The organism is Stenotrophomonas sp. STEN240, from assembly GCF_056756175.1.
This window is the reverse complement of record NZ_JBRRBO010000009.1, coordinates 1-57161: the sequence shown is the minus strand read 5'-3', so window position 1 is coordinate 57161 and position 57161 is coordinate 1. Positions and strand designations below refer to the sequence as shown.

At 64.6% G+C, this 57161-nt stretch carries 51 protein-coding genes and 2 tRNA genes (1 of these 53 running past the window's edge); 26 read left to right on the top strand and 27 right to left on the bottom strand.

The annotated features are described in order from the left end of the window. The 8 genes from ACVOKO_RS06135 to ACVOKO_RS06100 form a co-directional block, all read left to right on the top strand. Positions 1 to 150 carry the end of a DsbE family thiol:disulfide interchange protein gene (locus tag ACVOKO_RS06135; protein WP_346498057.1) on the top strand. Its footprint begins 471 nt before the window's first position, so the window shows 150 of its 621 coding nt (coding positions 472-621); its start codon lies off the left edge, out of view; the stop codon is at positions 148 to 150. Continuing rightward, a complete protein-coding gene (locus ACVOKO_RS06130; protein WP_346498056.1) occupies positions 147 to 599 on the top strand; it encodes a cytochrome c-type biogenesis protein in 453 nt (150 codons plus the stop codon). The genes ACVOKO_RS06135 and ACVOKO_RS06130 overlap by 4 nt, the downstream gene beginning before the upstream one ends. Continuing rightward, positions 593 to 1609 (top strand): tetratricopeptide repeat protein, encoded by a 1017-nt coding sequence (locus ACVOKO_RS06125; protein WP_346498055.1) that lies wholly within the window; start codon positions 593 to 595, stop codon positions 1607 to 1609. Before ACVOKO_RS06130 ends, ACVOKO_RS06125 begins: the two co-directional genes overlap by 7 nt. 677 nt (positions 1610 to 2286) lie before the next feature. After that, positions 2287 to 3411, top strand: coding sequence for a homoserine O-acetyltransferase MetX (gene metX / locus ACVOKO_RS06120; RefSeq protein ID WP_346498054.1), 1125 nt, complete (start codon positions 2287 to 2289; stop codon positions 3409 to 3411). 92 nt (positions 3412 to 3503) lie between these two features. Continuing rightward, positions 3504 to 4340: a DNA ligase gene (locus tag ACVOKO_RS06115; protein ID WP_346498053.1), complete on the top strand. Its 837-nt coding sequence runs from the start codon at positions 3504 to 3506 to the stop codon at positions 4338 to 4340. An 864-nt stretch (positions 4341 to 5204) separates the two neighbouring features. Continuing rightward, complete coding sequence (locus ACVOKO_RS06110) at positions 5205 to 5810, top strand: DUF1294 domain-containing protein (RefSeq protein WP_346498052.1); 606 nt, start codon at positions 5205 to 5207, stop codon at positions 5808 to 5810. 202 nt (positions 5811 to 6012) lie between these two features. Beyond that, positions 6013 to 7983, top strand: a complete 1971-nt coding sequence (locus tag ACVOKO_RS06105) for a PEP/pyruvate-binding domain-containing protein (protein ID WP_346498051.1) — start codon at positions 6013 to 6015, stop codon at positions 7981 to 7983. A 103-nt stretch (positions 7984 to 8086) separates the two neighbouring features. Continuing rightward, positions 8087 to 8359, top strand: a complete 273-nt coding sequence (locus ACVOKO_RS06100; RefSeq protein WP_346498050.1) for a hypothetical protein — start codon at positions 8087 to 8089, stop codon at positions 8357 to 8359. A 66-nt stretch (positions 8360 to 8425) separates the two neighbouring features. Here ACVOKO_RS06100 and cydC read toward each other — a convergent pair whose 3' ends face one another. Both cydC and cydD read right to left on the bottom strand, forming a co-directional pair. Next, positions 8426 to 10093: a thiol reductant ABC exporter subunit CydC gene (gene cydC / locus ACVOKO_RS06095; RefSeq protein WP_346498049.1), complete on the bottom strand. Its 1668-nt coding sequence runs from the start codon at positions 10091 to 10093 to the stop codon at positions 8426 to 8428. Beyond that, positions 10090 to 11865 (bottom strand): thiol reductant ABC exporter subunit CydD, encoded by a 1776-nt coding sequence (gene cydD / locus ACVOKO_RS06090; RefSeq protein ID WP_430980723.1) that lies wholly within the window; start codon positions 11863 to 11865, stop codon positions 10090 to 10092. Before cydD ends, cydC begins: the two co-directional genes overlap by 4 nt. 143 nt (positions 11866 to 12008) lie before the next feature. Between cydD and ACVOKO_RS06085 the strand changes: the two genes are divergently transcribed. The 6 genes from ACVOKO_RS06085 to ACVOKO_RS06060 all read left to right on the top strand — a co-directional run bounded on the left by ACVOKO_RS06085 (position 12009) and on the right by ACVOKO_RS06060 (position 16572). Beyond that, positions 12009 to 13595, top strand: coding sequence for a cytochrome ubiquinol oxidase subunit I (locus ACVOKO_RS06085; RefSeq protein WP_346498047.1), 1587 nt, complete (start codon positions 12009 to 12011; stop codon positions 13593 to 13595). A gap of 15 nt (positions 13596 to 13610) precedes the next feature. Then, complete coding sequence (cydB, locus tag ACVOKO_RS06080) at positions 13611 to 14762, top strand: cytochrome d ubiquinol oxidase subunit II (RefSeq protein WP_346498046.1); 1152 nt, start codon at positions 13611 to 13613, stop codon at positions 14760 to 14762. A 32-nt stretch (positions 14763 to 14794) separates the two neighbouring features. Next, positions 14795 to 14905, top strand: a complete 111-nt coding sequence (gene cydX, locus ACVOKO_RS06075) for a cytochrome bd-I oxidase subunit CydX (RefSeq protein ID WP_282269734.1) — start codon at positions 14795 to 14797, stop codon at positions 14903 to 14905. A 60-nt stretch (positions 14906 to 14965) separates the two neighbouring features. Continuing rightward, positions 14966 to 15042, top strand: a tRNA-Pro gene (locus ACVOKO_RS06070). 160 nt (positions 15043 to 15202) lie between these two features. Further along, a tRNA-Pro gene (locus ACVOKO_RS06065) sits at positions 15203 to 15279 on the top strand. A gap of 81 nt (positions 15280 to 15360) precedes the next feature. Further along, positions 15361 to 16572, top strand: a complete 1212-nt coding sequence (locus ACVOKO_RS06060; RefSeq protein WP_346498045.1) for a CynX/NimT family MFS transporter — start codon at positions 15361 to 15363, stop codon at positions 16570 to 16572. A 222-nt stretch (positions 16573 to 16794) separates the two neighbouring features. Here ACVOKO_RS06060 and ACVOKO_RS06055 read toward each other — a convergent pair whose 3' ends face one another. The 11 genes from ACVOKO_RS06055 to ACVOKO_RS06005 all read right to left on the bottom strand — a co-directional run bounded on the left by ACVOKO_RS06055 (position 16795) and on the right by ACVOKO_RS06005 (position 28905). Then, positions 16795 to 18051, bottom strand: a complete 1257-nt coding sequence (locus ACVOKO_RS06055) for a glutamate-5-semialdehyde dehydrogenase (RefSeq protein ID WP_346498044.1) — start codon at positions 18049 to 18051, stop codon at positions 16795 to 16797. Between the two features lie 30 nt (positions 18052 to 18081). Beyond that, positions 18082 to 19230 (bottom strand): glutamate 5-kinase, encoded by a 1149-nt coding sequence (gene proB / locus ACVOKO_RS06050; RefSeq protein WP_346498043.1) that lies wholly within the window; start codon positions 19228 to 19230, stop codon positions 18082 to 18084. 4 nt (positions 19231 to 19234) lie between these two features. Then, positions 19235 to 19492 (bottom strand): YciI family protein, encoded by a 258-nt coding sequence (locus ACVOKO_RS06045; protein ID WP_346498042.1) that lies wholly within the window; start codon positions 19490 to 19492, stop codon positions 19235 to 19237. A 572-nt stretch (positions 19493 to 20064) separates the two neighbouring features. After that, complete coding sequence (locus ACVOKO_RS06040) at positions 20065 to 21363, bottom strand: argininosuccinate lyase (RefSeq protein WP_346498041.1); 1299 nt, start codon at positions 21361 to 21363, stop codon at positions 20065 to 20067. A 58-nt stretch (positions 21364 to 21421) separates the two neighbouring features. Beyond that, entirely contained in the window at positions 21422 to 22375 is a 954-nt protein-coding gene (gene argC, locus ACVOKO_RS06035; protein WP_346498040.1) for an N-acetyl-gamma-glutamyl-phosphate reductase, read from the bottom strand. Then, positions 22372 to 22986: a GNAT family N-acetyltransferase gene (locus tag ACVOKO_RS06030; RefSeq protein WP_346498039.1), complete on the bottom strand. Its 615-nt coding sequence runs from the start codon at positions 22984 to 22986 to the stop codon at positions 22372 to 22374. The genes argC and ACVOKO_RS06030 overlap by 4 nt, the downstream gene beginning before the upstream one ends. Continuing rightward, positions 22983 to 24311, bottom strand: coding sequence for an acetylglutamate kinase (locus tag ACVOKO_RS06025; protein WP_062166299.1), 1329 nt, complete (start codon positions 24309 to 24311; stop codon positions 22983 to 22985). Before ACVOKO_RS06025 ends, ACVOKO_RS06030 begins: the two co-directional genes overlap by 4 nt. Positions 24312 to 24383: 72 nt before the next feature. Next, positions 24384 to 25481 carry an acetylornithine deacetylase gene (locus ACVOKO_RS06020; protein WP_346498038.1) on the bottom strand — a complete coding sequence of 366 codons (1098 nt, stop codon included), beginning with the start codon at positions 25479 to 25481 and terminating at the stop codon, positions 24384 to 24386. A 220-nt stretch (positions 25482 to 25701) separates the two neighbouring features. After that, on the bottom strand, positions 25702 to 26892 hold the full coding sequence (locus ACVOKO_RS06015) for an argininosuccinate synthase (RefSeq protein WP_346498037.1): 1191 nt from the start codon (positions 26890 to 26892) through the stop codon (positions 25702 to 25704). Between the two features lie 148 nt (positions 26893 to 27040). Then, positions 27041 to 28051, bottom strand: coding sequence for an N-acetylornithine carbamoyltransferase (locus ACVOKO_RS06010; RefSeq protein WP_346498036.1), 1011 nt, complete (start codon positions 28049 to 28051; stop codon positions 27041 to 27043). 302 nt (positions 28052 to 28353) lie between these two features. Next, on the bottom strand, positions 28354 to 28905 hold the full coding sequence (locus tag ACVOKO_RS06005; RefSeq protein ID WP_346498035.1) for a hypothetical protein: 552 nt from the start codon (positions 28903 to 28905) through the stop codon (positions 28354 to 28356). 164 nt (positions 28906 to 29069) lie between these two features. Between ACVOKO_RS06005 and cysS the strand changes: the two genes are divergently transcribed. The 3 genes from cysS (at position 29070) to ACVOKO_RS05990 (ending at position 32321) form a co-directional block, all read left to right on the top strand. After that, positions 29070 to 30437 carry a cysteine--tRNA ligase gene (gene cysS / locus ACVOKO_RS06000; protein ID WP_346498034.1) on the top strand — a complete coding sequence of 456 codons (1368 nt, stop codon included), beginning with the start codon at positions 29070 to 29072 and terminating at the stop codon, positions 30435 to 30437. A 214-nt stretch (positions 30438 to 30651) separates the two neighbouring features. After that, a complete protein-coding gene (locus tag ACVOKO_RS05995; protein ID WP_346498033.1) occupies positions 30652 to 31089 on the top strand; it encodes a SufE family protein in 438 nt (145 codons plus the stop codon). Continuing rightward, positions 31086 to 32321 (top strand): MFS transporter, encoded by a 1236-nt coding sequence (locus ACVOKO_RS05990; protein ID WP_346498032.1) that lies wholly within the window; start codon positions 31086 to 31088, stop codon positions 32319 to 32321. Before ACVOKO_RS05995 ends, ACVOKO_RS05990 begins: the two co-directional genes overlap by 4 nt. Positions 32322 to 32381: 60 nt before the next feature. On the opposite strand, the gene ACVOKO_RS05985 is transcribed toward ACVOKO_RS05990, so the two are convergent. Further along, positions 32382 to 34703 (bottom strand): beta-glucosidase, encoded by a 2322-nt coding sequence (locus ACVOKO_RS05985; protein ID WP_346498031.1) that lies wholly within the window; start codon positions 34701 to 34703, stop codon positions 32382 to 32384. A 181-nt stretch (positions 34704 to 34884) separates the two neighbouring features. After that, a complete protein-coding gene (locus ACVOKO_RS05980; protein ID WP_346498030.1) occupies positions 34885 to 36354 on the bottom strand; it encodes a carbohydrate porin in 1470 nt (489 codons plus the stop codon). Positions 36355 to 36754: 400 nt separating this feature from the next. Between ACVOKO_RS05980 and ACVOKO_RS05975 the strand changes: the two genes are divergently transcribed. Next, positions 36755 to 37438: a TetR family transcriptional regulator gene (locus tag ACVOKO_RS05975; RefSeq protein WP_346498029.1), complete on the top strand. Its 684-nt coding sequence runs from the start codon at positions 36755 to 36757 to the stop codon at positions 37436 to 37438. Positions 37439 to 37453: 15 nt separating this feature from the next. Here the strand turns inward: ACVOKO_RS05975 and ACVOKO_RS05970 are convergent, their stop codons facing one another. Both ACVOKO_RS05970 and dksA read right to left on the bottom strand, forming a co-directional pair. Further along, positions 37454 to 37906: a nucleoside deaminase gene (locus ACVOKO_RS05970; protein WP_346498028.1), complete on the bottom strand. Its 453-nt coding sequence runs from the start codon at positions 37904 to 37906 to the stop codon at positions 37454 to 37456. Positions 37907 to 37968: 62 nt separating this feature from the next. After that, on the bottom strand, positions 37969 to 39114 hold the full coding sequence (gene dksA / locus ACVOKO_RS05965; protein WP_346498027.1) for an RNA polymerase-binding protein DksA: 1146 nt from the start codon (positions 39112 to 39114) through the stop codon (positions 37969 to 37971). Between the two features lie 259 nt (positions 39115 to 39373). Between dksA and yidD the strand changes: the two genes are divergently transcribed. From yidD to ACVOKO_RS05950, 3 genes are read left to right on the top strand one after another with little or no spacing between them, the layout of a single operon-like run. Further along, complete coding sequence (gene yidD / locus ACVOKO_RS05960) at positions 39374 to 39646, top strand: membrane protein insertion efficiency factor YidD (RefSeq protein ID WP_346498026.1); 273 nt, start codon at positions 39374 to 39376, stop codon at positions 39644 to 39646. A gap of 1 nt (position 39647) precedes the next feature. Continuing rightward, positions 39648 to 40994 (top strand): dihydroorotase, encoded by a 1347-nt coding sequence (locus ACVOKO_RS05955; protein ID WP_346498025.1) that lies wholly within the window; start codon positions 39648 to 39650, stop codon positions 40992 to 40994. Beyond that, complete coding sequence (locus ACVOKO_RS05950; RefSeq protein WP_346498024.1) at positions 40994 to 41845, top strand: M23 family metallopeptidase; 852 nt, start codon at positions 40994 to 40996, stop codon at positions 41843 to 41845. The genes ACVOKO_RS05955 and ACVOKO_RS05950 overlap by 1 nt, the downstream gene beginning before the upstream one ends. 367 nt (positions 41846 to 42212) lie before the next feature. On the opposite strand, the gene ACVOKO_RS05945 is transcribed toward ACVOKO_RS05950, so the two are convergent. From ACVOKO_RS05945 to efp, 5 genes are all read right to left on the bottom strand, one after another. Further along, entirely contained in the window at positions 42213 to 42944 is a 732-nt protein-coding gene (locus ACVOKO_RS05945) for an isoprenoid biosynthesis enzyme family protein (protein ID WP_346498023.1), read from the bottom strand. Further along, positions 42914 to 43603, bottom strand: a complete 690-nt coding sequence (locus tag ACVOKO_RS05940; protein ID WP_346498022.1) for a phosphoglycolate phosphatase — start codon at positions 43601 to 43603, stop codon at positions 42914 to 42916. The genes ACVOKO_RS05945 and ACVOKO_RS05940 overlap by 31 nt, the downstream gene beginning before the upstream one ends. After that, positions 43600 to 44322 (bottom strand): bifunctional 2-polyprenyl-6-hydroxyphenol methylase/3-demethylubiquinol 3-O-methyltransferase UbiG, encoded by a 723-nt coding sequence (gene ubiG / locus ACVOKO_RS05935; protein ID WP_346498021.1) that lies wholly within the window; start codon positions 44320 to 44322, stop codon positions 43600 to 43602. Before ubiG ends, ACVOKO_RS05940 begins: the two co-directional genes overlap by 4 nt. A 44-nt stretch (positions 44323 to 44366) precedes the next feature. Beyond that, complete coding sequence (locus ACVOKO_RS05930) at positions 44367 to 45704, bottom strand: TRZ/ATZ family hydrolase (RefSeq protein ID WP_346498020.1); 1338 nt, start codon at positions 45702 to 45704, stop codon at positions 44367 to 44369. Between the two features lie 234 nt (positions 45705 to 45938). After that, positions 45939 to 46505: an elongation factor P gene (gene efp, locus ACVOKO_RS05925; RefSeq protein WP_346498019.1), complete on the bottom strand. Its 567-nt coding sequence runs from the start codon at positions 46503 to 46505 to the stop codon at positions 45939 to 45941. Between the two features lie 100 nt (positions 46506 to 46605). Between efp and epmB the strand changes: the two genes are divergently transcribed. Next, entirely contained in the window at positions 46606 to 47634 is a 1029-nt protein-coding gene (gene epmB / locus ACVOKO_RS05920) for an EF-P beta-lysylation protein EpmB (protein ID WP_346498018.1), read from the top strand. A gap of 15 nt (positions 47635 to 47649) precedes the next feature. On the opposite strand, the gene ACVOKO_RS05915 is transcribed toward epmB, so the two are convergent. Genes ACVOKO_RS05915 through ACVOKO_RS05905 form a run of 3 tightly spaced genes read right to left on the bottom strand, consistent with a single transcriptional unit; the run spans position 47650 to position 51539 of the window. Further along, positions 47650 to 49797 (bottom strand): putative bifunctional diguanylate cyclase/phosphodiesterase, encoded by a 2148-nt coding sequence (locus ACVOKO_RS05915; RefSeq protein ID WP_346498017.1) that lies wholly within the window; start codon positions 49795 to 49797, stop codon positions 47650 to 47652. Continuing rightward, positions 49794 to 50711: a phosphate/phosphite/phosphonate ABC transporter substrate-binding protein gene (locus ACVOKO_RS05910; RefSeq protein ID WP_430980722.1), complete on the bottom strand. Its 918-nt coding sequence runs from the start codon at positions 50709 to 50711 to the stop codon at positions 49794 to 49796. The genes ACVOKO_RS05915 and ACVOKO_RS05910 overlap by 4 nt, the downstream gene beginning before the upstream one ends. 60 nt (positions 50712 to 50771) lie before the next feature. Then, on the bottom strand, positions 50772 to 51539 hold the full coding sequence (locus ACVOKO_RS05905; RefSeq protein WP_346498016.1) for an RNA methyltransferase: 768 nt from the start codon (positions 51537 to 51539) through the stop codon (positions 50772 to 50774). Positions 51540 to 51658: 119 nt separating this feature from the next. Between ACVOKO_RS05905 and ACVOKO_RS05900 the strand changes: the two genes are divergently transcribed. Next, positions 51659 to 52486, top strand: a complete 828-nt coding sequence (locus ACVOKO_RS05900; protein WP_057626195.1) for an inositol monophosphatase family protein — start codon at positions 51659 to 51661, stop codon at positions 52484 to 52486. Between the two features lie 192 nt (positions 52487 to 52678). On the opposite strand, the gene ACVOKO_RS05895 is transcribed toward ACVOKO_RS05900, so the two are convergent. Together ACVOKO_RS05895 and htpX are read right to left on the bottom strand one after the other, a co-directional pair. Beyond that, complete coding sequence (locus ACVOKO_RS05895) at positions 52679 to 53491, bottom strand: hypothetical protein (protein WP_346498015.1); 813 nt, start codon at positions 53489 to 53491, stop codon at positions 52679 to 52681. A gap of 219 nt (positions 53492 to 53710) precedes the next feature. After that, the gene (gene htpX, locus ACVOKO_RS05890; RefSeq protein ID WP_346498014.1) at positions 53711 to 54577 is read right to left on the bottom strand and encodes a protease HtpX; all 867 of its coding nucleotides are present in this window, start codon (positions 54575 to 54577) and stop codon (positions 53711 to 53713) included. Between the two features lie 92 nt (positions 54578 to 54669). Between htpX and gluQRS the strand changes: the two genes are divergently transcribed. The 3 genes from gluQRS to phaR all read left to right on the top strand — a co-directional run bounded on the left by gluQRS (position 54670) and on the right by phaR (position 57029). Beyond that, a complete protein-coding gene (gluQRS, locus tag ACVOKO_RS05885) occupies positions 54670 to 55557 on the top strand; it encodes a tRNA glutamyl-Q(34) synthetase GluQRS (RefSeq protein ID WP_346498013.1) in 888 nt (295 codons plus the stop codon). A gap of 54 nt (positions 55558 to 55611) precedes the next feature. After that, positions 55612 to 56352 carry a beta-ketoacyl-ACP reductase gene (gene phbB / locus ACVOKO_RS05880; RefSeq protein ID WP_346498012.1) on the top strand — a complete coding sequence of 247 codons (741 nt, stop codon included), beginning with the start codon at positions 55612 to 55614 and terminating at the stop codon, positions 56350 to 56352. A 146-nt stretch (positions 56353 to 56498) separates the two neighbouring features. Beyond that, positions 56499 to 57029, top strand: coding sequence for a polyhydroxyalkanoate synthesis repressor PhaR (gene phaR, locus ACVOKO_RS05875; RefSeq protein ID WP_346498011.1), 531 nt, complete (start codon positions 56499 to 56501; stop codon positions 57027 to 57029). Positions 57030 to 57161 lie beyond the last annotated feature (132 nt).

The window sequence follows — 57161 nt, the reverse complement described above, 5'->3', positions numbered from 1 at the left end:
CTGGTCGATGGCAGCGGCATCGTGCGCTGGAAGTACAGCGGCGCCATCACCCAACAGGTCATGGACGAGCAGCTGATCCCGGCACTGGAAAAAGTGGAAGCCGCTGCCGGCGGTGCGCACGGCGCACCGGATTTCGGGGCCACCCGATGAAAGCCTGGGCTGGCGTATTGCTGTGGCTGTGCCTGGCGTTCACCGCCAGCGCCCAACCAGCCGGCGACCCCAGCCCGCTGCAGTACCGTGACCGCGCCGAGGAAGTGCGTTTCCACGCACTCACCGCGGAACTGCGTTGCGTGCAATGCCAGAACCAATCGCTGGCCGACTCCAATGCGCAGATCGCCCACGACCTGCGCCGCGAAGTGCTCAAGCTGATGCACGAAGGCCGCAGTGACGCGCAGATCAAGCAGTTCTTGGTCGAGCGCTACGGCGAGTTCGTGTTGTACCGGCCACAGCTGGAAGCCGGCACCGCCCTGCTCTGGTTCGGCCCGGGCCTGCTGTTGCTGGCCGGCGCGGTGCTGCTGGTCGTGCATGTGCGCCGCCGTGGCCGCGCGGTGCCTGTTGCCCCCCATGACGACGCCAGTCAGGAAGAACGCGAATGGTGAATGTTTGGTTCCTGATCGGCGCTGGCGTGTTGGCGGTAGCAGCAACCGGAATCACCTTGTGGCCGCTATGGCGTGCCGGTAAACGACGCATCTGGGGCAGCCTGGTTGCGTTGGCGCTGGTCGCCACGCTGGGCCTGTACCAGTGGCTGGGAACACCGGCGGCAATGCAGCCACAGTTCGAAACAGCCGCTGCACCGCAGACCATCGAAGAAGGCATTGCCCAGTTGCAGGAGGCGTTGCAGCAGAATCCCGAGCGCGTCGACGGTTGGGTGCTGCTGGCCCGCTCGCAGCTGGAAATCGGCAAGGTTGCCGATGCCGCCGCATCCTACCAACGCGCCGCGCAGCTGGCGCCGGACGAGCCAACGCTGCTGATCGAAGCCGCACAAACCCGCGCCCAAGCCGATCCCAAGCTCCTGTTCGACGCCACCGCACGGCAGTGGTTGGCCCATGCGCGGCAGATCGCGCCGGACAACGAACGTGCCATCTGGCTGACCGGCATCGTCCAACGCCAGCAAGGCCAGGACGAACAGGCCGCGCAGACCTGGGAAAGCCTGCTGTCACGGCTGGAGCCCGCTGCTGCCCGCGCACTGCAGGAACAGATCGATATCGCCCGCGGCAAGACCCCAGGCAACGCGTCCGGCAGTACGCCGGCAGCCACCGCCGCCAACAATTCCGGCATCCGCGTAACGGTGATGTTGGCGCCAGCATTGGCCGCGCGCGCCGCCTCCGGCAAGGAAACCGTGTTCGTCATCGCCCGCATCCCCGGCGGTCCGCCGATGCCGGTAGCGGTGGAACGCCATCCGGCGCAAAGCGAGCCGCTGACGGTCACCCTCGACGATGCCGACAGCCCGATGCCGACCCAGAAACTTTCAGCCCTGCAGGAAGTGGAAGTCTTCGCCCGCCTGTCTGCCAGCGGCAACGCCATGCGCGGCGAAGGCGATGTCGAGTCGGCACCGGTCAAGCTCAAGCTGCCTGCTGACAAGCCCTTGACCATCACGCTGGGCCAGTGAAGCCCTGCAGGCAGCATTGTGGGAGCGGCGTAAGCCGCGAAGCTGGCTTCGTAGGAGCGGCATAAGCCGCGAAGCTGTCCATGCCAAAGCGCACGGCACCCGTGCCACCTGACTGGCGCGCTTGCTTCGCGGCTAACGCCGCGCCCACAAAAGCTGGGCCTCGCCCTGCGCGAAATCGCCACAGCCCCGTAGCCCGGGCAAGTGCAGCGCACCCACGGAACTCGGCACAACATGCAACGCCCTGCAGCCAGCTTTGTAGGAGCGGCATAAACCGCGAAGCTGGCCATGCTGAAGCCCACGGCACCCGTGCCACCTGACTGGCGCACTTGCTTCGCGGTTGACGCCGCTCCCACAAAAGCTGGGCCTCGCCCTGCGCGATATCGCCACAGCCCCGTAGCCCGGGTAAGCGCAGCGCACCGGGGCAACTCGGCACAACAGGCAGCGCCCTGCAGGCAGCATTGTAGGAGCGGCGTAAGCCGCGAAGCTGGCCATGTTGAAGCCCACGGTACCAGTGCCGCCTGACTTGCACGCTTGCTTCGCGGCTTACGCCGCTCCCACAAAAGCTGGGCCTCGCCCTACGAGATATGGGCCACAGCATCGTCGCGAGGAAATACCCAGATAACCAGCGGTTATCATCCATGCGACGATGCGTCCGGCATCCCCGCTAAAATTGGCAGATGACTGAATTCATTCCCGAGGGTAGCCGTTTCCACGCGCTGTCGTCCCCGTTCCCGATGAAGCGCGGCGGCAGCCTGATCGGCGCCCGCGTCGCCTACGAAACCTGGGGCACGCGGGCAGCCGACGCCAGCAATGCCATCCTGATCGTCACCGGCCTGTCGCCGGATGCGCACGCCGCCAGCAATGCCGACAATCCCGCGCCCGGTTGGTGGGAGCCCATGCTCGGCCCGGGCAAACCAATCGATACCGAGCGCTGGTTCGTCATCTGCGTCAACTCGTTGGGCAGCTGCAAGGGCTCCACCGGGCCTGCCTCGCTCGACCCCGCCACCGGCAAAACCTATCGGCTGTCCTTCCCCGAGTTGTCCATCGAAGACGTGGCCAACGCCGCCGCCGAAGTCGTGCACGCTCTGGGCATCAAACAGCTGGCCTGCCTGATCGGCAACTCGATGGGCGGCATGACCGCGCTGGCTGTGCTGCTGCAGCACCCGGGCATCGCCCGTGCCCATATCAATATTTCCGGCAGCGCCCGCGCCCTGCCGTTCTCCATCGCCATCCGTTCCCTGCAGCGCGAAGCCATCCGCCTGGATCCGGCCTGGAACAACGGCGACTACGATGAACTGCACTACCCGGAATCGGGCATGCGCATGGCACGCAAGCTCGGTGTCATCACCTATCGCTCGGCGCTGGAATGGGATGGCCGCTTCGGCCGCGTACGGCTGGACTCGGACCAGGTCGACGAAGACCCCTTCGGCCTGGAGTTCCAGGTGGAAAGCTATCTGGAAGGACATGCACGACGCTTCGTGCGCCGCTTCGATCCCAACTGCTATCTCTACCTCGGCCGTTCCATGGACTGGTTCGACCTGGCCGAATACGCAAACGGCGATGTACTCGCGGGGTTGGCGAAAATCCGTGTTGAACGCGCACTCGCCATCGGCGCCAACACCGACATTCTGTTCCCGGTGGAACAGCAGCAGCAGATCGCCGACGGCCTGCGCGCAGGCAGTGCCGACACGCAGTTCATCGGCATGGATTCACCGCAGGGCCATGACGCCTTTCTGGTCGATTACGACCGCTTCGGCCCCGCTGTAGCGCAGTTTCTGCAGACACTACCGACAGCGGCGTAAACCCATCGCCGACAGCTGATACCGGCACCCGCCAATGGGCACCGGTATTGGCCACGCTGCACACTGGAACCTCCGCCAACCAGAGGCCAGCCATGATGCGTCTGCTCCTGTTTCTGCTGTGTTGCCTGGGCAACGTGCTAGGTCACGCATATGCCGCTCCGCCATCATTGATGCTGGCTGGAACATGGCAGGACGGGCCGGATGTATCGCTCTATCTGGTCAGTGAAAAACTCGATGGCGTACGCGCCCGCTGGGATGGGCAGACATTGTGGACGCGTGCCGGCCACCGGATTGCGGCACCTGTCTGGTTCACCCAAGGCTGGCCTGACCAGGCAATGGATGGCGAACTATGGATGGCACGCGGCCAGTTCGAGGCGACCAGCGCGCTGATCCGCAGCAGCCCTGGCGACGAGACGCAGTGGCGCAGGCTCCGCTTCATGGCCTTCGACCTGCCCCACGGCACCGGAGGTTTTGGTGACCGCCATGCGCAACTGGCGCGGATGATCGCCACACAAAGCAGTCCTCACCTGCTGGCCATCGAACAACAGCGTCTACCTGACAGCGAAAGCCTGCACCGACACCTGCGCGCGGTGGTCATGGCAGGCGCCGAAGGCCTGATGCTGCACCATCAGGACAACCCATACAGCAACGGTCGCAGCACCGGCCTGCTCAAACTCAAGCTGTACGATGACGCAGAAGCCCGGGTGGTCGGCTACGCCCCCGGCAAAGGCAAATACAGCGGCATGGTCGGCGCGCTGCTGATGCGCAGCGACAGCGGCGCACAGTTCCGCATCGGCAGCGGCCTGAGCGACGCACAACGCGCCGATCCCCCAGCCATCGGCAGTCAGGTCACCTATCGCTACAACGGCCTGACCATACACGGCATACCTCGCTTTCCACGCTTCCTGCGTGTGCGCGATGAACCTTGAGCGGCCCTTTGCCGGTCTGTTGAACCCAACCGCAGAGAACAGCAGCGGCATAGGCGAGCTGTTGTGGGAACCGTGGGAGCGGCGTTAACCGCGAAGCAACTGCACCATCAGATCCACAGATCCTCAAGCCTTCGGCACCATCAGCTTCGCGGCTCACGCCGCTCCCACAAACACCTGTCCGCTTACACGAGAACGGCTCGGATAGGACCTCCTGTGGATGATGCGACTCAACCGGCTTTCGTAGGAGCGGCGTAAGCCGCGAAGCAACTACACCATCAGATCCAGAGATGCCCAGCCCTTCACCAACCCCGACTTCGCGGCTCACGCCGCTCCCACAAGCATCTGCTGGCCAGCGGGTGACAGACGCACTGTTCTGACAGGCCCTGTCCCGGTGATTGATGCGACTCAACCCGGCTTTTGTAGGAGCGGCGTCAGCCGCGAAGCAACTGCATCATCAGACCCACAGACACGCAAGCCTTCAGCACCATCAGCTTCGCGGCTGACGCCGCTCCCACAAACATCTGCTGGCCCGCGGGTGACACACGCACTGTTCTGGCAGGACCAGCCCCGGTGGTTGATGCGGCTCAAACCGGCTTTTGTGGGAGCGGCGTAAGCCACGAAGCAACTGCGTCGTCAGATCCACAGATATCCGGATCCTCAGCAGCACCAGCTTCGCGGCTTACGCCGCTCCTACAAAGGCCCTGGGGCCAGCCAGGAACTTCGCACAGCGCCGCGAGATTGATGCACCTCCCGCTACACAACCCGCGCAACACTGGCCCGAACGGCTGGGCGCGCCTGCCGCCCGGCACTTCCCTCCTACCCGCATTTGCGTTGCAATGGCGCCAACGAACAGGGCGGAATCCGATGCGCTACCAAGGCAGGTTGCAGGACTGGAACGATGACAAGGGATACGGCTTCGTCCTGCCCAATGGCGGTGGTGACCGGGCCTTCGTGCATATCAAGGCGTTCGAGCAACGCTCGCAGCGGCCGAGCAATGGCATGCTGATCAATTACCAGCTGCGCACGGATGAGCGCGGCCGCCTCAACGCCATCGCGGTACGCTCGGCTACCGCCAGCAAGGCCGCCGTTGCACCGAAACGAGCTGCAGCCACCGCCCGCTTGCCGCATGTCAGCCTGGGCGTAGGCGCCCTGCTTGGCCTGTCCGGGCTATGGATCGTAAAGCTGGTTCCGGACTGGACGCTGTTTACCGCGCTCGGCATGAGTGTCGTTGCGCTGGGCTTCTACCTGCATGACAAAGGTGCGGCAGCGCGCGGGCAACAACGGGTGCCGGAAAACACCTTGCACCTGCTTTCCCTGCTCGGCGGCTGGCCGGGTGCGCTGATCGGCCAGGGGCTGTTCCGGCACAAGACCAGCAAGCAGAGCTTCCAGTTCGTCTTCTGGCTGACGGTTGTACTCAACATCGGCGCGATTGTGTTGATCGCCAGTGGAAAGATAGCCCTGCCGCAATAGTGCGAGCCTCATCGCTCATACGCGAGCAAGGCCAAGCCAAGCCCCGGAACAGCCAGCAACATCGGCTGGCCCTGCCCCCCAACAAACCGACAGGAATCGCCTTGCTTTCACCCAGCAAGCAGGCCGCACACCTGGGTTTCAATGCCGCTGGATTATCATTCGGCCTCCGCTATTCCAGCACGGCGTCATGGATCGAGCCCGCATGCAGTCAATCTTCCGCTTTGTTTCCCTGCAGCTTGTTGTAGCCGCCCTGTTGCTGGGCACGATCCCGCAGGCCTCGGCACAGACGGCCCGCAAGCCCTCGCCCTACGAGTACCGGCCCGGCACTGCAGCACCAACAACCGACAGCGCACAAGCGCCTGCACATCTGCCGCGCATCGGCAGCCGTGATGACTTCATGCGCCTGGCACGGGTGTACAACCCTGGCACGCCGCTGGAAATGCCGCACCTGATCTTCACCATCGACCGCCGCGATCCTGCGCGCATCTACTACATCAACACGCCGCGCTATTCCCTGCATGAAACCTTCGTGCGCCGCGAACGGCTGGTCGCGCAGCTGGACAAAGCCACGCTCAATGCACAATACAAAGACCCGCAACGACGCTTTCTGTTCGGCACGGTCAGCTGGCAACGCGACCTGCCCGGCTATACCTATGAATTCTGGGAAGGTGATCAGCTGACACCGGCCTTGTTGCGGCAGACAGACCAGCTGGTGCGCGCATCGTTCTACGAGGCCATCCGCTTCAAGACCAATTCCACGCTGCACGAACAGACTGCGCGCACTGCCGGCCTGCCCTTCGTTACCCAGGAGGCATTGCTGCGCGAGCAGCGTTTCCTGCCGTTGAACACCGGTACCGCCCAAGGCCGCCTGCGCATCATCCGCTCGGTCGAGCAGACGACGGATCTTTCGCCGCAGGACATCGTGGTGCTGGACGAGGTCCCGATCGCCTTGTCGCCGGTGGCGGGCCTGGTCACCCAGCGCCCGTCCACCCTGCTGTCGCACGTCAATCTGCTGGCCAAGGGCTGGCGTATTCCCAACGTCTATGTGCGCGATGCGCAGGCTGCGCTGCGCCAATACGACCGGCAGTGGGTGGAGCTGCAAGTCAGCAACAACAATTACACGGTGCGGCCAATCGCGCGCCCTGCGCGTACCCCGTCGCGGTCGGCGCAACCCAGCGCGCGCAATCTGCCACGCCCCGATCTCTCGGTGACCACGCTCAAGCCCTTGTCCGCCCTGCGTGCCCGGGACAGCAGCCACTGCGGCGTCAAAGCGGCGAACCTGGGCACCTTGAAATCCGCGCTGCCACCGGCCGCACAGGTGCCGGACGGCTTCTGCGTTCCTTTCTCGTACTACCAGACTGCGATGCAGCAGCTGCGGATCAGCGAACGTCTGAGCACATTGCAGCAGCGTCCCGGCTTTGCCACCGATGCCAAGGTACGTCGTGACGCACTGACTGAGCTACGTGCGCAGATCAGCAACGCCACGCCTGATCCGGCGCTGGTGCGCAGTCTGCAATCGCAATGGCAGGGTCAGCTGCGCGGGCGCGGTGTATTCGTGCGCAGCTCCTCCAATTCCGAGGACTTGCCGAATTTCAGCGGTGCGGGCCTGTATACCACCGTGCCGAATGTGGTCGGCGCCGACGCGCTGGTGCATGCGATACAAACCGTGTGGGCGTCGGTCTACAACTTCGAGGCCTATGAAGCCCGCAGTGCCGCCGGCCTGGGCCAGGACGCAGTAGCAATGGCGGTGCTGGTGCAGGTAGCAGCACCGTCGGACAGCTCCGGGGTGATGATCACCCGCGATCCCTTCGATGCCGGTCGTCGCCACATCACCTACATCTCGGCCAAGCGCGGCCTCGGCATCCGTGTCGTGGAAGGCAAGCGGCAGGCCGAGCAGGTGATGTACTCGACCTGGTCCAAGGCGGTGCAGGTCCTGAGCCGCTCGGCCGAAGATACCCAACTGGTTGCCAATGCCAGCGGCGGCGTGCGCGAAGTAGCGATTGCCGGCTCGCGCCAGGTGTTGACCGATAGCCTGATCGCCCGACTGGCCGCAGTGGGCAGCCGTACCAAACAGGCACTGGGCGGGGTGGAACAGGACATCGAGTGGGCCGTCGTCGGCGATGACATCCTCATCCTGCAGTCGCGTCCGTATGTGGATGGCAGCAGTCGCTGACCAGCCCTGTTTGGAACACCCTGCCCGGCAAGCAATGCAATGATGCGTGCATGCGGCAGCCACGGCTTCCATCCTTGATCCACATCACGGGAACCCAAACGCCATGACCTTCTGGCTTGTGACAACTGCCGTCAGTATTGGCTTGGGCTGGATTGCCAGCAGGCTATGCCGGCGAGTCTGGCTTGCCGTTGTGATTGCCGCCCTGTTGGGCGGCTTGCTGGCTCCCTGGCTCGGCCTGCGCTTTGTCTGGGACGTTACCGGCCACCGCGATGCACAGGATGGCCTTGCCTTCCTGATCGGCCCGCTGGTGAGCGTGCCGGTTGCCTGCATCGCTGCCTACTTTTTCCAGCGCTTGCGCCGCAGCGCAGGCCGTTGATGGCCAAGCCCTGGGGTGTGCAGCCGCAATGACAGCGAGGCCTGTTGGCCCCGCTGTCGCCGCGCTTCATTGCAGGTCCAAGCGCCCCTGCTGCAAGCGGTACTCCCGCTGCACCACTCCTTCCGGCAAGCGGTCGTGGGTGATCATCAGCAGGCTGCGCTGACCAACGGCGGCGGCAAGATCAACCAGCAAGGCATGCGCGGTATCCACATCCAGGCCTTCGGTCGGCTCATCCAGCACCATGATCGGCGCATTGCGCAGCAAGGCGCGCGCCAGGGCCAAGCGCCGCGCCTGGCCCGCCGACATGGTTGCGCCATTCTCGCCAACCCAGGCATCAAGCCCGCCTTGCTGCTGCGCCCAGTCATGCAGACGCACCTGCGCCAGCACGTCCCATAGCGCAGTGTCACTGGCCTGTGGATCACCAAGCCGCAGGTTCTCGGCAATGCTGCCGGCAAACACCGGTGCGCCCTGTGGCAACCAGGCAATCTGCCGATACCAGTGATCCTGTGCGAACTCGCGCAGGTCGATGCCACCAAAGCGCACGCAGCCCTGCTGCGGATCCCACAGCCGTAGCAGCAGGGCCGACAAGGTGGTTTTGCCGCAACCGCTGTCGCCACGGATCGCGATGCGGTCACCCGGTGCCAGCTGCAGGTCCACGCCATCCAGCAAGCGCCGTGTTTCGCCCGGCCAGGCAAACACCACCTGCTCGAATGTCACCGCAACAGAACCCTCCGGCACCGTGCGCGGCTGCGCAGGCTCCTGCACGGCCGGCGGCTGGTCGACGATCTGCCGCAGCCGCTTGCCGGCAACCCGCGCCGACTGCAAGGCCTGCCAGGCAATGCCGCTACCGGCTGCCACTTCCAGCAGGGCCACGGTCAGGAATACCAGCGTGGCCGCGAACGGTGCTTCCACCTGCCCAGCCTGGAACGCAGACAGGGCCAGCCACAACATCGCCAACAAGCCCAGCCCGGCGATGGACGAATGCAGAACGTTGCCGCCGATCAGCCGACGACGACGACGCTGGTCGCTGTGCGCCAGCTGCTGCGCGGCTGCATCCACGCGCAGCGCCCAGTCGTCGCGGGCATCCAGCGCGGTCAGGTCGGCCACGCCTTCCAGCCCTTCAAACGCCAGCGTGCGCAGGCTGGCGCGCTGCTGTGCGCGCTCTGCCTCGACCGCATCACCACGGCGTACCGCAAACACCGGCACGCCAATACCCACCAGCAGCGCCAGCAGCAGCAACAACACCGCCGCAGGCCAATGAATCAGGCCCGCTGCCAGCACCGTTGCCAGCGCGATGCCGGCCAAGGCCAGCAAGGGGCTGATGGCGCGCACCATCAAGCCATCGACTTCGCCGATATCGGTGATCAGCCGCGCCAGCAGTTCGCCGGTACGGCTGCTGCCCAGCCGCGCGGGCGCCAATGGCAGGGCGCGCTGGAAGAACCACACGCGTAGATCACGGGCAATGCGCAAGGTTGCATCGTGGCCGACCAGCTTTTCGAAATAGCGCGAGACAATCCGCGCCATCGTCAATGCACGGATGCCGGCCGAGGGCGAGAAGAAATTGAACGTGGCACCCATGCCCAAGGCACCGGCCAGCGCTGCGGCGGTCAGGAATCCACCGGACAGACCAAGCAGGCCAACCCCGGCCAGCATCGTGGTGAACAGCAACAACGTCGCCAAAGCCAGCCGCCAGCGGTGGCGCTTGAACACATCACGCATCGTCTGTGGCTTCATGCACTTTCCCCCTGCGCCTGCGGCACCGAGGCCTGCAATTCGATGACCTTGTCAGCCCAACGCATTGCCGCTTCGCTATGGGTAGCCATCAGCACGGTACGGCCACGCGTATGCGCGGCCAGGGCCTGCAACAGATCGGCTTCGGTCTGCGGGTCGAGGAAGGCGGTGGGCTCATCGAGCAGGAACAGGTCCGGCTCCAGCAACAACAGCCGCGCCAAGCCTATCCGTCGTGCTTCACCGCCGGACAGGCCGAAGCCGCGCTCGCCGATCACCGTATCCAGACCCAGCGGCAGATGCTGAGCGAAGCGCATCACCTGGGCCACTTCGGCCACCGCCTGCAGCCGCGCCGCGCTCACTGCCGGGTCGGCAAGACGCAGGTTGTCGGCAATCGAGCCATGAAACAGGTAGGGCCGCTGCCCGGCGTAGCCAACCCGCACTCCATCGCGGACCACGATGCGGCCTTCGCGCGGCGGCAGCCAGCCGGCCAGCGCTTCCAGCAAGGTGCTCTTGCCACTGCCACTGGGGCCAACCAGCGCAAGCCGCTGGCCGTCGCCGATCTCCAGCGAGAACCCGCGCACTACATCATGTGCCGCACCCTGCGGCCGCAGCGTTGCGGCCCGAACCGCAACCAGCGGTGCATGCAGTTGCGCCGGCTCCGGCGCTACCAACGGCGCCACGACGGTGTTGGCCGCTGTTGCGTCGAGGTCATCGGCCAGCAAACGCTCGACCTCTGCAGCCGCTGCCAGCGCATTGGCACGGTCGTGATAGTGCGCGGCCAGACGCCGCAGCGGCGCATAGAACTCCGGTGCCAGCAGCAGGCAGAACATGCCGGTGCCCAAGGTTGGCACGGCCGCGTGCAGCGACATCAGGCCCAGATAGCTCAGGCCCAGGTACAGGGCCACCATCGCCACACTGACCGAGGCGAAAAATTCCAGCACGGTCGAGGACAGGAAGGCGATGCGCAGTACCTTCATCGTGCGTTCGCGCACGCCATCGGCGGCAGCGGCAACGCCCTCCAGCTCGGCTTCACCGCGCCCATACAGACGCAGCAGCCCCAGCCCCTTGATGCGGTCGGCAAAGTGGCCGCTCATCCGCGCCAGCTCGCCCAGTTGCGCGCGGCCGGCGGCTTCGGCACCCCAGCCCACCAGCATCATGAAGAACGGCACCAGCGGCGCGGTGAAAAGAAAGATCACTGCCACCACCCAGTCCACATAGGCCACGGCGGCGACGATCAGCAGCGGCACCACCACCACTTCCACCCGCACCGGCTGAAAACCGGCGTAATAGCCCTCGATGGCGTCGCCGTGGGACAGCAGCAGCTCGCCCAGTTCCCCACTGCGCTGGCGCCGCAGCCACAGCGGCCCGCGCGCCATCAACCGCCGGTAGACCTGCTCGCGCAGGGCCAGCTTGGCGGTATCGGCAACCTTGCCGGCGGCGGTCTGCGCCAGCCCGCCGAGCAGGCTGCGCAGCAGTAGAACTACTGCCAACACCCAGAAACCGTGAATTACCTGTACCCAATTCAGTTGTTCCACGACTATGCTCTGGATAAGCCAGGCAATGGCCCCCGCCTGCACGATCAGCAGCGCACCGGAAGCACAGACGGCCACGGCCGCCAAACGCTGCTGCGTACGGGCACCGGAGGCCAGAGTCGCCAGCCATTGCTGGTGCTGACGGCGTTGCTGCTGCGCTGCGTTGGAATGTGGAACTTCGCTCAAGACTGACAACTCAGGTGAAGGAGAACTACGTGATTGTAAGCAAGCCGTACCCCGCATGCCGGTCCCGCACCATCGGCGTTGGACAGCCAGCCCACATTGATCCAGATCAAGGCATTGGCAGGGCTGAACAGGGAGTATCGCCGCCATAGAACCCCTTCCCGCCACACCATGACGCCCAATTCCCACGAGGTAACCAGGCCATGATCGACTCAACAGTCGTAGAACTGTCACGTCTACAGTTCGCGCTGACCGCGATGTACCACTTCATTTTCGTCCCGCTCACGCTGGGGCTCTCTTTCATGATCGCGATCATGGAGAGCGTCTATGTGATGACCGGCAAGGATGTCTGGCGCCGGATGACCCTGTTCTGGGGTGTGCTGTTCGGCATCAACTTCGCCATGGGTGTGGGTACCGGCATCGTGATGGAGTTCCAGTTCGGCATGAACTGGTCCTATTACAGCCACTATGTGGGTGACATCTTCGGTGCGCCGCTGGCCATCGAGGGCCTGATGGCGTTCTTCCTGGAAGCGACCTTCATCGGCCTGTTCTTCTTCGGCTGGGGCCGCCTGTCCAAGGTGCAGCATCTGACCGTGACCTGGCTGATGGCGCTGGGCACCAATCTGTCGGCACTGTGGATCCTGATTGCCAACGGCTGGATGCAGTACCCGGTGGGTGCGGTGTTCAACCCTGAAACGATGCGCATGGAAGTGGTGGATTTCGCCGCCGTGCTGCTCAACCCGGTGGCCCAGGCCAAGTTCGTGCACACCGTTTCGGCCGGTTACGTGGCTGGCGCGATGTTCGTGATGTCGATCTCGGCCTTCTTCATGCTGCGCGGCAAGCACCGTGACATCGCCCGCCGTTCGTTCGCGGTGGCCTCGGCCTTCGGTCTGCTGGCTTCCATCTCGGTGGCCGTGCTGGGTGATGAATCCGGTTACGCCACGGCGGAAAACCAGAAGATGAAGCTGGCCGCCATCGAAGGCATGTGGCATACGCATCCGGCACCGGCACCGTTCACTGCCTTCGGCATCCCGAACCAGCAGGAACAGCGCAACGACTTCGAAGTGCAGATCCCGTACGTGATGGGCCTGATTGCCACCCGCTCGCTGGATGAAGAGATTCCGGGCATCCTGGATCTGGTCAAGCAGGCTGAAGGCCGCGTCAAGGGTGGCCAGATCGCCTACGCCGCCCTGCAACGCATCCGTGCCGACAAGAGCGACGCCGAAGCCCGCGAGGTCTTTGACCGTCATTGGCAGGATCTGGGCCACGGCCTGCTGCTGAAGCGTTACCGCGACGACATCGAGAACGCCACGCCGGAGCAGATTGCACAGGCTGCGCTGGATACGGTGCCAACGGTTGGCCCGCTGTTCTGGACCTTCCGCGTCATGGTCGGCCTCGGCATCTACATGATCGGTTTCTTCGCGCTGGCCTTCTATTACTCCTGCCGCAACAACTTCGAGCACAAGCGCACCTTCCTGCGGGTGGCCCTGTGGTCGCTGCCGGCACCGTGGATCGCCATCGAATGCGGCTGGTTCATCGCCGAATACGGCCGTCAGCCGTGGGCCGTGGATGGCGTGCTGCCGACCTTCTATGCCGCTTCCGGGCTGGCCGTATACGAAATCCTGGCAACGCTGATCGGCTTCACCGCGCTGTACACGGTGCTGCTGGTGATCGAAGTCAAGCTGATGCTCAAGGCCATCCGCAAGGGTCCGGAAGAAATCCTGCCCTCGCTGCAGCACCCGGCCGTCGCAACCCATCACGCCAACGCCCCCGGCAACGGCCAGGCATAAGGCAGGAGAACACTCATGGAATTCATTCTTCTGGACTACACAACGCTACGCGTGATCTGGTGGTTGCTGCTGGGCATCCTGCTGATCGGCTTCGCGGTAATGGACGGCTTCGACCTTGGCGTTGGCACCCTGCTGCCGTTCGTGGCCAAGACCGATGAAGAGCGCCGCCTGGTGATCAACACCATCGGCCCGGTGTGGGAAGGCAACCAGGTGTGGCTGGTGCTCGGTGGCGGTGCGATCTTCGCCGCGTGGCCGCCGCTGTATGCGGTGAGCTTCTCCGGGTTCTATCTGGCGATGTTCCTGATCCTGTTCGCATTGATCCTGCGCCCGGTCGGCTTCAAGTACCGCAGCAAGATGCCCAGCCAGCGCTGGCGCAACAATTGGGACAAGGCACTGTTTGTTGGTGGCTTCATCCCGGCGCTGATCATGGGCGTAGCGGTGGGCAACGTGCTGCTCGGCGTGCCGTACCACTTCGACGATACCCAGCGCGTGTTCTACACCGGCAACCTGCTTGGCCTGCTGACCCCGTTCGCCCTGCTGGCCGGCCTGGTCAGCGTGGCAATGCTGGTCTCGCACGGTGCGGCAATGCTGGTACTCAAGACCAGCGGCCCGGTCGCTGAGCGTTCGGCAAAAATCGGCAGCATCGCCGCCATTGCCTCGTTCGTACTGTTCGCCCTGGCCGGTGCCTGGGTTGCCTTCGGCCTGCCGGGCTACCAGATCACCTCGCAGGTGATCACCGACGGTGCCAGCAATCCGCTGCTGAAGACGGCTGAGTTCTCGCAGGCCGGTGGCTGGCTGCACAACTACAGCTCCATGCCGGCCACGATCCTGGCGCCGCTGGTGGGTCTGCTGGGTGCGCTGGCCAGTGCGGTGCTGCTGCGCAAGCGTCGTGGCGGCCTGGCCTTCATCGCCTCGGGCGCTTCCATCGCCGGCATCATCCTCACCGTCGGCTTTGCGATCTTCCCGTTCCTGCTGCCCTCCTCCACCAGCCCGGGCTCCAGCCTGACGCTGTGGGACGCGTCCTCCAGCCACCTGACGCTGTGGGTGATGCTGCTGGCCACCGGCCTGTTCCTGCCGATCATCATTGCCTACACCACCTGGGTGTACCGCGTAATGAAGGGCAAGACCACGGTGGAAGAAATGGGTGACAACCCGAACGCTTACTGATCGGCAACCGACAACACTAAGGAGACAACTCAATGTGGTATTTCGCTTGGATTCTGGGTGCGGGCCTCGCTGCGACGGTCGCCATCCTCAACGGCATGTGGTTTGAAGCGCGCGAAGCCAACAAGATCGATGCAAAGCGCTGAAAAACTGCGTGAAGGTATTGCCAAAACGCCGGACTGAGCGTATCTTTCCGGCTCCCTTCGCGGGGTGTAGCTCAGTCTGGTAGAGCGCTACGTTCGGGACGTAGAGGTCGCAGGTTCGAATCCTGTCTCCCCGACCAAAGGGTCGGTAAAAGCCTGGAATAACGGCAACGTTGTCCAGGCTTTTTATTCGCCGGTACACAGTTATCGGCAGCCAACGCACCACGCCTTGCAGGCAGCGCTGGCTGAACAAAAGAACTTGCAGGGCACGAGGTTCACCGCTATCATAGGCGGCTCCTTCGGGGTGTAGCTCAGTCTGGTAGAGCGCTACGTTCGGGACGTAGAGGTCGCAGGTTCGAATCCTGTCTCCCCGACCAATTTGACAAAAGCCGGCCTCTGGTCGGCTTTTGTTTTTGGTGGGTTTCAAAACGACGCCACCCACCGCGTCGGAGTAAGCCATGTCCACGCCCGCCCAGTCCCTCATCCGGCACCCCCTGCTCAAGGGCCGTCTGCTGGCGTTTGTCGCCATCGTGCTGGTCTCGGCCAACCTGCGCAGCGCAGTTACCTCGCTGACGCCGCTATTGGACCGGCTGGGCCACGTCTTTGATTTCGGCAGCACCATGACCGGCGTGCTCGGCATGATGCCAACTGCCGCCTTCGCCGTATTCGGCCTGGCCACGCCACGCATCACCCGCGCCATCGGCCTGGAACGCACCGCCGTGCTGACCATGGTGCTGGCCACCATCGGCCTGCTGCTGCGCGCCTTCTCCGGCAACGTCGGCATGTTGCTGCTGGGTTCGGCCATCGCGCTGGCCGGCATGGGCATGGGCAACGTGGTCGTGCCGCCACTGGTGAAGCGCTACTTCGCCGACCGCGTGGGCACGCTGAGCACGGTCTATATCTCGGTACTGCAGGCCGGCACGATGGTGCCCGCGCTGCTTGCCGTGCCCGTCGCCGATCAGTTCGATTGGCGCGTTTCGCTGGGCATGTGGTCCTTGCTGTCGGTGGCGGCCCTGCTGCCGTGGATCCTGCTGGCACGCAGCGCCCCACGCGTGGAAACAACCCCCACCAACACCGAGCATGCTGCCGGCCGCGTGTGGAAGACACAGTTGGGCTGGGGCATGGCGCTGATGTTCGGCATGACCTCACTGGGCACCTATTCGTTGTTCACCTGGCTGCCAAAGGTGATGGTGGAAGCCGGCGCCAGCGAATCCTTCGGTGGCGTGATGGTCGCGGTCTACTCGGCCATTGGTCTGCTGCCTTCGCTGCTGGTGCCCGCCTTGGCGGTGCGCATGCGCAATCCGTTCCCGATTGCGATGATGGTGTTCGTGCTCAACATGATCGCCTTCGCGGGCCTGCTGTGGGCACCGATGAGTGCGCCGTTGCTATGGGCGGTAATCGCCGGCCTCGGCCCATCCACCTTCCCGCTGGGCCTGACCCTGATCAACCTGCGCACGCGCAGCCAGGCCGGCTCGGCGGCCCTGTCCGGCTTCATGCAGGGCGTTGGCTACAGCTTGGCGTGTCTGGGCCCGCTGTTGTTTGGCTGGCTGCATGGTGTGAGCAATGGCTGGACCTGGTCGTTCGCTTTCCTTGCCTGCTGCTCGGGCGTATTGCTGACCGGCGCGTGGTTTGCCTGCAAACCGCAGCAATTGGAAGATCACTGGAAGTGAGCCGCAGTTGATACAGAAAAGCCGCCGATGTGCATCGGCGGCTTTTTCATGTTCGAGCAAGCAACGTAGCGCGGGTAAGCGCAGCGCACGTGGGGCTTGCCGGTTGCTGTGGGAGCGGCCTAAGCCGCGAAGCCAACGATGCTGGAAGTCTTGGAGCTTTGTACACGCTGAAGCTGTGGGTGCTTCGCGACCCAGCCAGGCCGCAATGGTTGGCTGCCATGCTTACTTCAGCGGATGCCTGACCTGGCCCTCGCCGCGCACCACGAAGCGTTCGACCGTGAGTGCCTCCAGGCCCATCGGCCCATAGGAATGCAGGCGCGTGGTGGAGATGCCGATCTCCGCACCCAGACCCAGCTCGCCACCATCGGAGAAGCGCGACGAAGCATTGACCATCACCACCGCCGAGCGCAGTGCGCGCACGAACGCCTCGCCATGCGCCGGATTGCCGGTGGCGATGACTTCGGTGTGATCGGAGGTATAGGTCTGGATATGGGCGATGGCCGCAGCCATGTCCGGCACGACGCGGATCGCCAGGATCAGATCCAGGTACTCCGCAGCGTAATCGTCTTCGGTCGCGACGTTGATGCCCGGCAGCAATGCCTGGCTGGCCGCATCGCCGCGCAGTTCAACACCGCGCTCGCGCAGTGCCGCCGCAGCCAACGGCAGAAAGCGCGGCGCGATGTCTGCATGTACCAGCAGCGTTTCCAGCGAGTTGCAGGCCGCCGGTCGCGTGGTCTTGCCATCAATGAGCAGGTCCACCGCCAATTGCAGGTCGGCGCTGTCATCCACATATAGATGGCAGACGCCCTTGTAGTGCTTGATCACCGGCACGCGTGCGTGTTCGGCGACAAAACGGATCAGGCCCTCGCCACCGCGCGGAATGGCCAGATCGATGATGTCGTGGAGCTGCAGCAGCTCCAGCATGGTCTCGCGGCGCAGATCTTCCACCAGCGTCAACGCGGCATCGGCGACACCGGCATCGCGCAGGGCACGCTTGAGACTGGCGGCAATCGCCGTATTGGAGTGGATCGCCTCGGAGCCACCACGCAGGATCACACCGTTGCCGGCCTTGATGCACAGCGCTGCGGCGTCTGCGGTCACGTTCGGCCGTGCTTCGTAGATCATCGCAATCACGCCCAGCGGCACCCTCACCTTCTGCACGCGGATGCCATTGGGGCGCGCGTAGTCGCGGGTGACTTCGCCGACCGGATCCGGCAAGGCGGCAACCTCGCGCAAAGCGTCGGCGACGCCGCGCAGGCGCTCCGGATTCAAGGCCAGGCGGTCCAGCATCGCGCTGCCTACGCCCTTGTCACGCGCCGCCTGCAGGTCCTGTGCATTGGCCGCAAGGATGCCGTCGGCATCGGCCTGCAACGCCTCGGCCATCGACCGCAGCAGCGCGCTGCGCGCCTCGGTGGACAGCTGTGCGAGCTGTTGCGCGGCGTCGCGGCATTGCAATGCCAGTTGGCGGATATCACTCATGTCCTGCCCTGCTATTGATCAAGAAGTGGCTTACAGCAACACCAGGTCATCGCGATGGACCACGTTGTCGCCGTAGTTGTAGCCGAGGATGGATTCGATTTCGCGGGTGTGGTGCTGGCTGATGCGACGGATGTCCGTAGCGGAGTACTGGCTGACGCCACGCGCGATGCGCTGCTGACCCTGCGGATCGAATAGACGTACTTCCACCATGTCGCCGCGACGGAACTCGCCTTCCGCACCCACCACGCCACCGGGCAGCAGCGATGCACCCTTGTCGCGCAGCGCCCGCGCCGCGCCAGCGTCGATCAGGATGGCACCGGGTTCCAGCGGCGCGTGCTTCAACCAGTACTTGCGCGCAGCAATGCGTGACTGCCCAGCATGCAGCCGCGTGCCGTGCAGACGACCTTGCGCCAGGCCGCGCACCACGTCGCTGTCGCGGCCATTGAACAGAAAGGTGTCGATGCCGGCGGCACCGGCCTTGGCCGCCGCCTGCAGCTTGGTATGCATGCCACCGGTGCCGACCGCACTGCCACTGCCGCCGGCCATGGCCATGATTTCCGGCGTCAGCGCGGTGACTTCGTTGATCGGCTGTGCATCGGGATTGCTGCGTGGGTCGGCGCTATACAGGCCATCGATATCGGTGGCGATGAACAGCGCATCGGCATCCACCAATGCGGCGACGATGGCGGCGAGATTGTCGTTGTCGCCGAGCTTGAGTTCGTCCACCGAGACGGTGTCGTTCTCGTTGATGACCGGCAACGCGCCCAAGGCCAGCAGCTCGTTGAGCGTGGCGCGCGCATTGAGGTAGCGGCGGCGGTTGCGCAGGTCGTCATGGGTCAACAGCACCTGGGCAACCGGGCGCTCGAAAAAACGCTGCCACAACGCGATCAACTGCGCCTGACCAAGCGCGGCCAAGGCCTGGCGCGCAGCCATCGCCGCACCGGCCTCAGCCGCCTTGGGCACGATGGCGCGCCCGGCGGCGACCGCGCCGGAGGAAACGATCACCACTTCGCGCCCCGCCAGCACATTGGCCGAGACAAACTGCGCCAGCCCTAATGCGAAACGCGGGGTCAAGCCGCCGCCATCGGCAGCGAGCAGGCTGCTGCCCACCTTGAGCACGGCACGGCGCCACTGCGGCAGCGCTTGTTCGGTGAACGGCGAAAGCGAGGTCTGGATCATGGGATCAGCGTGTATTCCACTCATGAACGGCCAGTTCGGAACTGCCGTGGATGGCCAGCGGATCGGTAGCGACGATGGCCTTGGCCTGTTCCAGCGTGTCGACGTTCTTCAACACGTAGGCGCCGCCGCTGCCGTCGCCGAAGCCACCGGTCAGGTGCAGGCGGTCATCGGCGCGGAGCGCATCGAGAAAGGCTATGTGTGGGCCAATTACCGCATCGTCGAAGGATGGCTTGCGCATGGCCATTACGAGATAGAGCTTCATTGCATTCTCCTTTGCTGCATATGACACCACGTGGGAGCGAGGATGGCGCGTTTGCTTTCGCTTGGAACTTGCTTGGTGGGGTTTTGGCTTGGGGCTTGGGGCTTGGGCTTGGGCTTGGGCTTGGGCTTGGGCTTTGGCTTGGGCTTGGGCTTGGGCTTTGGCTTTGGCTTTGGCTGTGGCTTTGGCTGTGGCTTTGGCTTTGGCTTTGGCTTTGGCTGTGGCTTTGGCTGTGGCTGTGGCTTTGGCTTTGGCTGTGGCTGTGGCTGTGGCTGTGGCTTTGGCTTTGGCTTTGGCTTTGGCTTTGGCTTTGGCTGTGGCTGTGGCTTTGGCTTTGGCTTTGGCTGTGGCTGTCCCTTCTCCCGCCTGCGGGAGAAGGTGCCCGAAGGGCGGATGAGGGGAGCCTTTGACGTTGCTTGCTGGAAGCTTCCCCTCAACCTCGTCCAGGCGGTTCAGCAAGGGCAGGCTGAAGCCAGAGCCAAGCCCTACCCTCTTCCGCCCTACGGGGCACCTTCTCCCGGTGGGAGAAGGAAGTGCAAAAAAACGGGCGCCTTGCAGCGCCCGTGTTCAATCCATCAGCCCTGCAGCGCGCTCCAGCGTGCTGCCAACTCTTCCAGGCGAAGGTCCGCTGCCGCACCAGGAGATACCCGCGCCGCCAAACTGCCTTCAGGCGTGCGTCCCTGCCCTGCTGTATCCGACGCCGCCGCTGCAGCCTTGTACGCGTCACGGAACGGAACGCCCGCAACCGCCGCTTCCACAGCCACATCCGTTGCATACATGCCCGAATCAATCGCCGCGCGGATATTGTCGTCGCGCCAATCCAGGTTCGACAACAAGGCCGGCAACAACTCCAGTGCCGCCAGACCACGGCCAAAACCGTGCACGATCGCGCCCTTGGAATTCTGCAGATCGCGCTGGTAGCCCGAAGGCAGCGACAGCAGCTGCTCGATCTCGGTACGCGCCGCGGCGATGCTGGCATGGGTGGCGCGCATCAACTCGATCACGTCCGGGTTGCGCTTGTTCGGCATGATCGAACTGCCGGTGGTGTACTGCGCCGGCAAGGCCACGAAGGCAAACTCGCCGGTGGTGAACAAGGACAGATCCCAGGCGATACGACGCAGGTCCAGCGTTGCGCCACCCAGCGCTTCCAAGGCCGCCAACTCGAACTTGCCGCGCGAGAGCTGGGCGTAGATCGGGCTGATCTGCATGCGCGCGAAACCCAGCGCTGCGGTGGTGTGCTCGCGGTCCAACGGCAGGTTGACGCCGTAACCGGCCGCCGTGCCCAGCGGATTGGTATCGATCAGCGCACGCGTATCGCGCGCACGGATGGCGTTGTCGATGAAGGCCTCGGCCCAGCCCGCCCACCACATGCCCGCCGACGACACCACGGCGCGCTGGATATGCGTGTATCCCGGCAGTGGCTGCAGCTTCTCGGCCGCTGCACGGTCCAGGGCCACCTTGGCCACTTCGGTGCTGATCTGCGCAACGCGCTCCAGCTTGTCCTTCAGCCACAGGCGGGTGGCCACCAGGATCTGGTCGTTGCGGCTGCGGCCGGTGTGGATCTTGCGGCCGGCATCGCCCAGACGCTCGGTCAGGCGCGCTTCGATCGCCGAGTGGCAATCCTCATACTGCTCGTCCAGCACGAAAGCACCGCTGCGGAAATCATCGGCAAGCACGGCCAGCTCGCGCTTGAGCGCGGCCAGCTCATCGCTGCTGAGGATGCCGATGTGCTGCAGGCCTTCGGCATGCGCGGCGCTGGCCTGGATGTCGTGCAGGAAGAACTCGCGGTCAAGGATGACGTCATCGCCAGCCAGGAAGGTCTGGATCTTCGCGTCAACCGCGACGCCGGGTTTCTGCCATAGCAGGTTGGTCATGATGTTCTCTCGGAGTGACGCCGGGCGCGGCGTCAACCGCCTGCGCCCGGGCGATGAATCAATGCGGGATGGCGGTCAGCTCGTCCAGCCCCAACGCACGGTTGAGGTTCTGCAGGGCCTGCGTGGCCGCACCCTTGAGCAGGTTGTCGATGGTTGCCACCAGCACCACGCGCTTGTTGCCCGGGGCCATGGTGAAGCCGCCGATCTGCACGCCGTGGGTGCCGGCAATGCGGCTGACCCACGGCGCCTCGTCAACCACTTCGATCAAGGGCTCGTTGGCATAACGCTGCTGGTAGGTCGCGACGATCTCTTCGCGACTGCGCGGCTGCTGCAGCCACAGATTGACGGTCATGGTGATGCCGCGGAAATGCGGTGCCACATGCGGCATGAATTCCACCGGCACGCCAAGCTGGGTCGAAACCTCGCGCTCGTGCACATGGTTGGTCAGGGCGTACGGCATCAGATTGTCGCGCAGCAGCTCGGGGTTGTTCTTGTCCGATGGCGTGGTGCCGGCGCCGGACCAACCGGAGACACCGAAGCACGCCGGCGGGCCGGCCAACTGACTCAGCAACGGTGCGATTGCCAGCTGCATCGCAGTGGCATAGCAGCCCGGGTTGCTGATCCGCGTCTGCCCTGCGTAACGCGCGCGGGTCAGTTCCGGCAGGCCGTAGTACCAGCTGTTGTCGAAACGGTAGTCGGCCGACAGATCGACGATCACCGTATCGGGTTTGTGTGCATCCAATGCTGCAACAAAGGGTTCGCCCTTGCCATTGGGCAACGCCAGCACCACCGCATCCACGCCCTTGCCGGCAACCGCGTCCGGGCCGAGGCTTTCGTAACGCAGCTCGCCGGCATACGCATCGTTGTGGTCTGCCACACGCTGCCCGTCCAGCTCACGCGAGGACACGAACGCAAGTTCGATACGCGGGTGCGCGGCCAACAAGCGGATCAGCTCGGCGCCGGTGTAACCGCGCGCGCCAACAATGCCTACCGAGAATTTTTTGTCAGTCATTTATGCGAATCCAGAAGGAACTGCAGGTGGGCTTTCACCGCCGGCCATTCCGTGTCGATGATGGAGAACACCACGGTGTCGCGGCGCGATCCGTCGGCGTGACGCTTGTGGCTGCGCAGTACGCCGTCCTGCTTCGCGCCAAGGCGGGCAATGGCGGTGCGCGAAGCGTGGTTGAACCAGCTGGTCTCGAAACCGACGCTGATGCAGCCAAGGGTTTCGAAAGCATGGTGCAGCAACAGGCGCTTGGCCTCGGTGTTCAGCCCGCTGCGCTGCACGCGCGGGCTGTACCAGGTGTAGCCGATGTTCAGGCGCGGCACGTCGGCTTCAAGCGCGTAGTAACGCGTACTGCCGACCACTTCGCCATTGGCGTCCCTGACCACGAAGGCCAACACGCGGCCCTGCGCCTGGGCCTCCAATGCAGCCACCACGTAGTGGCCGGCGTGCTCGGGCGTTGGCACGTTGGTGTACCAGCAACGCGACAGCTCACCGTCGCCCAAGGCGCGCTGCAATGCCGGTACGTGGGCAAGTTGCAATGGCTCCAGGGTGACGTGCCGGCCTTTCAGGATCGGCACCTGCCCCCAATGTCCGGCGCTGGCCAGGTCGGTACTCACCCCTGCAGGCTCGGCTTGCGCTCGCCGCAATGCGCGACGTAGCCCTTGATGCTGTCGAAATCGTTGGCACCGAACCAGAACACCTTCCAGTGGTCGAGCTTGTAGCAGCCGTCCGACTCGGAATAATAGAAATGATTGACCGGGTTGCCATTGCGCGAACGCCAGAACAGCTGCGGGGTTTCTTCCAGCATCACGTTCCACACCGCGCGGCCCAGGCCTTCACCCTGCGCGTCATCAAGCACGGCGAACTTGTCCAGGTACACGCCTTCCGCCTCATCGGTAAGCACCACCGCAGTGCGATAGTTCTCACTGACGTAGGCGCGCAGCAGCTTGGTCTTCTCGAAATAATCCGGCACAAGGGTGCGGCCGAAGCTCGACTCGATCAGTGTTTTCAGGCGTGCGGTATCGAGCTGATCCCAGGACGTGGCCTTCAACACCTTCTCGCCACGGCGCACCAACGTGCCCGAACCCTTGTGCGTGAACAGCTCCTTGGCCAGGTCGGCCGGACGCGTGATCGACACCGAAGATTCCTCCGGCAGGCGATCCAGCAGGTCCTTGATCTGCTCGATCTTGACCCGCATGCCGCCGTGGATCCACGGCTGCTGCATCAGCTGGTCGTATTCGGTGGACAGATTGATCGAGTCGATCAGCTTGCCCTCCTCGTCCAGCAGACCGCCGGTGCCGGTCAGGAAGATGATCTTGTACGGCTGCAGTTCCTGCACCAGTTCATTGGCGGCGAAATCAGCGTTGACGTTGAGGATCTGCCCGCTCGGGGTTTCGCCCAGGCTGGTGATCACCGGAATCGAGCCTGCGCGCAGGCTGGCTTCGATCGGCGCCAGATTGACCTTCTTCACCTCACCAACCAGGCCGTAGGTATCCAGATCCAGGTACTCGGCCTCGAACACGCCGCCGGTGATCGAGGTCGCGCGCGCACCGTTCTGCTGCAGGGCTTCAACCAGTTTCAGGTTGGACTGCTGGAACACCTTGCGCACGATCGCCAAGGCTTCCGGCGAAGTAACGCGCAGGCCGTCGATGGTCTGCTTCTCGATGCCGGCAGCGGACAGCTCGGCATCCAGCTGCGGGCCGGCGCCGTGCAGCACGATCGGGGTGAGGCCAACTTCCTGCAGGAAGGACAGCGACGACGTCAGCGCTTCCAGATCGTCGCGCAACACCGCGCCACCGACCTTGACCACGGCAAAACGCTTGGCATCAAGCTGCGAAAAGCGCTTGAGGTACTGGCTGATTTCCTTCGCACTGGCCATGCTCGAAAGCAGGCGGACAATGGTCTGGCGGGTCTGGCGGTGCGGCTGCATGGCTGGGGACATTGCTTGTATCTACGTAGCGACCCTGCGGGTCACGAAAAGAAGCCGGCGGCGGGCCGCCGGGCCACGCGCGGCTCAGGCGCCGCGCTGCAAAATCTGGAGCACCGACTCGGCGTAACGCTGCAACTGCTCCAGCGTCACGAACTCATCGGCGGTGTGGGCCTGGGCGATATCACCGGGGCCGTACACCATGGTTGTGTAACCACCGGCCGAGAACAGCGAGGCCTCGGTCCAGAAGTCCACCGCGTTGCCGATCGGCAGGCCCAGTTCATCGGCGATGTCGCGCGCGGCCAGACGGCGTTCTTCGGCGCGGGCGATATCACCGGACGGCAGGCTGGGGCCACGGAAGGTTTCTTCAAAGTGCGCCGCCTGCGGCTCGGCGAAGCTGGCGAAGGTGCCCAGCAGCGCGTCGATATCCATCGACGGCAGCGGCCGGAAACCAAACCGCAGCTCGGCTTCAGGCGCGATCATATTGGCCTTGATGCCGCCTTCGACGCGGCCGATGTTGAAGCGCAGCCCGGTCAGGCCACCAAAGCGCGCATGCGCCAGCGACTCGACATGATCCAGCGCCTTGCCGCCCCAACGCATGGCCTGGTGCAGCGCACTGGCCGAAGGGTCCTGCTTGCCCGAAGCATGGCCGGCGCGGCCCTGGAACTTCATCAGCACCGAGCTGATGCCACGGTGCGCGAGCACTGCTTCGCTCATGGTCGGCTCGGCGACGATCACCGCTTCGTACGCGATGCCACGCGCCAGGAAGGCAGCGATGCAGCGCGGGTCGTTGGCTTCTTCGTCACTGGAGAACAGGAACGCGGCATCGCCATCGGTCAGATTGGCGGCAGCCACCAGCGCAGCGGCAGCGCCCTTGATGTCGCAGACACCGAGGCCGACAACGCGGTCGTCCAGGCGCCGCATCACGTGCGGATCGGCCGACCAGTGCGGGGAATCCGGCACGGTGTCCAGATGCACGTTGAATAGATATTTGGGATTGCCGCGCACCGCGTAAAAGCTGACCGCACCGGCGCCGTGGTCGATCACTTCGACATTGAAGCCCGGCAGGTTGTCGCGCAGGTAATCAAAGATGCCACCGGTGGTGATGGCACGCGGCGGATTGCGGGTGTCGTAGGACACCAGCTTTTCCAGGTGATCGAGGGTGGATTGGAGCAGGTTGGTCATGGTGGGCAGCAGGTAATCACAGCAATGATCGAAAGGCTTCCCTTCTCCCGCATGCGGGGGAAGGTGCCCGAAGGGCGGATGGGGGGAGCTTTTGCTTTTTGCTTTTTTTGCTCCTGAATGCAAAAGCAAAGAAGCAAAACAAACGAAGGCAGAAGCTCCCCTCACCCCAACCCCTCTCCCGCACGCGGGAGAGGGGCTTTAAGCATCACGCATCAAGCAATCAGCGGTTTACCTGCGCGTACAGCGTGGAGCTCATGCCGAACAGCTTGATGAAGCCTTCGGCTTCTTCCACGCCCCAGTCCGCCGACTGTGCATAGGTTGCGCCCTTGGCGTTGAGGATGTGCTCCGAACGCACGGCCACTGCATCAACGCGGCCGCCGCGGGTTTCCAGCACCACTTCGCCGGTCACCTTGGCCTGCGAGGCCTTCAGGAAGGCTTCGATGTCGGCCTTGAGCGGGTCGTGGTAGAAGCCTTCGTACACCAGCTCCACCCACTTGCGCGCCACTTCCGGCTTGAAGCGGTTCTGCTGCTTGGTCAGCACGGTGTCTTCCAGCGCGCGGTGCGCGGCCAGCAGCGAGACCAGGCCCGGGGCTTCGAACACGATGCGGCCCTTCAGGCCGATCACGGTGTCGCCGGTGTAAACACCACGGCCAACGCCGTACTGGGCGAACAGCTTGTTGAGCTTGGCCAGGATCTGCTCACCCGGCAGCGCCTTGCCGTCAATGGCAACGGCTTCGCCTTCGACAAACTTCAAGGTGACGGTCAGCGGCTCGATCGGCCAGGCGCTGCGCGGTGCGCACCAGCCACGTGCGCCTTCGCCCGGAGCTTCCCACTTGTCGATCTCGCCGCCGGACATGGTCAGGCCCAGCAGGTTCTCGTTGATGGTGTAGGCCTGCTGCTTGGCACGCACGCCGAAGCCACGCGCTTCCAGGTACTTCTGCTCGTAGGCGCGGGTCTGGGTGTGCTCTTTCTGGATTTCGCGGATCGGCGCGACGATCTGGTAGTCGCCCTGGGCCTTCACTGCCAGGTCGAAACGCACCTGGTCGTTGCCCATGCCGGTGCAGCCGTGGGCGATGATGTTGGTGCCCAGCTCGGCGGCGCGCTTGAGCGCAGCGTCGACGATCAGGTAACGGTCGGACACCAGCAGCGGGTACTGGCCCTGGTAACCCTCACCGGCCCATACGAACGGCTTGACGAAGCCGGACCAGATGGCCGGGCCACCATCGACGGTGACGTGGCTGGTGACACCCAGCTCGGCGGCACGCTTCTCGATGAAATCACGCTCTTCGGCATCCACGCCGCCGGTGTCGGCAAACACGGTGTGCACGTTGTAGCCGCGCTCCTGCAGGTAAGGCACGCAGAAGCTGGTGTCGAGGCCGCCGGAGAAGGCGAGGACGATGTCTTTGCTCATGGGGAAGGAATCTCTGCTTTTGATCTTTGAGCCCCTCCCCCATCGGGAGAGGGGTTGGGGAGGGGGTTGGCGAATAGGAGGATGCATCTGGAGCAAGGAGCACTACCCTCACCCCACCCCCTCTCCCGGCGGGAGAGGGACTAAAGCATTACTTGCCGATCACTGCGGCCATGATCGCCTTCTGCACATGCAGACGATTCTCGGCTTCGTTGATGGCAATGCATTGCGGCGAATCCATCACGCCATCGGTGGCCTTGACGTTGCGGCGCAGCGGCAGGCAGTGGCTGAACACGCCGTTGTTGGTCAGCGCCATCTTGGCTTCGTCGACGATGAAGTGCTGGTACTGGTCGCGGATCGGCTTTTCCGGCTCCCAGTTGCCGAAGAACGGCAGCGCGCCCCAGCTCTTGGCGTAGACCACATCGGCGCCGGTATAGGCGCTGCGGATGTCGTGGCTGACCTGCAGCGAACCGCCGCTCTCGGCCACGTTCTGCTCGGCCCAGCCCATGTAGCGCTCGTCCAGGATGTAATCCGGGGTCGGGCACAGCAGGGTCACGTCCATGCCCATGCGGGTGGCGATGGTCAGCGCCGAGTTGGCCACGGCGGTGTTCAGCGGCTTGGGGTGGTAGGTCCAGGTCAGCACATATTTCTTGCCGCGCAGGTCACTGGTGCCGAAATGTTCCTGCAGCGCCATGATGTGCGCCAGCTCCTGGCACGGATGGGTGATGGTCTCCATGTTGATGACCGGCACCGGCGAATACTTGGCAAAGCTCTTGAGCACCTGGTCTTCGCGGTCCTTGCTCCAGTCCACGAATTTCGGGAACGCACGCACGCCGATCAGGTCGACGTACCGGCCCAGCACCTTGGCCACTTCGGCGATGTGCTCTTCGGTATCACCGTCCATCACGGTGCCGAGGTTGAACTCGATCGGCCACGCATCCTTGCCCGGCTGCAGCACCACGGCATGCCCGCCCAGCTGGAACGCGCCCAGCTCGAAGCTGGTGCGGGTACGCATGGACGGGTTGAAGAACACCAGGGCGATCGACTTGCCCTTCAGGTCATCACCCAGCTTGTTCTGCTTGAACAACGCTGCCTGGGTGAGCAGCGCGTCGAGCTCGGCGCGGCTCCAGTCCTGGGTGTTCAAAAAGTGCTTCAGAGACATCGATCCTTCCTTTATTGCGGAAAACCACCGTCGCCGGTGGGCGGATGCGCTAATGCGCGACTCATTGCGTTTGAAACTTTTAGCGAACCAGAAACGAAAAAACCCAGCCTGGGCTGGGTTTTCCGAACAGACAGCACGAAGCTCCGGTCACCCAGCGATTATGTGGGATTCCGGTCGGCGGGCACGCGACGTCATGCCGGAGGCCATCCGGGCGGTGCTGCTTTCGTGCTGGAAGCTGGTGGCTTTCATCGTCAGCCATACTCGCACGCAGGTCAGGCCTGTGCAAGTGTCGCGGCGCAACATCACGGGCCGCTGGTGGCGGCAGGCGGTGTCTGGCCGATATCCGGGGTAATCGACACCCGCAGCTTGAGCCGGTTGCCGGGGTCTTCGGGCAGCCGCGAGCGGAACTTGATGCCCTTGTAGACGTAGTCCACGTCGTAGGCGATGGGCCGGCGGAACTCGCGCCCCACTTCCACGATCTTGCATTCCGGGGTCAGCAGCGCGGCTGAGCCGCCACCGCCCTGCGGTGCAACCGCCATTTCTTCTTCCTGGCCTTCCTGGTGGCTGAAAATGCCGCGCACCGAGTCCCAGAAGCGGCGGAACCCGCCCTTGTCTTCTTCACCCTTGACCTGCACCGGCGCCAGCGTGCGGGTGGACACCGGCTCGCAGTGTTCCTCGGTGCGGCTTGCGCGCAGGGTCTGGAACACCGGCTCGACGTTGAGCACCTGCGCGTAGTCGTAGCGCACGTTTTCCATGATCACCACGCGATTGCGCTGCTCCGGTTCCTGCGCAAGCGCGGGCACAGCGGCGCCAGCCAACAGGCAGATCATCGACAGCAATGGAGCAGGTTTCATCAAAAGTTTGGCTAAGGCTGGTCGCGGGCAGTGGGTACTAGTGTAGGCAGCACAGCTGCCCCGGGCCTGAACATTACCCATCCGTACGCGTATTGCCCAGCCCGGGGATGCCCCGCCCGGCCCGGGCCGCTAGAATTGTCAGGTTCGCTTACCCCCGGATTGCCATGACCCTGCGCCTGCACAACAACCTGACGCGGCAGCTGGAGCCGTTTGCTCCGCTCGACCCCGCCGCCCCCACCCTGTATGTGTGCGGCCCCACGGTCTACAACTATGTACATATCGGCAATGCGCGCGGCCCGGTGGTGTTCGGGGTGCTGGCCGACATGCTGCGCCGGCGCTACGGCAATCTGCGCTACGCCCGCAACATCACCGACGTTGACGACAAGATCAATGCCGCGGCCAAGGATCAGGGCGTGCCGATCTCGGCCATAACCGACCGTTTTGCCGCCGCCTACCGCGAGGACATGACCGCACTGGGCGTGGTGCCGCCGGATATCGAACCCGAAGCCACCGCGCATATCCCGCAGATCATCGCCATGATCGAGCAGCTGATCGCCAACGGCCATGCCTATGCCGCCGAGGGTCACGTGCTGTTCTCGGTCAGCAGCTTCGCCGATTACGGCAAGCTTTCGCGCCGCGATCCGGAAGAAATGCTGGCCGGTGCGCGCGTCGAGGTTGCCCCCTACAAGCGTGAAGCCGGCGATTTCGTACTGTGGAAGCCTTCCAGCGACGACCTGCCGGGCTGGGAATCGCCCTGGGGCCGTGGCCGCCCGGGCTGGCATATCGAGTGCTCGGCGATGGCCGCCGCGCACCTGGGCCCGACCATCGACATCCACGCCGGCGGCGTCGACCTGCAGTTCCCGCACCACGAGAACGAGATCGCCCAGAGTGTCTGCGCCCATGGCGGGCAGACCTTCGCCCGCTTCTGGCTGCACAACGGCATGCTCAACTTTGGCGGCGCCAAGATGAGCAAGTCGGTCGGCAATATCGAGCGCGTGCACGACCTGGTGCGCAAGCATCCGCCGGAAGCGCTGCGCTATGCATTGCTGTCGGCCCACTACCGGCAGCCGCTGGACTGGTCCGATACGCTGATCGAACAGTCGGTGCGTACCCTGGACCGCCTGTACGGCACATTGCGCGACCTGGTCGAAGTGAATGCCGAAGCTGCGATTCCGGCTGGTGTCGAGGCGGCGCTGGAAGACGACCTCAACACGCCGCTGGCCTTGGCTGAAGTGGCGCGCATCGCCAGCGAGGCGCGCAAGGCCGAGTCCATCGAGGACAAGGCACGCCTGAAGCGCGAGCTGCTGGGTGCCGGCCTGGCCCTGGGCCTGCTGCAGCAGGCACCGGCCGAATGGTTCGGTCGCGGCGCCGAGGCCGGCGACGACGCCCGCATCCAGGCGCTGATCGACGAACGCATCGCCGCCAAGCAGGCCCGCGACTTCGCCCGCGCCGATGCCATCCGCGACCAGCTGGCTGCGGAGAACATCGTGCTGGAAGACACCCCGCAGGGTGTGCGCTGGAAGCGGGGCTGAGGCCTCCTTTCGCCGCCTCGCCTCACCCTCTCCCCAACCCCTCTCCCGGGGGGAGAGGGGCTAAAGCGGAAGCTGCAATTGCACACATGGCGCCGGCTCGCGGCGCACTGAGCCCCTCTCCCACCGGGAGAGGGGTTGGGGTGAGGGAGACCTCCCAGCACCCCACTCCAAGGCCCATCGCCAGCAAGGCGACCGGCCAAGCACAGGACCCACAATGATCAACTCCCCCTTCCCGCTCGAACCCACCCCCGCCGAAGCCCAGGCCGCCATTGCCGAGGAGTTCTCCTTCTTCGGTGACTGGTCCGAGCGTTACCAGTACCTGATCGACCTCGGTCGCAAGCTGCCCGCGCTTCCAGAAGAATGGAAGACTGAGGAAAACCGCCTGCTCGGCTGCCAGTCCATGGTCTGGATCGTGCCCGAAGGTGACGCCGACAAGCTTGTGTTCCATGCCATCAGCGATTCGGCCATTGTCTCGGGCCTGATCTACCTGGCCCTGCGCGTGTACTCCGGCCGCTCGGCCGCCGAGATCCTGGCCACCGATCCGGATTACGTGTCCGCCATCGGCCTTGCCAAGCATCTGTCGCCGACCCGCAGCAACGGCCTGGCCGCCATGCTGGCCTTCATTCGCGATACCGCCCAAGCCAGGCAGTGAGCAACACCGGCTCCATCGCCGAACTGCTGCGCCAGCCCGGCTTCACCCGGCTGCTGCTGTACCGCATTGCCGGCATGCTGTCCTACCAGATCGTCGCGGTCACAGTCGGCTGGCATATCTATGAAGTCACCCGCAATCCGTTTTCGCTGGGCCTGATCGGCCTGGCCGAAGTGCTGCCCTACTTCTGCGTGGCGCCGTTTGCCGGCTATCTGGTCGACCACCTGCCGCGCCGCAAGCTGGGCATGACCGCCTGCCTGGGGCTGATCGCCACCGCCCTTATGCTGGTTGCCGTAGCTACCGGCTGGCTGCCGGTCAAAGGCGTCTGGCCGATCTATCTGGCGGTAGCGCTGACCGGCATGGTGCGGGCCTTCCTGTCACCGGTCTACAACGCACTGTTCGCGCGTGTATTGGCACGCGAGCAGTTCGCGCGCGGGGCCGGCTTTGGCACCGTCGTTTTCCAGACCGGCATGGTGCTTGGCCCGGCCGTCGGTGGCGTGCTGGTCGCGGTGGGCGGCAAAGGCCTGTCCTACGCCGTGGCGGCGTTCATGGCGGTACTGGCGCTGGCGGCACTGGCCTCGTTGAAGGTCAGCGAACCGGCGCCATCACAGAGCCGCGCGCCTATCTTCGCCAGCATCGCCGAAGGTGCCCGTTTCGTGCTGTCCAACCAGATCATGCTCGGCGCGATGGCGCTGGACATGTTTTCGGTACTGCTTGGCGGGGTGGTGGCGATGCTGCCGGCCTTCATCCAGGAAATCCTGCACTACGGCCCGGAAGGACTGGGCATCCTGCGCGCGGCACCTGCGCTGGGCTCGATCTGCGTGGGCCTGTGGCTGGCCCGACATCCGCTGCGCCGCAATGCTGGCCGGGTATTGCTGTTTGCGGTGGCCGGCTTCGGCCTGTGCGTGATCGCCTTTGGCCTGTCGCAGAGTTTCTGGCTGTCGGCGGCCATCCTGCTGTTCTACGGCGCCTGCGATGGCGTGTCGGTAGTGGTGCGCTCAACCATCATGCAGTTGGTGACGCCCGACGACATGCGCGGCCGCGTCTCCTCGATCAACGGCATCTTCATCAGCTCATCCAACGAACTGGGCGCGTTCTACGGTGGCAGCATGGCGCGACTGCTGGGTCTGGTGCCTGCGGTGGTGATCGGCGGCTGCGCGGTATTGGGCGTTGCCGCCATCACCGCTTGGAAAGCACCGCAGCTGCGCAAGCTGGACAACCTGCAGGATCTGTAATCATCACCGGGGCCGGCACTGAAACCGGCCCCGGCAATCACCTTCAGCCAACCGGACGCCTCACGGCGTGTAGTTGCTGGCTTCGGCCTTGTCGAAGCTCTGCTGCGCACGGATATCGCGCGACGAAGCCCCTACCCGCAGGCTGTAACGCCCCTTGTCCGCCACCCAGCGGCCCAGCTCTGGATTGAACGAGGCCAGGTCCTTGCCCTCTATCTGGAACTGCAGCACCTGCGACTGCCCGGGCTGCAACAACGTGGTTTTTGCGAAGGCCCGCAACTCCTGCGCCGGCTTCTGCAGCAATGATGCCGGTGCCGAGACATAGACCTGCGCGACCTCGCGCCCGGCCACCCTGCCGGTATTGGTGACCTTCACGCTGGCGCGTACCGGCCCCTGCGCACCCGCCTCCACCTTCAGGTCGCTATAGCCGAAGTCGGTGTAGGACAGGCCAAACCCGAACGGATAGGCCACGTCCACCTTGCGTGTATCGAAATGGCGGTAGCCCACCCAGATGCTGTCGCGGTATTCCACCTCGGCCTCGCGCGCGATCTCGCCAAAGAGGGATTTTGCGTTGGGGTCCGGGCCTAGCAGCACCTTGCCGGGGAAGCCCTCGGCGGCAGGGTAATCGGCCAGGTTGATGGCGAAGGTATCGGTCAGCTTGCCGGACGGGTTCACCGCGCCGGACAACACATCGGCTACCGCGTTGCCGGCTTCCTGGCCGGGCTGCCAGGCCAGCAGGATCGCATCGGCAAGATCCCTCCAGCTTGCCGTTTCCATCACTCCGCCGATATTGAGCACCACCACGACCTTCTTGCCCTGCGCATGAAACGCCGTGGAAGTAGCCTGCAGCAACGCGCGCTCGGCGTCGCTGAGCTGGAAATCGTTCTCCAGCTTGCGGTCTACAAACTCGCCTGAGCCGCGGCCGATGGTGACCACGGCGACATCCCGCTGTCGCGCCAGTTGCGCAAGTTCGTTCGCATCCACGGCCCGTTCCGGGACCCGCGCCTTGGGCAGGTACCACAATGTGGTCGGCAGCTTCGGCGTCTGCTCGGCAATGTAGCTGGCGTAGCGTTCGCCCAAGCCTGCGGCATTGCTGAAGCCTGCATTCTGCAGACCCTGCGCCAACGGGATTGCATAGGCCTTGTTGACGTCGCCACTGCCGGTGCCGCCGGTGATCACCTCGTAACTGCCATGGCCGAGTATCGCCAGCCGCGAAGCCGCCGCCAGTGGCAGGGTCGCAGCATCGTTCTTGAGCAGCACCATGCCCTGGGTTGCGGCACGCCGCGAGATCGTCGCATTGCCACGCAGGTCCGGTGCGTCCGAATGTGGCGCCTGTTTGAATGCGTGGCTGCGCAGCACCAGCTCCAGCACCCGCGTCACGTTGCGGTCGAGCACGCGCTCATCCAGCGTGCCATCGGCCAGCGCCGCACTCAGCACCTTGCGCTGGCTGCCGGTGCCGGGCATCAACAGCTCGTTGCCGGCACGCATCTGTGCAACTGCATCCTTGCCGCCGAACCAGTCGGTCATCACCAGGCCCTGGTAGCCCCATTGCGTGCGCAGCACGTCGCTCAGCAGCCACGTACTTTCCGAGGTGTAGCTACCGTTGAGCTTGTTGTAGCTGGACATCACCGTCCACGGCTGCCCTTTGTGCATCGCGATCGCAAAGCCCTTGAGGTAGATCTCGCGCAATGCCCGCTCATCCACCCGCGCATTGATGGTGTTGCGGTTCCACTCGTGGTTGTTCACCGCAAAGTGTTTCACCGAGGCGCCGACACCGCGGTCCTGCAGGCCCTGCACCAGCGCCGCTGCAGTCTCGCCGGTCACCACCGGGTCTTCCGAGTAGTACTCGAAATTGCGCCCACCCAACGGATAGCGATGGATGTTCATCGCCGGGGTGAGCATCACATCGATGGCGTAGGCAGCGGCCTCGTCGGCGATGGCCGACCCCACCTCGCGTACCAGGGCCGTGTCCCAGCTGCTGGCCAACGCACTGCCGATCGGGAAGGCCGTGGCATGGAAGGTTTTGCCCGGCGCATTCTTGCGGGTCGGGTTGATACGCACACCGGCCGGGCCATCAGACAGCACCAGCGAGGGAATGCCAAGCCGCGGCACCGCTACCGTGGCGCCGGCGGCACCGGGCACGTGGTCCTCGATGGCGCCCACCACCGGCGCCTGCATGTCATCCGGCAAACCGGGGAAAACCATGCCCTGGCCGGTGACCAGAGCGATCTTCTCTTCCACGGTCAGTGCCGCTACCAGCTGCTGCAGCGGGGCTTGGCCCAGCTTGGGCAGTTCCTTTGCCTGTGCCGTGGCTGTCAGGGCCAGCGCCAGCATGATGCCGGCCACCATCGGCGCCAGGTGTTGCGTTCTGTGCAGTGTTGCCATGCGGATCTCCTTATGGCGCCGACGCAGTCGCGGGGCGCAGCTTGTGTGAAAGTTGCGATGGGTTTGCCGGGCGCGCGATTGCCTGCGCACCGCAACCGCGGGGCCAGCAATGACCGCCGGTTCAGTGGCGACTGTCTGCCGAGGTGCCAATGCCACGGCCAATGCAATCGCCGCGGCCGGTTCAGAACGAGAACGTCAATTGGCTTTGCAGGTTCATCGCGTCCGGGTGCTGCTGGGTGATCACCGGGTTGCGCGTATAGCTCAGGGTATTGACCCAGTAGATGCCGCGCGCCGCACGCAACGCATACGACAGCGAGCTACTGGAACTGAAACGCACCGGGTCCATGCCCAAGCTGCGCAGGTAGTTCACCGCGTCCTTGCTGACCTCGTTGCGGGTATAGCCGATGGACACCATGTCACCCGGGCGCGAGGCAAACGGCGCCAGGCTGTACAGCGTCAGCGCATAGTCGGAACTGAAAATGTTGTGCTCCGGCGCCGCGTAATTGCCTTTCACGTTGAAGTACCAGCCGCGGTAGGGCATTGACTTGTCGGGCTGGGTGAACTGGTAATCGGCGATCAGGTAGTAGGCGTGGTTCTGGCCTTTCTGCGCGGGCTTGCTGAAATCGTTGTACCGCGTGCGGTTGTACAGGCTGCCCTGGCGGATCCAGGTCATGCGGGTATCGGCGCTGGACGCCACCCGGTAGCCGATTTCATTGACGTAGATCGGCTTTGCACCGTCCACGCTCCACTTCAAGCCTGACGGGTTTTCCTTGCTGTCAGCCAGAAACCCGTCCGGGCTCTGCGAGCGCGCCACACCGAAGTGGTCGTAGAAGCGGCCATCCTTGGAATACAGGCGGATGTCGAAGCCGGGCACCGGCTTGAACGCCGCCATGCCGGCCAGGTTGGGGATGATGCTGGTCGGGCCCAGCGCCGAGGACGCCGTACTGGCACCCAGGAACAGACCAACGAACTGACCCAGCATGCCGTAGTAGCCGTATTGAATACGCACCCGGCCCTTGGCGAACTCCTGCTGCACCGACAGCTGCGCCACCGACAGATCATCATTCAGGCCGGAATCGCGATAGACGGTACGCCAGCTATTGGCTTCGAAGGTCAGCTGTGAGCGGTCCCACCACCAGCCCAGTCGCGACAGATCGTAGGTGGTGATGGTCACCAGGGTGCCGCTGAAGCTCGGCCGCTGGCCGTTGTACATCTGTGGGCGGGCTTCCTGGCCACGCAGATCGTAGGTTTCCGATGCACTGTAGAAACCCATGAACATCCAACCCTTGTCGTAGAGCTTGGGCCGCAGGCCCAGCAGCGTCGGCGACAGGGTTTCGCAGGTGGTGATGATGGGCGATTCGGAACCGCGGCTGACGAATTCGTCGTAGTTGTGGCAGGTCGGTTGTGCCGGCGTTTGCTGGCCGACGTCGGGTAGCGCCTGTTTGGCCGCATCGACGGTAGCGGCTCCCTCTAGGGCTGCAGCGGTGACCACCTCACCCTGCTGCCCTGCATCGCGTGTTTCGCCGGCCTCCACAGTGGCGGACGCCTCGACGGCTTCTGCACTGGCCGATGTCGCGAAAAAGCCCAGGCAGCTGCCCAACACCATCGCGTTGATGACGGTGCAGCGCCTGCCTTTACAGCACTTCTTCATTGTCTTGCCCTCCCAGATTGATGGAGAGAGGCCGATGCCAGCGCAGCCACCGCCCGCTCACATACCGCTTACGCGCGATCACCCAAGTGATCACCCCGCTATTGCCTCCTGCCGCCCCCTTTGTGCTTGCTTGTCCTTCGTTCGCAGGCCTGCCAGTTGCGTCGGTCGGCACGGCCGGCGATGCAGTGGTCGGGTGGGCAAGACGCCTGCGCGATGCCCTTCATGCTCATTCGCAGGCAGGCGATCAGTTGGCTGGCTGGCAATCCGCCAGCAGCCGATCCGGTGACGCGGCCGCAGTAAACCTAGCTGTTGGTAGGTTTGTCAAAAACTGTGACAGGGGTACAGCTTTGTGGCTTGCAGCAAACGACGCAGGCGCGCTTACACTGCGCAGCAACCGCCCTTGCGAGCCACGCTTTTGGCCACCCCGCTACCCACGTCATCGCGCACTACGCAGGCACGCCGACGCTCGCCGAAGGGCGACAGGCGGCGCCAACAGATCCTGGACGCGGCAATGCAGGTATTCGCGCGCGACGGCTACAGCAATGCATCCATCGGCGAAGTGGCCGCCCAGGTCGGGCTGACCTTGCCAGGCCTGCTGCATTACTTCCCCAGCAAGACCGACATGCTGCTGGCGGTGCTGGACATGCGCGATCAACGCAGCCCACGGCTGCCCGGCCTCACGCAGGGCCTGACATTGGAGCAAGCGGCTGCCGGGCCGCCGCTGCCGTGGCCGGTGCTGCTGGAACAGCTGCGCGTGGTGAACCGCGCCAACACCTCGATCCCCGGCGTCATCAAGGCATTTTCGCTGCTCAACGCTGAAAGCCTGAGCCAAGACCACCCCGCCCAAGCCTGGTTCCATCAACGCGCCGCGCTGATGCTGGAGCTGATCACGCGCAGCGTGCGGCATGCCCAGCAGGCCGGCGATATCCTCGCCACCGTCGATCCCGCGCAGATTGCCGCCGAGCTGGTGTCGATGATGGACGGCCTGCAACTGCTATGGCTGCGGCACCCGGACAAGGCGGACCTGGGTGAGCATTTTGAGCGCTACGTGGAGCGCCTGCAGCGCGCCATCGCGGCGCACTGAACAACCCGTCTCGCGCTACTGCGCTGCAGCCCATTCGGCATACAGCCCCCGCTCGTCCTGCGGACGCAGCTGCTGCAGACCGGACCCGGGCGCCTGCGGCCCCTGCGCCAGGCGCTGATACACCGCAGCGGTGGAAAGCCCATAGGCCTGCCCTTCCTCGTTGCCATAGGCAAACCAGGCCTGCTCGATGCCGCTGAGATACATCGCAGCCAGGCACATTGGACAGGGATGGCCGCTGGCATAGATCACGCAACCCTGCAGACGCGGGCTGGCCAACGCGGCGCTGGCCAGGCGTATGGCGCGCATCTCGGCGTGATCGGTAGGGTCATGGCTGGCGTGGATGCTGTTGGCCGCTTCGGCAAGCACCTGTCCGTCCTTGACCAGCACGGCGCCGAACGGACGCCCGCCGGCGGCGATGTTGTCGCGGGCCAGGGCCAGCGCGCGACGCATATGGGTTTCTAAGGACATGGTTTTCTCCCAAAAAGAAAACCCCGCCGCAGCGGGGTTTTCGGGTACAGCAAACGCGTAGATCAGTCGCCCTGCTGCTTCTGCAGGTGCTCCCAACGCTCCTGCGCATCAATCGTGCGCTCGGCGGTGAGACGGGCTTCCAGGCGATCCAGACCAATGTCTTCGCCGGTATCGACGCAGAAGCCATAATCACCGGCTTCCAGACGCTTGAGCGTGCTGTCGATCTTGCCGATCAGCTTGCGGTAGCGGTCGCGGGTACGCAGTTCCAGCGAGTTCTCAGTCTCGCGGGTGGCACGCTCGGCTTCATCGCCGATGTCACGCACTTCGTCGCGCAGGTTTTCGATGGTCTGCTTCGATTCCTCGACCAGGTCCGCACGCCAGTTCAACAGGCGCTGGCGGAAATACTCCTGCTGCAGCGTGCTCATGTACTCCTCATCTGCACTGGGCTTGTAGCCGGCGGGCAGGATCGGACGGCCGGTGGCCTCATCGGTGTCGTATTCGACAACCTTGTACTTGCTGCGCGGTGCCGGAGCGGTCGAACGCGCGGTTACAGCAACTGCAACCTTGCCCACTGGACGGACGGCGACAGGAGCGGTGGATTTGACGGGAGTTTTGACGTTGGATTTCGAAACAGGCACGGGATTCTTGGATTGCGGGGCCTTGGCCGTTGGGGCCGGCTTGGCAGCGGCCGGCACAGGTGCCGGAGCTGGGGCCGTCTTGGCGACTTCGACCGGGACAGACTTGGCCGCCGCCGGCTTTGCAGCTGGCTTCGGTACGGACTTGACCACGGGTTTTGCAGGAGTCTTGAGCGTTTTGGTGGCTACAGGTTCGGCCACCTTCTTGACGACAGGCTTGGCAACGGGCTTGGTGGCCTTGGCAACCGGCGCAGCTGCTTTCTTGGCAACTGGCGCGGCAACCGGCTTGGTCACCTTTTTGACCGCGGCCTTGTTGGCAGGAGGGGCGGCCTTTTTAGCGACTACCGTCTTAACCGCAGCCTTCTTGGCTACGGGCTTGCTGGTAGCAGCCGCCTTCTTGACTGGCGTTTTCTTGGCAACCGCCTTGGTGGCGGGCGCCTTCTTCGCTGCCGGCTTGGCAGCCTTGGCGACCGGCTTGCTTGCAACCGGCTTGGACGCCGCCTTCTTGACTACAGGTTTGGCGGTTTTCTTGGCGACCTTGACGGCCTTTTTTGCAGGTTTTTTAGCAGCCACGAAACGCTCTTCCTTGTTTCCCCCGGGGCCCGGGAAAGCGGGCCTTTATAGCCTACCCGACCAGCAGCAGCAACCGCGCCGGGCACCGTATGTGAACGGATGCCCGACCCGTGCAGTACCGGTCCGGTGGCGTCACCGGACCGTTTCGCGCAGTTCGGAACGTAACCAGGCGCGCCATCGCCCCTGGCTGGCGGCGGAAAGCACGTAGTCTTTACCGGCGCCATCCCGCATCCTGCGACAAATCCTGCTCGCTTGCCAAGTGGCTTATCATTTACCGGTGATCGGCCGCCTCCTCATTGCCGTACTGCGCTCCTACAAGCGCTTCATCAGCCCCCTGCTCGGGCCGCGCTGTCGTTTCTATCCCAGTTGCTCGGAATACTCCATGGACGCGATCCGTATACACGGGCCGCTACGGGGGTGTTGGCTTACCCTGCGCCGACTGGGGCGTTGCCACCCGTTCCACCCGGGCGGGCTGGATCCGGTCCCGGAGCGCGCCGATTCCCCTTCTTGCCGCTGTACAGGAAAACACTGACATGTCATCCACGCTTATCCGCAATGCCCGCATGGTCAACGAAGGCCGCACCTTCGACGGTGACCTGCGCATCGAAAACGACCGTATCGCGCAGATCGGCAGCGGCCTGACCCCGCGCGAAGGCGAGCAGGTGGTGGACGCGGCCGGGCGCTGGCTGCTGCCGGGGATGATCGACGACCAGGTTCACTTCCGCGAGCCGGGCCTGACCCACAAGGGTGACATCGCCAGCGAGTCGGCAGCAGCGGTTGCCGGTGGCCTGACCAGCTTCATGGACATGCCCAACACCAACCCGCCGACCCTGGATTCGACCATCCTGGAAGCCAAGTACGAACTGGCCAAGGGCCGCGCCTGGGCCAACTACGGTTTCTACCACGGCGCCAGCAACGACAACCTGGAAGCCATCCGCGTGCTCGACCCGAAGAAGGCGCCGGGCGTGAAGGTGTTCATGGGCGCATCCACCGGCAACATGCTGGTCGACAACCCGGAAACCCTGGACGCGATCTTCCGCGAATGCCCCACGCCGATCATCACGCATTGCGAAGACACGCCGATGATCGACGCCAACCTGAAGGCCTTCCAGGAAAAGTACGGCGACGCGCTGACCCCGGACATGCACCCGGACATCCGCTCGCGCGAAGCCTGCATCAAGTCCACCCGCCTGGCGATGTCGCTGGCACGCAAGCACGGCACCCGCCTGCACGTGCTGCACATCTCCACCGCCGATGAGCTGGCGCTGTTCGAGAAAGGCCCACTGATCCGCGCCGACGGCAGCCGCAAGCAGATCACCGCCGAGACCTGCGTGCACTTCCTGCATTTCGCGCGCCCGGACTATGCGACCAAGGGCAACCTGATCAAGTGCAACCCGGCGATCAAGGAAGTGTCCGACCGCGAGGCGATCACCGCCGCGCTGGCCGATGACGTGCTCGACGTACTCGCCACCGACCACGCCCCGCACACCTGGGAAGAGAAGCAGAAGCCCTACGCGCAGGCACCGTCCGGCCTGCCACTGGTGCAGTACGCACTGGTCGCGGTGCTGGAACGCGTGCACGAAGGCAAGCTGACCCGCGAACAGGTGGTGCAGAAATTCGCCCATGCCCCGGCGCAGCTGTTCGACGTGGAAGAACGCGGCTTCCTGCGTGAGGGTTACTTCGCTGACCTGGTACTGGTCGAGGACGTACCGTTCACGGTCAAGCGCGAGGACGTGCTGTCCAAGTGCGGCTGGTCCCCGTTTGAAGGCACCACCTTCCAGTCGCGCATCGCCTCCACCTGGGTGAACGGCCAGCAGGTATGGGACGGCAGCAAGCTGGTCGGCGCACCGGCCGGCCAGCGCATGACCTACGACCGCTGATGCGTGCTGTCTTGATGATGGGCGCGCTGCTGCTGGCAGCGCCGCTGTTGCCTGCGCCCAGCGCGCAGGCCCAGGACGGCATCGGCAACCTGCTCGACAACCGCGTCGTATTCCCCGCCAGCACCTCGCAGGGCGCCTTGGTAATCGGCAAGGTGCCGGCCGGCAGCTCGGTCCGCTACGGCGGTCGCGAGCTGCGGGTGAGCGGCTATGGCAGCGTGGTGTTCGGCATCGGTCGCGACGAAAAGGGCCCGCTGCAGGTACAGGTACAGCGCCCGGATGGCGGCAGCGAAACCGTGTCGATCACGGTGAGCCCGCGTGACTGGCCGGTGGAACGCGTCAACGGCGTGCCGCCGAAGACGGTGAATCCGCCACCGGCAATTGCCGAGCGCATCGCCCGCGAACAGGCGTTGGTGACCGAATCGCGCAAGCGTGACGACAACCGCACCGACTTCACCCAGACCTTCATCTGGCCGGTGCAGGGCCGCATCAGCGGCCGCTTCGGCAATGCCCGCGTCTACAACGGGCAACCGGGCAGCGGCCACTCCGGCATGGATATCGCCGTACCCACCGGCACCCCGGTGAAAGCGCCGGCGGCAGGCATCGTCACCTTCGCCAACCCCGACCTGTACCTCACCGGCGGCACCTTGGTACTGGACCATGGCTTTGGTATCAGCTCCAACTTCCTGCACCTGTCGCGGATCGACGTGAAGGTTGGTGACAGGATCGAGCAAGGGCAGAACATCGCCGCGGTGGGTGCAACCGGCCGAGCGACCGGCCCGCACCTGCACTGGGGCATGAACTGGTTCGACACCCGCATCGACCCGCTGCTGGTGCTGGAACGCGGCAAATAAAGCCAACGAACGGTAACGCCGAACCATGCTCGGCAGAAGCTTCACCTGTAGTGCCGAGCCATGCTCGGCAAGGGCTTCACCGGTAGAGCCTCAGCCGAGCATGGCTCGGCTCTACAAGGGCATTCCCAGCACTGCTTGTGGGAGCGGCGTAAGCCGCGAAGCTCATGGATCAACAGCACAAAGCACCCCTCCCCAGCCCTCCCCTACGCCTTCGGCGCAAGGGAGGGAGCGCAGTGCCGAGCATGGCTCGGCAAGAGCTCCACCTGTAGTGCCGAGCCATGCTCGGCAGGAGTTTCACCGGTAGCGCCTCAGCCGAGCATGGCTCGGCTCTACAGGAGCAGCGTAAGCCGCCTAGCTCGCGGACTACTCAGCCCCGCGCAGCCCACCAGCTGCGCCACAGCAGGCCTGCCGGGCTTGGCTGGTACTCGCCGCCACGAATGCGTGCCTGCTGGCGGCCACGGGCCAGTACCGCATAGACCCGGCGCGGACGGGGCCCGGCCACGCGCGAGGGCCAGCCTGCCTGCAGCGCCTTGTCCCATTCCATTTCATTGCTGAAGGACTGCGGCAGTGCGGCCGCTTGTTCCTGCACGCGCAGGGCCAGCATCTGCGTGACCACCGCCTCGGCAGCTGCCGGCGACGGCTTGCTATTGAACATCGCCGCCTCCACCGCTGCCACCGCAGCGGCGTACTGCGCCAATGCCTTGCGTGCCTGCGCTGCATCCGCAGGACGATCGCGCGCGTCGATCAGCCCAGGCAGCGCGTCGGCCAACTGTGGCCATGGCGCACGTACCGGCTCCAGCACACGCCCCAGCGGATGCCGCGAGCGCTGCGCGTCCCAGCTGCGCAGTTCCTCGCCCCACCACGCCAACTTGGCGTCCTGCGGCGTGGTGTCGCCGCTGGCATTGAGCATGTCGTCAAATTCCTGCAGCAGCGCAAACCACGCCACGCTGCGGTCACGATCGGCCTCGTCGACAAAACGCTCCACGAAGGCCCATTCCGGCCACCGCTCACGCCACTTGTCCAGGAAGCTGTCCAGCGCACTGCTCACATCAAACCTCGTTGTTTCGATCAGGCCGAAGCCGGTTGGGTAGCTGGCCATGCGGCTGGCTGCCAGAGTTCGCTCGGTTGCCCGCACAGGCTGTCCGCCTGCCAGGCCTGCGGGTCGTCAGCGTCCAGACGATAGCCCCACAGTGCTGCCACCGACGGCATGCCGGCAGCGCGCGCGGCGATGATGTCGCGCTCGTCGTCGCCGACATAAACGCAGGCGCTGGCTGCGGTATTGATACGCTGCGCAGCCACTTCAAGCGGCAGCGGGTGCGGCTTGCGCTCGGCCAGGGTGTCGCCGCCGATCAGCACCGCGCAACGCTGTTGCCAGCCCTGTTGCGGCAGGATCAGGCGCGCCAGGTATTCGGGCTTGTTGGTGACGATGCCCCAGGTGGTACCGGCCTGCTCCAGCGCCTGCAGCATCGTCTCGATGCCATCGAACAACTGCGCGTACTGGCCGATCAGCGCTTCGTAGATCTCAAGGAATTCCGGCACCAGCGCATGCCGCTCGGCATCGCCCATCTGCGGGAATGCAACCGCCAACATCGCGCGCGCGCCCTTGGACACCGCCGGCCGCAATTGCTCCAGGCTCACCTCGGCCATGCCGCGCGCCTGCAGCATGCGATTGGCGGTGGCGACGAAGTCCGGCGCACTGTCCAGCAAGGTGCCATCCAGATCGAACAGCACCGCTGCAGGGAAAGCGGCGGCGGTCATGCCTGTTCCGGCTTGACCGCGTAGGCCAGGTAGTTGATGTCGGTGCGGCTGCTCAGCCGGGCGTGGTTACGCCACGGCTCGTAGGCCATGCCGGTGACGTCCTGCAAGGACAGATCGGCAGCCCGCAGCCATGCACCCAACTCGGCCGGCTTGATGAATTCCTGGTAGTGATGCGTGCCCTTGGGCAGCAGCCGGGCGATGTATTCGGCGCCGACAATGGCTACCGCAAACGCCGCCGGTGTACGGTTGATGGTGGACAGGAACAGCTTGCCACCCGGCCGCAACAGACGATGGCAGGCGGCGATGATCGCGCCTGGGTCCGGCACGTGCTCCAGCATTTCCATGCAGGTCACCACGTCGAAACTGCCGGCCTGTTCTTCGGCCAGGTCTTCAGCCGCCTGTACCCGGTAATCCACCGTGACGCCCGATTCCAACCCGTGCAGACGAGCGACTTTCACCAGCTCCGGTGCCAAGTCGATGGCGGTCACCTGCGCGCCTTCTTTGGCCAGCGCTTCACTGAGCAGGCCGCCGCCGCAGCCGATGTCCACGACCTTGGCGCCGCGCAGGGTCGCGCGTTCGGCCACGTACTTCAGGCGCACCGGGTTCAGCGCGTGCAGCGGCTTCTGCGGACCGTCGGCGTCCCACCAGCGGGTGGCCAGCGCGGCGAACTTGTCCAGTTCTGCCTGATCGAAATTGGTGGAGGTGGAAGCTGCGCTCATATCGGTTTCCTCTTGCGGCCGCCGTGCGGCGACCGGGTGCGCGGTCAGGCGCGGATGGTACGGATGCGGTCGCGCCACTGGCGCGCATTGGCAGTGATCGCGGCAATGTCCATGTCGACCAGCTGACGCTGGACCAGCTTGGGCTTGCCAGCAATCCACACATCACTGACCTGGTGGCGGCCAGCGGCATAGACCAGCTGCGACAGCACATGATGCAGCGGCTGCGTTTCCAGTGCAGACAGGTCCACGCAGGCCAGATCGGCCTGCTTGCCGACCTCGATCGAGCCGATGCGGTCGCCGAAGCCCAGCGCGCGTGCGCCGCCCAGCGTGGATGCACGCAGCGTGGTGGCCGCGTCCAGGGCGGTGGCGTCATTGGCCACGGCCTTGGCCAGGATGGCGGCGGTGCGGTTCTCGCTGAACATGTCCAGGTCGTTGTTGCTGGCGCAGCCGTCGGTGCCGATGGCCAGGTTGACCCCAGCCTTGACCAGCGCGCAGGCCGGGCAGAAGCCCGAGGCCAGCTTCAGGTTCGACTCCGGGCAATGCACCACGCTGACGCCGCGCTCGGCGCACAGGTGGATCTCGGCCTCGGTGAGCTGGGTCATGTGCACCGCGATCAGGCGGTCATTGACCAGCCCCAGCCGATCCAGCCGCGCCAGCGGTCGCTGGCCGTGCATGGCGATGGAGTCGCTGATTTCCTGTGCGGTTTCATGCGTGTGCAGATGTACCGGGATTTCCAGCTGGTCGGACAGCATCCGCACCCGCTCGAAGTTGGCATCGTTCACCGTATACGGTGCGTGCGGTGCGAACGCGGTGCCGATCAGCGGATCGCCGCGCCAGGCATCGTGCAGCTCGGTGGCGCGGGCGAAGTACTCGTCATCGGTCTTGGCCCAGGCACTGGGGAAATCGATGATCACCGAGCCCACCAACGCGCGGAAGCCGTGCTGCTTGTAGACAGCGGCCTGCACGTCGGCGAAGAAATAGTTTTCGTTGGCGCAGGTGGTACCACCGCGCAGCATCTCGGCAATGGCCAGGGTGGTGCCGTCGGCGACGAACTCCGGCCCGATCACCGCCGCTTCCACCGGCCAGATGTGCTCACGCAGCCAGGTCATCAGTGGCAGATCATCGGCGATGCCGCGCAGCAGCGTCATCGGGTTGTGGGTGTGGGCATTGACCAGGCCGGGGATCAGCGCCGCATCCGGGCGCGAAACAACCTGCTTTGCGCTGAAACGCGCACGGGCCTCGGCGCGCGGCAGCACCGCCACGATCACACCGTTGCTGATCGCCACCGCGTGGTCTTCAAGCACCACCGCATGCGGCTCTACCGGCACTACGTAACCGGCTTCGATCAATAGATCGCACTGCTGGGGTTGGATATCACTCACGCCGGTTCACCTCTGGATCTGTTGCTGTATCCATCCGGCCGAAGCCGGATGCGAAAAAGGCTTCGAGCTCCCCGAAGGTCGCCCGAAGCCCAATGTTACCTGCGCAGCAGTCCCCGCCTTGACGGGGATTGCGGGCCAAGGCAAAGGCTGGAGCCAATGCCAATGCAATCCCAACCTGCGCGGGGATGACGCAATGGCATTGGCGTTTGCGCGTTGCGCAAACACGCCATTACGTCACTTGACGCGCGCTGAGTACTCGCCCGAACGCGTGTCAACACGGATGATTTCATCCTGGTTGACGAACAGCGGCACGCGCACCACCGCGCCGGATTCCAGCGTGGCCGGCTTGCCGCCGCCACCGGAGGTGTCACCGCGCACGCCCGGGTCGGTCTCCACGATCTTCAGCTCGACGAAGTTCGGCGGGGTCACGTCGATCGGCACGCCGTTCCACAGGGTCACCACGCAGGACTCTTCGCCCTTGAGCCACTTCTCGGCGCCATTCATGCCAGCCTTGTCGGCCTGCACCTGCTCGAAGGATTCCGGGTCCATGAAGTGCCAGTACTCGCCGTCGCTGTACATGTAGTTCATGTCGGTATCGACCACATCAGCTGCATCCAGCGTGTCGGTCGACTTCATGGTCACTTCCTGGGTACGGCCGTCCTTGATCAGGCGGTACTTCACGCGGGTGAAGGATTGGCCCTTGCCCGGCTTGACGTACTCGGTGTCGATGATGACCGCCGGGGCGTTATTGACCAGGATCTTCATCCCGTTCTTTACGTCGTTCATGCCGTAACTGGCCATGCTGAAACTCCTGAATTGGCAAAACCGCCGCGTGTTGCGGGCGGCCGGATTAGAATGGAACGCCCGCCATCTGGCAGGCCATCTGTTTTTCTGACCGCCAATGATAACCGCAGCCCCCGCCCTCACTCCAGAAAAAGCCATCCTCACCCTGCCCGACGACCGCTGGCAGGCGCACTGGCGCCAAGCCATCCGCGAGCCGGCCGAGCTGCTGGCGCTGTTGGGGCTGGATGCGCAGGCCATGGGGGTTTCAGCCGCAGCGCTGGCCCAGTTCGCGCTGCGGGTGCCGCGCGGTTTTGTCGCCCGCATGCGCCACGGCGACCCGGCCGATCCGCTGCTGCGGCAGGTGCTGCCAATCAGCGACGAGATGCAGGTGGTCCCCGGGTTCAGCTTTGATGCGGTCGGTGATGGCCAGGCCAAGAAGGCTACCGGGGTGATCCAGAAATACCGCGGCCGCGCCCTGCTGGTGACCACCGGCAGCTGTGCGATCAACTGCCGCTACTGTTTCCGCCGCCACTTCGACTATGCCGGCGAGAATGCGGCCAAGGGCGGTTGGCAGGAGGCGGTGGCGGCAATCGCCGCCGACCCGGACATCGACGAGGTCATCCTGTCCGGCGGTGATCCACTGTCGCTGAGCACCTCCAAGCTGGCCGAGCTGACCGACGCCTTGGCCGCCATCCCCCACATCAAGCGCCTGCGCATCCACAGCCGCCTGCCGGTGGTGCTGCCGGAGCGGGTCGACGATGCCCTGCTGCACTGGCTGCGCAGCCTGCCCTGGCCGGTGGCCTTCGTGCTGCACGCCAACCACGCCAATGAATTCGACAGCCAGGTCGATGCCGCCCTGGCCCGCATCCGTGGCACCGGCGCCCAGCTGCTCAACCAGGCGGTGCTGCTGCGTGGCGTGAATGACGACCTGGACGCGCTGGCCGCACTGAGCGAGCGCAGCTTTGCCGCCGGGGTGATGCCTTATTACCTGTACCAGCTGGACAAGGTGCAGGGCGCGGCCCATTTCGAGGTCAGCGATGCACAGGCGCTGGCCCTGCACGCCGGGCTGATGGCCCGGCTGTCCGGCTATCTGGTGCCCAAGCTGGTGCGCGAGATCGCCGGCGACACCAGCAAGCGGCCGCTCTGAACCGGCGCGGCCGGCTCAGCGCAACGCCGCCATGGAACTCCGCTCCAGCAGGCTTACCAGGCCGGGCGCGTCCAGCGGACGGCCAAGCCAGTAGCCCTGCACCAGGTCACAGCCGCGCTGGCTGAGCAGTTCGAACTGCGCCTCCTGCTCCACGCCTTCGGCCACCACCGTGATCCCCAGCGCATGCGCCATGGCGATGATCGCCGTGGTCAGGGCCAGGTCGTCGGCATCACGCTCCATGTCGGCGACAAAGCTGCGGTCGATCTTGACCCCGTCCACCGGCACCTGGCGCAGATGGCTGAGCCCGGAGAACCCGGTACCAAAGTCGTCCAGCCATACCCTCACCCCGGCCCGGTGCAGCTTCTCCAGCAATGACACGGCGAGCATTTCATCGCCGATGACCGCCGTCTCGGTCAGCTCCAGGTGCAACCGCGATGCGGCGAGGCCGGAGCCAAGCAGGCTGCTTTCAACCTCCTGCAGCAGGTTGCCGTTGCGCAGCTGCTTTGGCGAGACGTTGACCGAAATGAACAACTCTTCGCCAATCGCATTGCGCGGCCAGCGTTTTGCCTGCTCGCAGGCCGCCCGCAGCACCCTGGGGCCCAGCACCTGGATCAGGCCGCTCTGCTCGGCCACGTCGATGAACAGGCTCGGCGGAATCGCGCCCAGCACCGGGTGGTCCCAGCGCAGCAGCACTTCGGCGCCACACAGCATGCGGTCACGGGTACGGAAGATGGGCTGGTAGACCAGCCGCAGCTCGTTGCGTTCCCAGGCCCCGCGCAGTTCCTGCTCCAGATGCAGACGCCGCTCCACCGCATGGTCCATCGCCCGGCTGTAGTAGCGGAAACAATTCTTGCCGGCCAGCTTGGCCTGGTACATGGCGATATCGCCATTCTTCAGCAAGGCCGTGGCATCGACCGCGTCCTCCGGGAACAAGGTGATGCCGATCGAGCTGCCAAGAAAGATCTCGCGCTGCTGCACCTGCAGCGGCTTGGCCAGGTCGATCACCAGCCGATCAGCCAACTGCTTGGCGATTTCGGCCGCACTGCGCGCGCCCTGGCCGATCAGAATGACGAACTCATCACCACCAAAGCGGGCCAGCAAAGCGTCATCGCCGCCAATCTCCTCGACTGCAGCTGCAATGTGCTGTGCGAACTGCAGCAGGGCATCGTCACCGGCCTCGTGCCCCAGCGTGTCATTGACCCGCTTGAACTCGTCGATGTCGATGAACAGCAGCGCCAGCCCACGCCCCGCCGCCTGCGCACCCAGCAGGCGGTGATCCAGCGCCTCGCGGAAGGCCAACCGGTTGGTCAGGCCGGTCAAGGCGTCGGTATAGGCCATCTGGCGCACATCACGGTCATGCCGGGCGATGCTGTGGCTCATGCGGTCGAAGGTGCGCAGCAGCTCGCCGACCTCATCGCCGCGCTGCGTGGACTGCGCTTCGATCAGGTAATCGCCGCGCTCGATGCGCCGTGCCGCCGCGCCCAGCCAGCGGATCGGCCGCACCAGGGTGTACTGCACATAGAAGGCCATCACGCAGGCGAAGGCGACCAGCAGCAGCATCAGCCCGATGGCCCAGCCCAGCTCGCGCCGCTGCGACTGCTGCATGCGCTGCTCCAGGGCAGCCATCGACGCGGACTCCTGCGCACGCACCGGCGCCAGGTTCATGCCCACGCGCAGGCCACCCAGGCGCTGTTCGCCGATGGACAGCGGCATGTCGACTTCCAGTATCCCGAGCGACTCCTGCACCTGCGGCTTGCGCGCGGCTACCGCCGCTGCGGCCAGCGGGTCATACATCGGCTGCCCATAACCGGCCACATCGAAGGAGCCGTCATGGATAAGCCGCCCCTCGGTGTCATGCACCAACACGTAGCTGACCGACTTCTGTCGCGCGGTGTTGCGCACCAGCGTGCCAATCGCCGATAGATCAGAGTAGTAGAGAGGATTGACCAGGGTGTCGGCCAGGGCATTGGCCAGCGCCGCGCCGCGCTCGCGCACACCCTGGTCGAAAACCTGGCTGAGTACCTCGTCACTATTGCGCAGCGCCTCGCGCTGGGCCGCAGCCTGCCGCACCAGCATGAAGCTGACGATCAGCAGCACCACCAGCAGCGCCGCACCGCTGGCCAACGCAAAACGCGCCTGCAATCCAAACCGGGGCATTTTCATTCAACCTCCATGCGGATGCGCAGCAGGCCACGGCGCAGGCGCTCGAGCGCGCGCAGGTTGTCCGGGTCCACCACGTGGAAACCGGTGGTGCCGAAAAACCTGGCCAGCGCCGGGCCGGCCACCGGATCGCTGCTGGCCTGCAACAGCACTTGCTGCAGGCGCTCGCGCACCGCCGGATCCAGATCGGCGCGCACCATCTCGACCGCACGCGGGATGGGCTCACTGCGGTACAGCACGCGCATGTCCTGGCGGAATGCCGGCGGCAGGGCGTGGTCATCGTTCCAGTCGATGCTGCTGATCACCCCGCCGTCCACCACGCGCTTGTGCACATAGGTGGAGATGTTCAGTTCCGAGCGCGCAAACACGTAACCCACCGAATCCTCGGCAGGCGTGTCCCGTGGGTCCAGCAGGATTTCCGGCTGCAGGCCGTGGTCCAGCAACTCCATTGCCGGCACCAGGTATGCACTGGTGGACAGCGCACTCTGCAAGGCCAGGCTGCGCCCGCGCAGACCTTCCAGGCTGGTCACCGGGCTGTCGCGGCGGACGAAGAACACACTGTGATAGCTGCCCACGCCGTTGCGCTCGGTCAGCAGCAGCGGCTTTGCGCCCGCCCGCTGGCCCAGCGCCATCGCCGTCCCGGCAGTCTCGGTAACCCAGTCAACCCGGCCGCGCCGCAGATAGCTGCCCATCTGCTGCGCGTCCTTGGCCATCAGGATGCGCCCTTCGACGATCCCGACCCCGCGCATGCGCGGCACCACATAGTCCAGCAGTGGCTTGAGCTGTTCGTAGTGCGCCTTCGGATCATCACTGATCCGCCCCAATACCAGAACCGAACGATCAACCGCCCCGACCACCACGGGCTGCAGCGCAGCCAGTGTCAGTACGGCTCCCCAAAGCCATCGCAAGACACCCAAAACGACACCCCCTAATCCATCCCCACAGATTACCGGAACCAACAAAGCGTGATGAATCTCTCAGTTTTTTGGCTCCATTGCTAGTCGTGCCATGCGCTGGGCATCGGACAGGATGCCACGCATCAACCGCACCTCCTGCTCGGACAGCTCGGCCTTCATGAACAGGCGGCGCAATTTGCGCATCGCCGACTCAGGTGCGCGGCCCTTGTGGAAATCGATCTGTTCCAGGGTGTCGCCAAACTGGCCAAACAGCCCCTCCAGCTGCGCATGGCTGGCCGGCGCCTCGCCATGCCCCAGCTCGGCCGGCGCTGCCGCCGCCACCCCGGCCTGGGCTTCCAGCGCCGCCATGCGCACTTCGTAGGCCAGCACCTGCACCGCGGCGGCGAGATTCAGCGAGCTGAACTCGGGATCGGATGGGATATGCACGGCGGCGTGGCAGAGCTGCAGCTCTTCGTTGCTCAGGCCGGTGCGTTCACGGCCGAACACGAAGGCGACCTCGGCCGGCTCGGCCGCCTTGGCCACCGCCCGCTGGCCCGCCAGCTCAGGCAGCAGCTCTTCCAGCTGCACCCGCCGCGAGCGCGCGGTGCAACCCAATACCAGCCGGCAATCGGCCACGGCTTCGGCAAGGCTCGCCACTACCGGCGCATCGCCGAGCACATCCTCGGCACCGGCCGAGCGGCGGAAAGCGTCCTCGTCCAAGGGTTTTTCCGGCGCCACCAGCACCAGCCGCGCCAGCCCCATGGTCTTCATCGCACGGGCCGCCGCGCCGATGTTGCCGGGGTGCTGAGTGCCAACAAGAACGAATCGAATATGAGCAGAAACAGACATGGCGTTAAAAAATCAGGAGCGAGACAGCTGTAGATGGTAAACTGCGCGGCCGGCCTTTGCGCCGGACTTGCTCTTTTCCCCCGCCAATCCGATCTCTGCCCTCACGGGAGCCTTTAGCCATGCAGAAACCCGCCGTAACCGTCATGGTCAAGGCCGCTCGCCTCGCCGGCAACGTCCTGCTCCGCAACATCAACAAGCTTGAAGCCCTCAACGTGGTACAGAAGGGTCGGATGGATTACGCCAGCGAAGTCGATGCTGATGCGGAAAAAGTCATCGTCAAGGAACTCAAGCGCGCCTACCCGGAATACGGCATCTATGCCGAAGAAGGCGGCCTGCAGGGCGTCAACCGGATGATGTGGGTGATCGACCCGCTCGATGGCACCAGCAACTACCTGCGCGGCTTCCCGCACTACTGCGTCTCCATCGCCCTGGTTGAAAACGGCGAGCCGACCGACGCGGTCATCTTCGATCCACTGCGCAATGAGCTGTTCACTGCCTCCAAGGGCAATGGCGCCGTGCTCAACGACCGCCGCCTGCGCGTGTCTGACCGCAAGGATCTGGAAGGCACGATGATCCACACCGGCTTCGCTCCGCGCGAACGCAGCCGTGCCAGCACCCAGCTCAAGACCGTCGACACCCTGCTGGTGCAGGCTGAAGACGTGCGCCGTACCGGCTCTGCCGCGCTGGACCTGGCCTACGTGGCCTGCGGCCGCGCCGACGCCTATTTCGAAGCAGGCGTGAAGGCTTGGGACATCGCTGCCGGCGTGCTGCTGGTTCGCGAAGCCGGCGGCAAGGTCTGCAACTACCGCGGCGCCCCGCTGGACCGCATGGATTCGCGCGGCCCGGAAACCCAGCAGGTCGTGGCTGGCAACATCAAGGTGTGCGAAGCCCTGCAGAAGGTCATCGTCAACACCGGTTACGCCGCCGAGTTCGATCCGAAGTTCTGATCCAGCTGCCATAAGCTGAGAGTCATCCAGAATCCGATGCCAGAACTGGCATCGGATTTTTTGTGGGCACACATTTTTTTTGTAGGAGCGGCGTAAGCCGCGAAGCGAAAAATCCATCAGACGATGCGGGCAGCCAGTGCTTCATCAGCGCCAGCTTCGCGGCTTACGCCGCTCCTACAAAACGCGGGCCAATCAGCCTACCGCCGGCACAACCACCGCACCGGGCCGTACCTGCCGGCCCCAGCCGAAGCGCGCGGCCAGGTAGATTTCCAGCAACACCAGCGCCATCACGATCAGCAAAGGCAGCAGCAAACCAAAGTAGATACCCGGCATCATCGAGCCAATCTGCGCCTTCAGCAGGCGGATCACGCCCTTGGTGTGCAGCAGCTCACTCATGCGCATGCCCAACGCCTCGCGGAATACGGATTCATCCAGCCCGCTGCGGCCGCCAACCTGCTCCACCAGACTGTCCTCCACCCATTGCAGCATCACCTCGCTGCGCAGGTGCTCGACACCCTTGCGTGCCCAACGCTGGACCAGGCCCTCGCCCTTGAGCACACCGGCGTCGGCCAGGCGGTGCCCGCTCAGATAGGCCTCAACCGCGGCGCGTGCAGCATCGTGCGCGGAAACATCATCGCGCAGCATCGCCTGCAGCTCAGGAGTCTCCAGGGTGTGCTGGAAATCGACCAGCCAATGCTCCATCGCCGCCTGCAGATGCGGCTGGAAGTGATCAATCTGTTTGTACAGCGCGCGCTGGCCGCCAGCGACCAGACCCAACTGCAGGCCAATGAAGGCAAACAACAGCGGCAGTACCACCACGTAACTGGCGATCAACCAGTGATGCCAACGCCGACACCGTGCAAGCCCGCCACGTCGTGCCAGCACGACCCAGACCGCGACGCCGAACGCCAGGCCGAGGATCGCCCCCAACACCGCACCGCCGATCAGATCCAGCAGACTCAGTCCGTTCCAGAACTCGAACGCCCAATACTGTGCATCCTGCACTGCGTACTCCCAGCTTGTTTGCGAGGGCTAGAGGGTAGATACAAACCGGCAAGGGGAGAAGGCCAGCGTCTGGTTTCTACAGACAGCAACTGGCCAATCTGCCAACTGAATGCACACAGCGGCGCAGCAAAGGGCAAAAACAGACAACGCCCCTTGCGGGGCGCTGTTTTCAATCACTGGGCGGGTGCCGGCCTGGCACCCACGCCAACCAGCCCTGACTCAGGCTACCGTCGACGAACGCAGCGCGGCGATGCGTTCTTCCAGCGGCGGATGGCTCAGGAACAGCTTCTTGGCAGCCGACCCGGCAATGCCGAATGCAGCGATCTGGGTCGGCAAGGTGCTCTGGCCGTGGTTGAGCTTCAAGCGCTCCAGTGCCGCGATCATCTTCTGCCGGCCGGCCAGCGAGGCACCGCCTTGATCGGCGCGGAACTCACGACGGCGCGAGAACCACATCGCGATCATGGTCGCGAACAGGCCAAACACCATTTCCAGCACGAACACGATGATGTAGTACGCAAAGCCACGGCCGCCGCCTTCGCGGTTGCCCGACAGCGCACTGTCGATGACGCCACCGACCACGCGCGCCAGCACGATCACGAAGGTGTTCAACACACCCTGCAACAGCGCCATGGTGATCATGTCGCCATTGGCGACGTGGGCGATTTCATGGCCCAGCACCGCCTCGGCTTCATCCTCGCTCATGTTGTGCAGCAGGCCGGTGGAAACCGCCACCAGCGCATTGTTGCGGTTGGCACCGGTGGCGAAGGCGTTGATTTCCGGCGCGTCATAGACCGCTACTTCCGGCATGCCGATGCCGGCCGCCTTGGCCTGGCGGGCAACGGTGTCCAGCAGCCAGCGTTCGGTCTGGTTGCGCGGCTCGGTGATGACGACAGCGCCGGTGCCGCGCTTGGCCATGAACTTGGACAGCAGCAGCGAGATGATCGAGCCACCGAAGCCGAAAATGGCCGCCATGACCAGCAAGCCGCTCATCTGCGAGGAGTTCACGCCCAGGATGGACATGACGACGCTGGCCAGTATCAACACGGCAACGTTGGTCAGAAGAAACAGCCCGATACGGGTAAACATGGGAAACAGATCCATAAGGATTGGAGATACAGGCAATTTGCGGCGCAGACAGCTTGAATTCAAGCATTAATCTGACCGACGATTCAGTTTCAATGCCAGCCATTCATTACCGCGGCCGTTTTGCGCCCTCCCCGACCGGCCCCTTGCATCTGGGCTCCCTGCTGGCCGCCTTCGGCAGCTGGCTGCTGGCCCGCCATGCCGGCGGCCAATGGCTGGTACGAGTGGAAGACGTCGACCCGCCCCGCGAGGTAGCCGGCGCAGTCGAGTCGCAGCTGGCCACGCTGGCCGCGTTCGGCCTGCACTCCGATGCCCCGGTGCAGTACCAGAGCCGGCGCAGCGCGCTGTACCAGGCCGCAATCGACCAGCTGTTGGCGCAGAACAAGGCCTTTGCCTGCCATTGCAGCCGTGCCGATCTGGCCAGCCAGCACGGCATCCACCGCTACTGCGTCGCCAGCCAACAGCGCCCGCAGCCGGCGATCCGCCTGCGCGTGGCCGACGGCAGCCATGTCAGCTTCGACGACGCCCTGCAGGGCCGGCAGCAGCAGGACGTGGACCGCGAAGTCGGCGACGTGGTGCTGCTGCGCGCCGATGGCTGCTGGGCCTACCAGCTGGCTGTCGTGGTGGACGACGCCGAGCAGGGCATCACCGATGTGGTCCGCGGCGCCGACCTGATCGATTCGACCGCGCGGCAGATCCTGCTGCAACGTGCGCTGGGCCTGGCCACCCCGCACTACCTGCACCTGCCACTGCTGCTGGACAGCAGCGGCCAGAAACTTTCCAAGTCCCAGGCGGCCGTGCCCGTGGATGCAGCACGGCCGGTGCCGGTATTGCGCTGGCTGTGGGCGGCGCTAGGCCAGGACCCCGCGCCACTGGAGGCGGCCGCCAGCGTTGCCGAGACCCTGCAGCATGCCGCGGCCAGCTTCAGGCCGGACCGGTTGCAAAAAACCTCGCTGCACGCGCCCATCCAGCCCCCGGGCTGAGCACAGTTTCATTAGAATCATCGGCTCCCCTGCCCTCTGCCTGGAGTTGAGCCCATGACATCGCGCGTCGCACTGGTCACCGGTGGTACCGGCGGCATTGGTACCGCCATCTGCCAACGCCTCGCCGATCAAGGGCACCGGGTCGCCACCAACTACCGCAACGCCGAAAAGGCGAAGCAGTGGCAGCAGACGATGCACGGCAAAGGCTATGACATCGCATTGTTCGAGGGCGACGTATCCAACCCGGACAGCGGCCGCGCCCTGATCCAGGCCACCGAAGCCGAACTGGGGCCGGTGGAGATCCTGGTCAACAATGCCGGTATCACCCGCGACACCACTTTCCACCGGATGAGCCCGGAGCAGTGGCATGAGGTGATCAATACCAACCTCAACTCGGTGTTCAACGTGACCCGCCCGGTGATCGAAGGCATGCGCAAGCGCGGCTGGGGCCGGGTGATCCAGATCAGCTCGATCAACGGCCTCAAGGGCCAGTACGGCCAGGCCAACTACGCCGCCGCCAAGGCCGGCATGCACGGCTTCACCATCTCCCTGGCGCGCGAGAACGCCGGCTTCGGCATCACCGTCAACACCATTTCGCCAGGCTATGTGGCTACCGACATGGTGATGGCCGTGCCCGAGGAAGTGCGCGCCAAGATCATTGCCGATATTCCAACCGGTCGGCTGGGCAAACCGGAGGAGATCGCCTACGCGGTGGCCTTCCTGGTGGCCGAGGAAGCCAGCTGGATCACCGGCTCCAATCTGGACATCAATGGCGGCCACCACATGGGCTGGTGACAAGCGCTGCGATGTTGCAGGGCACAGACCCTCATGCTGCGCAACAAATCCTGCGTTCTCCGATGCTTGCAACCTGTACTAATGGCGGTTGCAAGCCCTGCTGCACTGCGCCATGCTGCGCACCTACCGTGACGAGTGACTGCTTAATGGCTGCGACCCGCATCATCAAGAAGTATCCGAATCGCCGGCTCTACGACACCGAGATTTCCAGCTACATCACCATCGAAGACGTACGCCAGTTGATCCTTGACGGCGAGGACTTCGAGGTCCGCGACGCCAAGAGCGGCGACGACCTGACCCGTTCGGTGCTGCTGCAGATCATCGCGGACAAGGAGCAGGACGGCGAGCCGATGCTGTCGACCCAGTTGTTGAGCCAGTTGATCCGTTTCTACGGTGACTCGTTGCAGGGCTTCATGGGCAATTACCTGGAGCGCAGCATGCAGGTGTTCCTGGACCAGCAGCAGCAGTTCCGCCAGCAGATGGGCAACCTGCTTGGGCAGACCCCGTGGGCGATGATGAACCAGCTCACCGAGCGCAACCTGGAGCTGTGGCAGGAATTCCAGCGCAACATGGGCACCGGCTTTGGCGGCACCCGCCCGCCGGCAGGCACCGGCAGCAAGCCAGCTGATCCGCCGCCGACCAGCCCCCCCGGTGGCAAGACCCGCAGCAGCCGCTGAGGGCAACGAAAAGGCCGACGCAAGCGTCGGCCTTTTGCTTTGTTGGGCAGGCTTTTTTGCTTCCTTTTTTGTGGGAGCGGGGGGAACCGCGAAACGACAACCAAAACAGGGGACGGGAGCGGGGCGGCGGAC

Coding starts and splice junctions, on each gene's coding strand:
- ACVOKO_RS06130 (WP_346498056.1), top strand. CDS start 147: ATGAAAGCCTGGGCTGGCGTATTGCTGTGGCTGTGCCTGGCGTTCACC.
- ACVOKO_RS06125 (WP_346498055.1), top strand. CDS start 593: ATGGTGAATGTTTGGTTCCTGATCGGCGCTGGCGTGTTGGCGGTAGCA.
- metX (WP_346498054.1), top strand. CDS start 2,287: ATGACTGAATTCATTCCCGAGGGTAGCCGTTTCCACGCGCTGTCGTCC.
- ACVOKO_RS06115 (WP_346498053.1), top strand. CDS start 3,504: ATGATGCGTCTGCTCCTGTTTCTGCTGTGTTGCCTGGGCAACGTGCTA.
- ACVOKO_RS06110 (WP_346498052.1), top strand. CDS start 5,205: ATGCGCTACCAAGGCAGGTTGCAGGACTGGAACGATGACAAGGGATAC.
- ACVOKO_RS06105 (WP_346498051.1), top strand. CDS start 6,013: ATGCAGTCAATCTTCCGCTTTGTTTCCCTGCAGCTTGTTGTAGCCGCC.
- ACVOKO_RS06100 (WP_346498050.1), top strand. CDS start 8,087: ATGACCTTCTGGCTTGTGACAACTGCCGTCAGTATTGGCTTGGGCTGG.
- cydC (WP_346498049.1), bottom strand. CDS start 10,093: ATGAAGCCACAGACGATGCGTGATGTGTTCAAGCGCCACCGCTGGCGG.
- cydD (WP_430980723.1), bottom strand. CDS start 11,865: ATGCGGGGTACGGCTTGCTTACAATCACGTAGTTCTCCTTCACCTGAG.
- ACVOKO_RS06085 (WP_346498047.1), top strand. CDS start 12,009: ATGATCGACTCAACAGTCGTAGAACTGTCACGTCTACAGTTCGCGCTG.
- cydB (WP_346498046.1), top strand. CDS start 13,611: ATGGAATTCATTCTTCTGGACTACACAACGCTACGCGTGATCTGGTGG.
- cydX (WP_282269734.1), top strand. CDS start 14,795: ATGTGGTATTTCGCTTGGATTCTGGGTGCGGGCCTCGCTGCGACGGTC.
- ACVOKO_RS06060 (WP_346498045.1), top strand. CDS start 15,361: ATGTCCACGCCCGCCCAGTCCCTCATCCGGCACCCCCTGCTCAAGGGC.
- ACVOKO_RS06055 (WP_346498044.1), bottom strand. CDS start 18,051: ATGAGTGATATCCGCCAACTGGCATTGCAATGCCGCGACGCCGCGCAA.
- proB (WP_346498043.1), bottom strand. CDS start 19,230: ATGATCCAGACCTCGCTTTCGCCGTTCACCGAACAAGCGCTGCCGCAG.
- ACVOKO_RS06045 (WP_346498042.1), bottom strand. CDS start 19,492: ATGAAGCTCTATCTCGTAATGGCCATGCGCAAGCCATCCTTCGACGAT.
- ACVOKO_RS06040 (WP_346498041.1), bottom strand. CDS start 21,363: ATGACCAACCTGCTATGGCAGAAACCCGGCGTCGCGGTTGACGCGAAG.
- argC (WP_346498040.1), bottom strand. CDS start 22,375: ATGACTGACAAAAAATTCTCGGTAGGCATTGTTGGCGCGCGCGGTTAC.
- ACVOKO_RS06025 (WP_062166299.1), bottom strand. CDS start 24,311: ATGTCCCCAGCCATGCAGCCGCACCGCCAGACCCGCCAGACCATTGTC.
- ACVOKO_RS06020 (WP_346498038.1), bottom strand. CDS start 25,481: ATGACCAACCTGCTCCAATCCACCCTCGATCACCTGGAAAAGCTGGTG.
- ACVOKO_RS06015 (WP_346498037.1), bottom strand. CDS start 26,892: ATGAGCAAAGACATCGTCCTCGCCTTCTCCGGCGGCCTCGACACCAGC.
- ACVOKO_RS06010 (WP_346498036.1), bottom strand. CDS start 28,051: ATGTCTCTGAAGCACTTTTTGAACACCCAGGACTGGAGCCGCGCCGAG.
- ACVOKO_RS06005 (WP_346498035.1), bottom strand. CDS start 28,905: ATGAAACCTGCTCCATTGCTGTCGATGATCTGCCTGTTGGCTGGCGCC.
- cysS (WP_346498034.1), top strand. CDS start 29,070: ATGACCCTGCGCCTGCACAACAACCTGACGCGGCAGCTGGAGCCGTTT.
- ACVOKO_RS05995 (WP_346498033.1), top strand. CDS start 30,652: ATGATCAACTCCCCCTTCCCGCTCGAACCCACCCCCGCCGAAGCCCAG.
- ACVOKO_RS05985 (WP_346498031.1), bottom strand. CDS start 34,703: ATGGCAACACTGCACAGAACGCAACACCTGGCGCCGATGGTGGCCGGC.
- ACVOKO_RS05980 (WP_346498030.1), bottom strand. CDS start 36,354: ATGAAGAAGTGCTGTAAAGGCAGGCGCTGCACCGTCATCAACGCGATG.
- ACVOKO_RS05970 (WP_346498028.1), bottom strand. CDS start 37,906: ATGTCCTTAGAAACCCATATGCGTCGCGCGCTGGCCCTGGCCCGCGAC.
- ACVOKO_RS05955 (WP_346498025.1), top strand. CDS start 39,648: ATGTCATCCACGCTTATCCGCAATGCCCGCATGGTCAACGAAGGCCGC.
- ACVOKO_RS05950 (WP_346498024.1), top strand. CDS start 40,994: ATGCGTGCTGTCTTGATGATGGGCGCGCTGCTGCTGGCAGCGCCGCTG.
- ACVOKO_RS05945 (WP_346498023.1), bottom strand. CDS start 42,944: ATGGCCAGCTACCCAACCGGCTTCGGCCTGATCGAAACAACGAGGTTT.
- ACVOKO_RS05940 (WP_346498022.1), bottom strand. CDS start 43,603: ATGACCGCCGCCGCTTTCCCTGCAGCGGTGCTGTTCGATCTGGATGGC.
- ubiG (WP_346498021.1), bottom strand. CDS start 44,322: ATGAGCGCAGCTTCCACCTCCACCAATTTCGATCAGGCAGAACTGGAC.
- efp (WP_346498019.1), bottom strand. CDS start 46,505: ATGGCCAGTTACGGCATGAACGACGTAAAGAACGGGATGAAGATCCTG.
- epmB (WP_346498018.1), top strand. CDS start 46,606: ATGATAACCGCAGCCCCCGCCCTCACTCCAGAAAAAGCCATCCTCACC.
- ACVOKO_RS05915 (WP_346498017.1), bottom strand. CDS start 49,797: ATGAAAATGCCCCGGTTTGGATTGCAGGCGCGTTTTGCGTTGGCCAGC.
- ACVOKO_RS05905 (WP_346498016.1), bottom strand. CDS start 51,539: ATGTCTGTTTCTGCTCATATTCGATTCGTTCTTGTTGGCACTCAGCAC.
- ACVOKO_RS05900 (WP_057626195.1), top strand. CDS start 51,659: ATGCAGAAACCCGCCGTAACCGTCATGGTCAAGGCCGCTCGCCTCGCC.
- htpX (WP_346498014.1), bottom strand. CDS start 54,577: ATGTTTACCCGTATCGGGCTGTTTCTTCTGACCAACGTTGCCGTGTTG.
- gluQRS (WP_346498013.1), top strand. CDS start 54,670: ATGCCAGCCATTCATTACCGCGGCCGTTTTGCGCCCTCCCCGACCGGC.
- phbB (WP_346498012.1), top strand. CDS start 55,612: ATGACATCGCGCGTCGCACTGGTCACCGGTGGTACCGGCGGCATTGGT.
- phaR (WP_346498011.1), top strand. CDS start 56,499: ATGGCTGCGACCCGCATCATCAAGAAGTATCCGAATCGCCGGCTCTAC.